The following is a 57671-nucleotide window of genomic DNA, read 5'->3' on the forward strand; positions in this document are numbered from 1 at the left end:
GACGCCTCGATGTCGTTCGCGCCGACGGTCATGTGGGTGAACATGGAGTCCCTCTCTCAGCTACGGACAGTTTTTTTAAACAACTATCTTGCCGAAGCAAGCGCTAGAACACCACCACCGAACGGATGCTCTCGCCCGCATGCATGAGGTCGAAAGCCTCGTTGATGCGCTCGAGCGGCAGCGTATGCGTGATCATCGGGTCGATCTCGATCTTGCCGTCCATGTACCATTCGACGATCTGCGGCGTATCGGTGCGGCCGCGCGCGCCGCCGAAGGCCGAACCGCGCCAGACGCGGCCGGTGACCAGCTGGAAGGGACGGGTGGAGATTTCCTTGCCGGCCTCGGCCACGCCGATGACGATGCTTTCGCCCCAGCCGCGATGGCAGGCCTCGAGCGCCTGACGCATGACCACCGTGTTGCCCGTGCAGTCGAAGGTGTAGTCGGCCCCGCCGCCGGTCAGCTCGACCAGATGGGCGACGACGTCGGAGACGTTTTTCGGGTTCACGAAATGGGTCATGCCGAAGCGACGGCCCCATTCTTCCTTGGTGTCGTTGATGTCCACGCCGATGATCATGTCGGCACCGACCATCTTCAGGCCCTGGATGACGTTCAGCCCGATGCCGCCCAGGCCGAAGACCACGGCGTTGGCGCCCGGCTCGACCTTGGCTGTGTTGACCACCGCGCCCACGCCCGTCGTCACGCCGCAACCGATGTAGCAGGCCTTGTCGAAGGGGGCGTCCTTGCGGATCTTCGCCACCGCGATCTCGGGCAGGACCGTGTAGTTCGAGAAGGTCGAACAGCCCATATAGTGGGCGATGGCCTGACCCTTGTAGCTGAAGCGCGAGGTGCCGTCGGGCATGACGCCCTTGCCCTGGGTGCCGCGGATGGCGGTGCAGAGGTTGGTCTTGCGGCTCAGGCACGACTTACACTGGCGGCATTCCGGCGTGTACAGCGGGATGACGTGATCACCGACGGCCAGGGAGGTCACACCGGGCCCGACCTCGACCACCACGCCCGCGCCCTCGTGGCCCAGGATCGAGGGGAAGATGCCCTCCGAGTCCAGCCCGTCCAGCGTATAGGCGTCGGTGTGGCAGATGCCCGTGGCCTTGATCTCGATCAGGACCTCGCCGGCGCGCGGACCCTCCAGATCGACCTCGACGATCTCGAGCGGACGTTTGGCCTCGAAGGCGACGGCGGCGCGGGTTTTCATGTGGAATCTCCAAGTGAGTCACGGGGTTTTAGGCCGTTCCGCTGGTGGTATGGAACCGTCAGGCTCTCAAAAATGCATGGAGGGCGTCGGAGCACTCGTTCATGAACAACGAAGAAATTGCCTTGGCGCGGAACGACGAAGAGCACCCCATTCCTCCGGCGTTGCGCGACACGTTCAGGCTTGTTGTCGAAGCCTTTGCTGCTGGCGATTTCACGCTTCGGGAACGCCCTGTCAAAGGCGTCGCGAATGTCGACCCAGGCACAGCAAAGTTCATCGAGCAAACCTTGGCGACCTGTGGTGACGCTCTGATGCCGCTCAACGAAGCGGTCTGGGAACGCTCATGCTATCGTTGGATGGACGGCTATTGGTCGATGCTTGTGGACCTTTCGACCCGTCGTCAGATTGTCAGCGACATGACGCTTCACGCGGATATGCAGGAGGCAACGCGCATCATGCATATCCGATCCGTCCACATACCATGACCCATCGCAACCTCGTCGTCCTGACCGGCGCCGGCGTCTCGGCCGAGAGCGGCGTGCCGACCTTCCGGGGCGCGGACGGCCTGTGGGAGGGACACCGGTTCGAGGATGTGGCGACGCCCGAGGCCTTCGCGCGCGATCCGGAGCTGGTCCAGCGGTTCTACAATCTGCGTCGCGCCGCTCTCACGAACGTCCAGCCGAACGCCGCCCACCGCGCCCTGGCCGACCTCGCCGCACGGTGGGAGGGCGACTTCCTTCTGGTGACCCAGAATGTCGACGACCTGCACGACCGGGCCCTGGCGGAGGTGATGCCGGGACTGGGGTTCGAGCTGATCCATATGCATGGCGAACTGCTCAAGGGACGCTGCACCCGGTCCGGCCTGGTCAGTGACTGGACCGGCGACATGGCCGTGGACGAGCCCTCGCCCGATCACCCGGAAGGGCGGATGCGGCCGCACATCGTCTGGTTCGGCGAGATGCCCCTGCACATGGACCGGATCGAACGGGCGCTGTCGGGTTGCGACCTGTTCGTCTCCATCGGCACCTCGGGCGCGGTCTATCCGGCGGCGGGGTTCGTGGATCTGGCGCGCAGGGCCGGGGCGCGGACGGTGGAGATCAACCTCGAGCCCAGCCTCGGGGCCGGGCTGTTCGGCGAGGGCGTCTATGGCCCGGCGACGGAGACGGTTCCGGAGTTCTTCGGGGGGCTCTGACCTTAACCTTCGTCATCCCCCCGTCTCTGCTGCGCTTCGCCGGAAGATGACGAACACAAGGAGAGCCTGGGCGCCGCTAACTCTTCTTCGCCTGCTCTTTCGCCAACCGCTCCAGCACCCGGCCCCGGCCCTTCGACAGCGCCGTGATCACGCCCCGGAAGGTGGCGACTTCCTGGGCGGTGAAGCCGCTGCGGCCCAGCATGACGCGCAGGTTCTGGCTCATGGAGCGGAACTTCTCCGGCGGATGGAAGAAGCCGGCGGCGTCGAGCTCGCGCTCCAGATGCTCGTACATGCCGAGCTGAAGTTCGCCGGACGCCGGTGCCTCGCCCTCGCGGAAGTTGGGCGGCGGGGCGTCGAGCACCAGGGTGCGCCACTCATAGGCGGTGATCGCCACGGCCTGGGCCAGGTTCAGGCTCTGGTGGCGGGGGTCGATGGGGATGGTGACGATGCCCTGGCACAGGGCGATGTCGGTGGTCTCCAGCCCGGCCCGCTCGCTGCCGAACAGCAGGCCGACGCCCAGACCGGAGGCGGCGTCATCGTACAGGACGCGGGAGGCCTCGCGCGGCGTCCGCACCGGCTGGCGGGTCTCGCGCGGGCGGGCGGTGGTGGCGAAGACGGTGGTCAGGTCGGCGACGGCGGCGGCTACGCTGTCGAACACCTGGACACCTTCCAGCACCCAGTCAGCCCCGGACGCCAGGGGCCAGGCCCGGTCCAGGGGCCAGCCGTCGCGCGGGCTGACCAGACGCAGTCTTTCGAGCCCGAAATTCGCCATCACCCGCGCCACCGCGCCGATGTTCTCGGCCATCTGGGACCGGTCGAGGATGATGACGGGAGGCGTGAGTTCACTCACAGCGGAGTCGGCCCCTTGCCTGTGACCGCTCTAACCGCATCCAGCCAATCCGACATCATCGCGGGATCGGATGAGAATCCGTCCTGAAGCAATGGCAAACCACTCAGCAAGTTCGCCAGATCGTCGGAACTTCTCTCGCCGCGCTCCCAATAGGCTTCAAGAAAATTGACCATGCAGAGGTAGGCCTCACGGACCGAAAGCTCTGGCGTAGCAAGGGTGTCAGCCATCAGTCCTCGCCGATCATGGCCAGCCAGGGGTCGGCCGTGCCGGCCTCGACCTCGGCCACCTTGACGGCTGGCCAGCCGATCGACTGGGTTCCGGCGTCGCGCCAGGCCAGGGTGATCAGGTCGCGGAGCTCGGCCGCGCCCGCCGCGATCCGGGCCGTGGCGAACTCGGCGCCCGGCGTCAGCGCGGCACCCTCCGCATCCGCAGCGAAGGTGCCGGTCTTCTCCAGTCGATAGAAGGGAATGACCTGGGCCAGGGTCGCGTTCAGATAGGTCGCCGTCCGGGCGCGCAGGTCGAAGCCGTCCAGGTTCGGGGCCGGCATGACCGCCTCGACCGCATCCAGACGCAGGGTGCGACGGATGAAGGCACCCTCGAACGCGCCGTGGGTGCTGCGCGCGTTGGTGAAGCCTTCCGGGTTCGGATAGTCGCCCCAGCCGTTGTAGTGGATCGACATATGGTGAGGCTGGGAGCCGTCGCCGACGTAGTGGGACAGATAGCCGATGTCGCGCAGGATCAGGGCCTCGCGGCGCAGACGGTCCTCGCGGTACCAGGCGCGCTTGCCGGGATCGAGCTCGCGGGCCTCGGCCGCGTTCAGCACCCGCCATGTAGCGAAGTCGCGGGCCAGCTGCTGGTAGCCGTCCATGATGGCGTAGGGCAGGTAGCCGGCGTCATTGACCTCGATGCCCGCCGCCAGAAGCAGGGCGTCGTATTCGCTCTTCAGCTGCGGCAGTTCGGACAGGGTCGGGCCCGAGGCGTTCATGACATGGCCGTTGTCGTCCAGGTCGACGAAGTGGGCCGTGTCGCGCTCGCGGTCGTGCGGCTGGCCGGCGCCCTTGGTGCGGTCTGGCTCGCGCGAGAGTTCGCCGATCTCGGCCACGGCGCCCGGCTCGCGCAGGAAGGCCGGCAGCTCGTCGGACAGGCCGCGCATGGCGGCGACGCCGATGATGCGGTGGCCGGTCGCGCCCCAGGCATCGACACGGGTGGCGGTGGCCAGGCCGCCGGCTCCGACGATCAGGGCGGCGACGGCGACGAGCGCCAGACGTTTGGGGGAAGGGCGCTTCATGGCGGAGCTCCGGCTGAGGTCCGCACCGCCTAGATCGGGGCGGGCGCCGCGTCCAGCGACAACTGCCCCACATCCGGCTTGACCGTTTCGGGGTCGGACCCCTACGCCTGTGGTCCTGTTCTGTCGGAGCCCGCCATGAAGCGCCTGTCCCTCGCCGCCGTCTCCCTGATCGCCCTGCTCGCCGCGCCTGCAGTCGCGCAGCAGGCGCCGGTCATCGAGCAGAACTCCGTCGCCGCACACATCGGCTTCCTGGCCGGCGAAGAGCTGCAGGGGCGGGGCAGCGCCACGCGCGACGAAGCCATCGCCGCCGCCTATGTCACCGCCCAGTTCCGCCTCGCCGGCCTGACGCCCGTTCCCGGGATGACCGGCTACGTCCAGCGCGCCCCGGTGGTGAAGACCACGCCGTCAGGCGCCGCGACCGTGACCCTCGGCGCGACCACCCTGACCCAGGGCGCCGATTTCGCCATCCTGACGGGCGGGCTCAACGCGGCGTCTGGCGCCGTGACGGTGGCGACCGATCCGGCCGCCCTGCCGTCGGGCAGCGAGACCCTGATGATCGCGCCCGCCGAGGGCCCCGGCGTACGCGCCGTGTTCGGCGCCGCCATGCGCAGCGGCGCGAAACTGATCCTGTTGCGCCGGACGGAAGCCCTGGCTGCAGCCACCGGCGACAACGGCTCGCGCGACCCGGTCATCCGCCTGGCCGACGCCACGCCGCGCGTCGGACCGGTCGTCCTGGTCGTCGCGCCCGAGGCTTACGACCGTCTGGCGGCCGCCGGGGGTACCGCGGCCTTCGATCCCGGTCAGTCCGAGGTGGAACAGGGCTTCACCTCCAACGCCATTGGCTGGCTGCAGGGGACAGATCCCTCGGCCGGCGTCCTGATGATCTCGGCCCACCTCGACCATATCGGAGTCCGTTCGGACGGGGTGGTCATGCCCGGCGCCAATGACGACGCCTCGGGCACGGTGGCGGTGATCGAACTGGCCAATGCCCTCGCGGCCTCCGGGCCGCACGAACGCAGCATCCTGTTCGTCGCCTATGGATCGGAGGAAGCCGGCCTGCTGGGTTCGCGCTATTTCGTCGCCAACCCGCCGATCCCCCTGACCGACATCGCCGCCAACCTCGAGATCGAGATGATCGGCGACCAGGATCCGCAGCTTCCGGCCGGGGTGATGATGATGACCGGCTTCGAGCGTTCGAACTTCGGCGCGGCCCTGAAGGAGCGCGGCGCCCTGATCGGTCCGGACCCCTATCCGGAACAGAATTTCTTCCAGCGTTCCGACAACTACGCCCTCGCGCTCCAGGGCATCGTCGCCCACACCATCTCCGGCTGGGCCACCATCCCGACCTATCACACGCCCGAGGACACGATCGAGAACCTCGACATCCCCTTCATGACCAACGCCATCCAGTCCCTGGTCCAGCCTTTGAAGGCCATGGCCGACGGCGACTTCACGCCGGAGTGGGCCGAGGGCGGACGTCCGCAGTAGCGACCGGCTTCTCTCAGATCAGGCTGACCGCCTGGTTCACCGCCAGGGCGACCAGCACGGTGTTGAACAGAAAGGCCGTGACGCTGTGGATCGTCGACAGCCGCCGGATGCCGCGGTCGGCGATCTGCACGTCGGCGGTCTGGGAAGCCACGCCGATGATCAGGGCGAAATGCAGGAAGTCCCAGTAGTCGGGCTGATCCTCGCCGGGGAACAGCAGGCCGCCGCGATCGCCCCCGGCTTCGGGCGCATAGAAGCGATGGGCGTAGTGCAGGCCGAACAGGACGTGGACGAACAGCCACGAGGCCGCGACGGTGCCGAGGGTCAGCAGGGCCTCGACGCCCTTGCCGATCGCGGTGGATCCCGAGGCGGCTTCCGAGATCACGACCGCCACGCTGGCGGCCGCAGCCAGAAGGCTCAACGGCAGGACGGCGACGCCGGCCTCGTCGAGTTCCGCCGCCCGGGCCCGGATGGCGTCGACCGACCGGGTCCGGGCCAGCTTCAGGAAGGTCAGGATCAGGAACAGGGCGACGCCCGCATCCCAGCCCGCCGCCAGCCGGACGGTCCAGCGCCATTCGGCCGGGGCGGCGAGGGCGATGACGACCGCAGCGGCCAGACCCGTCAGCAGCACGCCGTGCAGTCTTACCAGGCGGAGCGGCGGTTTTGCCTTGGGCGGGGCGGGCGGTTGGGCCATCAGGTTCCGGGCTGGATATAGGGGATGGCGGCGAACAGGCGGCGTTCGGCGCCGCGCGGATCGTCCTCCATTCGGGCCGGCTCGTCCATGATCATCGTCTGGCGCCGCGTGAGGTCATAGGGCGTCCAGGTCGGCAGGCCGGCGTGGTTCGGATCGCCGTCGCGGGCCAGGGCGACGAAGGCCCGCGAGAGGCGGTCAGCCATGGGCTGGGCTTCAGGGCCCTGGGCGCGGCTGCCGGTCGCCATGACGGTGTCGAGGGCCAGGGGGATGTCGTCGGTGTGCATGGCCCCGCGACGGCCGCCGTCGATCGGGGAGGTCCAGTCGAGCTGATAGACCCAGGCCGGGCTTCCGGCTGCGGCGCGGGCCTCGGCCTCGATCACCGCGCCGCGCCAGCTGCGGGCGGCCGTGGTGGCGGCGAAGAAGACGTCGGACGGGGAGTAGTCCGGATACATCCGCCGATAGGCGGCGATGACGGGTTCGGGCGCGACATCGATGCGGAATTCGCGGTTGGTCATCTTCCCGGGCAGGTCGTCCCAGGTCAGGGCGAAATTGGCCGGATCGTTGCCGAGGAAGGCGCGGGTCTCGTCGTGGGTGTTGCCGATGATCATCGGGATATGCGCCGACTGCGACGGGGCGTCGGGATAGAAGGGGTGGCGCATCAGGCTGCGGTTATCGAGCACCGGGCCCCAGTAGAGACCGCCGAAGCCGAGCACCGGGTCGGTCGCCTCTGAGGCCTTCAGCAGGGTCTCGACCGGCAGGGTCGCGGCCTCGGCCGCCCGCTCCTTCGGCAGGCCCAGGGCATCGAGCCAGGCCTCGGCCCGGCGGGTCGCGTTCCAGGGGCCGGAGGCGGTGACCTGCTGGCCGCTCATCGTGGCGGCGCGATGGAACAGGCCGGCGGCGGCCGGCGTCGCCATCATCGTCGCGATCTTGGCCCCGCCGCCGGACTGGCCGAAGACCATGATGCGGGAGGGATCGCCGCCGAAGGCTTCGATGTTGTCGCGCACCCATTCCAGGGCGAGGTGCAGGTCGAGTTGTCCGGCGTTGCCGCTGTCGAGGAAGGGTGCGCCGGCGATGCGGGCCAGGTAGGCATAGCCGAACAGGTTCAGCCGGTGGTTCACGGTCACCACGACCACGTCGTTGCGCCTCGCCAGCCTGGTCCCGTCATAGAGCGGGCTGGAGCCGGAGCCGTTCGAATAGGCGCCGCCGTGGATATAGACCATGACCGGCCGCCGCCCCCGATCGAGGCCGGGCGACCAGACATTGAGGAACAGGCAGTCCTCGGACTGGTTGGCTTCAGCCCCGCCCTGCGGGCTGGCCGGACCATAGGCGAAGGCGTCGGCGGGGGCGGTCCATGAGCTCGGACGGACGGGCTGCTGGAAGCGGCGCGGTCCGGTGTCGGCGCCGTAGCGCAGCCCCCGGAACACGGCGACGCCGCCGTCGGTCTGTCCGCGCACCGGGCCGTTGGTGGTGGCGACGACGGGATGGTCGCCGTGCGCCCATGCGAAGGACGGGACGGTCGTCAGGGCGAGGCCGCCGGCCAGCAGGTTGCGACGGTTCAGCAGAAGTCCGGAATCCAAGGCGCGTTCCCCATTTTTCGCCAGACTAGGCCCGAGGCTGCGTCGCTGTCACCGGTGTCATCCGCATCGGCCCTTGCAGCCCCGCTGGCGGTCGGCTCTAGTGCGATCACGCATTGTTACAGGCCGCCTCCCCAGCCGGTCTGCGCAGGAGATCCGCATGACCCATTCCGACCGCGCCGGCCTGTCCGTGGCCGCCGAACTGGCGCGCTTCATCGAAGACGATGTTCTGCCGGGGCTCGGTATGGGGGCAGACGATTTCTGGAGCGGGGTCGCCGGGGTGTTCACCCGGTTCACGCCGGAGAACCGAAAGCTTCTGGCGCGGCGAGACGATCTGCAGGCGCGGATCGACGCCTGGTATCGCGACCGCAAGGGTCAGCCGCACGATCCGGCGGGGACCGAGAGCTTCCTGCGCGACATCGGCTATCTGGTGGATGCGCCCGCGCCCTTCTCGGTGACGACAGAGAAGGTCGATGACGAGCTGGCGCGGCTGGCCGGGCCGCAGCTGGTGGTGCCGATCCTGAATGCGCGCTTCCTGCTGAACGCGGCCAATGCGCGCTGGGGCAGTCTGTACGACGCCCTCTATGGCACCGACGCGCTCGGCGAGCTGCCGCCCGGCGGCCCCTATGACGCTGCGCGTGGCGCCCGGGTGGTGTCGCGGGCCAGGGCCTTCCTCGACGAGGCGGTCCCGCTGGCGACCGGATCGTATTCACAGGTGACCGGCTGGTCGGTCGAGGCCGGGAAGCTGGTTCCCGGGCTGCAGGATCCGGGGCAGTTCGTCGGCTATCTCGGTGAGCCCTCGGCGCCGACCTCGATCCTGCTGGTCAACAACGGACTGCATATCGAACTGGTCATCGACCGGTCGAGCGCGATCGGGGCAAGCGATCCGGCGGGCCTGTCGGACGTGGTGCTGGAGAGCGCCCTGTCGACCATCTGCGACCTCGAGGATTCGGTCGCGGCGGTGGATGCCGAGGACAAGGTCGCGGCCTACCGCAACTGGCTGGGCCTCATGAAGGGCGACCTGTCGGCCAGTTTCCAGAAGGGCGGCCAGACCCTGCACCGGACGCTGGAGCCGGACCGGACCTTCACCGCGCCGGGAGGCGGAGTGGTGACCCTGAAGGGGCGGTCCCTGCTGTTCGTCAGGAACGTCGGCCATCTGATGACCAATCCGGCGATCCACCTGCCGGACGGGACCGAGGCGCCGGAAGGGATCCTCGACGCCATCGTGACGTCCCTGATCGCGATGTACGACCTTAAGGGTCTGGGCGGGTTCACGAACTCGGGCGCGGGCTCGGTCTATATCGTCAAGCCGAAGATGCACGGTCCGGACGAGGCGGCCTTCACCAACAAACTCTTCGATGCGGTCGAGGACCTGCTGGGTCTCGCGCGCCACACGATCAAGGTCGGGGTGATGGACGAGGAGCGCCGCACCTCGGCCAATCTGGCGGCCTGCATCCATGCCGTGAAGGACCGGATCGTCTTCATCAACACCGGCTTCCTCGACCGCACCGGCGACGAGATCCATACGGCGATGCAGGCCGGGCCGGTGGTGCGCAAGGCCGACATCAAGTCCTCAAAATGGATCGCCGCCTATGAGGCGCGCAATGTCGCCATCGGCCTGTCATGTGGCCTCTCGGGCCGGGCCCAGATCGGCAAGGGGATGTGGGCCGCGCCCGACCGGATGGCCGACATGCTGGAGCAGAAAATCGGTCATCCCCGGACCGGGGCGAACACGGCCTGGACGCCCTCGCCGACGGCGGCGACCCTGCACGCGCTCCACTATCACGCGGTCGATGTCTTCGCGGTCCAGAAGGATGTGGCGCAGCGCCCGACGCCGGGTCTGGAGGATCTGCTGACCCCGCCGCTTGCGAACGGCGCCAACTGGTCGGAACAGGAGGTCCGCGACGAGCTGGACAACAACGCCCAGGGCATCCTCGGCTATGTCGTGCGCTGGATCGACCAGGGCGTGGGATGTTCCAAGGTGCCCGACATCCACGACGTCGGCCTGATGGAGGACCGCGCGACCCTGCGGATCAGTTCGCAACACATCGCCAATTGGCTGCTGCACGGGGTCTGTACGGCGGCCCAGGTCGACGCCGCCTTCCTGCGGATGGCGGCCAAGGTCGACGGCCAGAATGCGGGCGACCCCCTGTACCGGCCGATGGCGACCGATCCGGACGGGTCGCTGGCCTATCAGGCGGCGCGGGCCCTGGTGTTCGAGGGGGTGGATCAGCCGAACGGCTATACGGAGCCGCTGCTGCATGCGTTCCGGCTGAAGGTGAAGGCGGGCTGATCCGGCCTTGTCCCCGCCGTGATCCGGGCGGAAGCTGAGCTTCCAGAGAGGAACACATGACCCGTGACCGATCCATCATCTGCGCTGTCGCAGGCGCGTTCCTCATGACCGCGTGCGCCGCGCCGGCATCCTCTTCGGAGCCGCAGAGCCAGGCTTCCGCCGTCGATCAGGTCGCGGGCCTCTGGTCCCTGCGCGGGCCGGGCGGGGCGCAGTGCAGCCTGTCTCTGGCCAATCTGGTGATCGACGGCGTCCGGCCGGTGCTTGCCGAAAACTGCGCCATTGCTGACGCGACCAAGGCCAGGAGCTGGCGCGCCACGGCGAACGGGTTCGAGATCCTGACCGCCGACGGCGCCGTACTGATGGCCTTCCGCCGTACCGGCGAGGACGCCTTCGAGGCGACCTCGGGCGGCTTCACCCTGAGCCGCGCGCCGCTTTCCTGACACGATCGTAACTTGCGGCCCTGATAGCGGCGTGACAAGGTCGCTTGACTGTCAGAGGGGCTGCTCATGCTTACGATCAAGAATCTCGTCCACGTTTACGCCAACGGGACGCGGGCGCTGGATGATGTGTCCCTGAACGTGCCCAACGGCATGTTCGGCCTGCTGGGGCCCAACGGCGCGGGCAAGTCGACCCTGATGCGGTCGATTGCGACGCTGCAGACCCCGACGTCCGGATCGATCGACTTCGACGGCATCGACGTGATCAAGGATCCGGAGAAGCTGCGTCGGACCCTCGGCTATCTGCCCCAGGACTTCGGCGTCTATCCGCGCGTGTCGGCCTGGGACATGCTGGATCACATGGCCGTGCTGAAGGGCATCGCCTCGGGCAGGGACCGCAAGCAGACTGTCGAGACCCTGCTGCAGCAGACCAATCTGTGGTCCGTGCGGAACAAGGCCATCGCCGGCTTCTCGGGCGGCATGCGCCAGCGGTTCGGCATCGCCCAGGCCCTGATCGGCAATCCGAAACTGATCATCGTCGACGAGCCCACCGCCGGTCTGGACCCCGAGGAGCGCAACCGCTTCCTGAATCTGCTGGCCGAGATCGCGGACAATGTCGTCATCATCCTGTCGACCCACATCGTCGAGGACGTGGCCGATCTGTGCCCGCGCATGGCCGTGCTGGCCGGCGGCAAGATCCAGCTGGAGGGCGCGCCTGCCCACCTCATGGACCAGCTGAACGGTCGGGTCTGGAAGAAGACCATCGACAAGGAGGCGCTGGAGGATCACCGCGCCAAACACGAAGTCATTTCCACGCGTCTGTTCGCCGGCAAGACTGTGATCCACGTCCTGTCCGACCGTCGTCCGGGCGAGGGCTTCGAGCCCGTGCCGGGCGGCCTCGAGGATGTTTATTTCTCTACGCTCAGCGCCTCGCGCAAGGTCGCGGCGTAAGATCATGTTCGGGAAAATCGCCGCCTTCGAATTCCGCTACCAGCTGCGCCAGCCGGCCTTCTGGGTCATCGCCATCATCTTCGGCCTGATGGGCTTCGGCCTTGTCGCCGCCTCGGACAACATCTCCATCGGCGCGGGCGGAAACGTCCACAAGAACGCGCCCTATGCCCTGGCGACCATCAACGCGACCATGTCGATGTTCTTCATGCTGGCGACGACGGCCATCGTCGCCAACGTGGTCGTGCGTGACGTCCAGACCGGCTTCGGGCCCATGGTCCTGTCCACGCGCATTACCAAGTTCGACTACCTCTATGGCCGGTTCGCGGGCGCCTTCCTGGCCACGGCCCTGTGCTTCCTCGTCATTACGCTCGGCATCATCGCTGGCACGGTCGCGCCCTGGGTCGACAAGGAGACGATCGGCGACTTCCGGCCGTGGGACTACCTGTACAACTACCTGGTCCTTGGTCTGCCGGGCGTCCTGCTGACCTCCGCCCTTTTCTTCGCCCTGGCGACGGTGACCCGCTCCATGATGGCGACCTATGTCGGGGTGGTCGCCGTCTTCATCGCCTATCTGGCCGCGTCCGGCACCCTGGGAAGCCGGCCCGAGTTCGAGACCGCCATGGCCTGGGGCGAGCCTTTCGGCGCCGGCGCCTTCGGCCTGGCGACCAAATACTGGACTGCGGCGGAGCGGAATACGCTGAACGTGCCGCTGGAGGGGATCTTCCTGTGGAACCGGATCCTGTGGCTGGCGATCAGCGTCGCCATCCTGGGGGCCGCCTATGCCCTCTATCGTCCGGCGGTGCGCGGGGCGAAGGCGGGCAAGACCGACAAACTGCGCAAGATGGCCGAGGCCGCTGCCCCCGTTGCGACCGCGAACCGGCCGCTGGCCTCGCCGACCGAAGGCTTCGCCGCCGGCTGGGCCCGCCTGGCGTCGCGCACCGCCTTCGAGATGTCGCTGGTGTTCAAGAGCCCGGCCTATTTCGTTCTGATCCTGCTCGGCTTCGCCTTCGCCATCACCACCCTGCTGTTCATGGGCGAAATCTACGGTGCGCCCGTCCTGCTCGTCACCCGGATGGTGATCGACGGCCTGCAGGGCGCGTTCGGCCTGATCGCCATCATCGTGTCGATCTACTACTCGGGCGAGCTGGTCTGGCGTGACCGCGAGCGCAAGGTCCATGAGATCATCGACGCCTCGTCGACCCCCGACTGGACCTTCCTGCTGCCCAAGACCCTGGCCCTGATCCTGGTGCTGGCCTCGATCCTGATCGCGGGCGTGGTGGCCGGGGTCGGGACCCAGATCTTCAAGGGCTACACCGACTTCGAGTTCGGCAAATACCTGGTCTGGTACGTCATTCCCGGGACGGTGAATTTCGCCCTGATCGCGGTCCTGGCCATCTTCGTGCAGTCGTTGTCGCCGAACAAGTTCGTCGGCTGGGCCATCATGGTCGTCTACATGATCTCGACGATCGTGGCGTCCAACCTGGGCTTCGACCACGTCCTGTACCGCTATGGGTCGGGCGTCGGGGTTCCGCTGTCGGACATCAACGGCAGGGGTGATTTCGCCGGCTTCGCGGCCTGGCTGGACGCCTACTGGACGATGGCCGCCATCGTCCTCCTGACCCTCGGCTACGCCCTGTGGCGTCGGGGAACCGAGACCCGGTTCATGCCCCGGCTGAAGCGTCTGCCGCACCGGCTGAAGGGGCCTGCGGGTGTCGTCCTCGGCCTGGCGGTGGTCGCCTTCGTCGGCCTGGGCGTGTTCGTCTACGTCAACACCAATGTGTGGAACGAGTACGTCAGCCAGGGCGATCAGGAAAAGCGGCAGGCCGAGTACGAGAAGACCCTGCTGCGGTTCGAGACCACGCCCCAGCCGACGCTGGTGGATGTGAAGCTGAATCTCGACCTGCATCCCCGCGCCCCGCGACTGGAGACGACCGGGACCTATGTGATCGAGAACCGCACCGGTGCGCCGCTGTCGGAAATGCACATGCGCTGGAACGACGATCTGGAGATGAAGACCCTGACCGTCCAGGGCGCGCGGATGGTCCGGGAATGGCCCGAGTTCGACTATCGCATCTATCGCTTCGACACGCCGATGGTGCCGGGCGAGCGCCGGACGGTCAGCTTCGACACGGTGCTGGAGCAACGCGGCTTCAGGAACAGCGGCAATACGACCCGGATCGTCGACAACGGGACCTTCGTGAACAACATGGAGTTCGCGCCGATGATCGGCATGGATCGCTCCGGCGTGCTGCAGGACCGGACCAAGCGCAGGAAGTTCGGCCTGCCGGCCGAGCTGCGTCCGGCGAAGCTGGAAGACATGACGGCGACGCGGCGCAACTATATCGGCGCCGACTGGGTCACGGCCGACGTCACCGTCACCACCGACGCCGACCAGACGCCGCTGGCTCCGGGCCAGGTCCGCAGCGACACGACCGCCGACGGTCGCCGCACGATTCGGTTCGTGACGGAGTCACCGGTGCTCTACTTCCTGTCGGTGCAATCGGCCCGCTACGAGATTGCGCGCCAGATGCACAACGGTGTGGAGATGGTCGTCTTCCATGACGCCCAGCACGGCCGCAACGTGCCCCGCATGATGACGGCGCTGGAAAACTCGCTCGACTATTTCCAGGCTAACTTCTCGCCCTATCAATTCCGTCAGGCACGGATCAGCGAGTTCCCCTACGGGTCGTTCGCCCAGTCGATGCCGAACACCTTCGCCTGGTCCGAGAACCTCGGCTTCATCGCCGACCTCAAGGACGAGACGAAGATCGACTACGTCACCTACATCGGGGCGCATGAGTTCGCGCACCAATGGTGGGCGCACCAGGTCGTGGGGGCGGACATGCAGGGCGCGACCCTGATGTCCGAGACCCTGGCCCAGTATTCGGCCCTGATGGTGATGCGGGAGATGTACGGGCCCGACAAGATCCGCCGCTTCCTGAAGTTCGAACTGGACCGCTATCTGCGTTCGCGCGGCACCGAGCTGATCGAGGAGCTGCCGCTGAACCGGATGGAGAACCAGCAGTATATCCACTACCGCAAGGGTGCGGTGGTCATGTACCTGCTGGCCGACCAGATCGGCGAGGCGAACGTGAACCGCGCGCTGTCGCAGTTCCTGGCCGCCCACGCCTTCAAGAGTGCGCCCTACCCGCGCTCGGTCGACCTGATCGACCTGATCCGGGCCAATGCGCCGGCTGACAAACAGGCCCTGATCACCGACCTGTTCGAGAAGATCACCCTGTATGACGTCAAGACCACGGCGGCGACGGCGACCCAACGCCGTGACGGACGCTGGGATGTCACGCTCACGGTCGAGGCGCGCAAACTCTACGCCGACGGCAAGGGTGAGGAGACGGAGAGCCCGCTGAACGAGACGTTCGACATCGGCCTGTTCTCGGCCGAGCCGGGCAAGGGCGCGTTCGATCAGAGCAATGTGCTGCTGTTCGAGCGGCGGCCGCTGCGATCGGGCGTGCAGACCTTCCGGTTCACGACGGCGACGAAGCCGACGTTCGCCGGGGCCGATCCCTACAACAAGTGGATCGACCGCAACTCCGACGACAATGTGCGGAAGGTGGATTAGCGGCTTTGCATCCCTCTCCCCTTGCGGGAGAGGGAGCCCGCGCACGGCGGCGGTAGCCGTCGTTCTGGCGCGGTCGGGTGAGGGGTGACGCGGGCTCTTGCCGTTGAGGCGGCGTGACCCCTCACCCTTTCGCGCAAGTCCACTCGCTGCGCTCGCGGGCGCTCAAGCCCTCTCCCGCAAGGGGAGAGGGACGCGAACCAGTCAGTGAATGCTCTCGCCGTGTTCGGAGTAGTCGAGTCCCTCGACCTCGCCGTCCTTGGTCGCACGAAGCCCGGTGGTGAATTTGCAGACCATCAGCACCAAGAACGTTCCGACCGCGCTCCAGGCGATGACGGCGGCGAGGCCGATGATCTGTTTCACCACGTCCGCGCCCTCGGCCACGCCGTTGATGGCGGTGGTGGCGAAGACGCCGGTCAGGAGGGCGCCGACGATGCCGCCGACCCCGTGGATGCCGAAGGCGTCGAGGCTGTCGTCGTACTTCAGGGCATGCTTCAGCCAGACCGCGCCGGCGTAGCAGGCCGGGCCGCCGATCAGGCCGATCAGGAAGGCGCCCTTCGGATCGACGAAGCCGGCCGCAGGCGTGATGGCCACCAGGCCGCCGACGATGCCTGACAGTAGTCCCAGCAGGGTCGGGCGCTTCTTCTCGATCCACTCGATGACCATCCAGCCGAGGGCGGCGGCTGCGGGTGCGATGATCGTGTTGAGGGCGGCGACCGCGGCGATGCCGTCGGCGGCCCAGGCCGAGCCCGCGTTGAAGCCCAGCCAGCCCACGAACAGCAGGCCCGTGCCGATGGCGGTGTAGGCGAGGTTGGCCGGGGCCATATTGTCCCGCCCGAAACCATGGCGCGGCCCCAGTACGAGGGCGCAGACCAGGCCGGCGACGCCCGCGTTGACGTGGACCACGGCGCCGCCCGCGAAGTCCAGCACGCCCCAGGAACCCAGGTAACCGCCGCCCCAGACCTGATGGCAGATCGGCGCATAGACGATCAGGTGCCACAGACCAAAGAAGAGCAGGGATGCCGAGAACTTCATCCGCTCGGCGAAGGCCCCGGCGATCAGGGCGGGCGTGATGATGGCGAAGGTCAGCTGGTAGGCGATCCAGAGATATTCGGGCAGGCCGGGCGCGAGACTGTGCGCCGTGTTGATGCGAACGCCGTCGAGGAAGACCGCCTGAAGCCCGCCGATGAAGTCGTTGGTCGCCGGGCCGGAGGTTCCGAACGACAGGCTGTAGCCGGCGACGAACCACAGGACAGTCACCACCACCAGGGAGGCCGTCGAGGCGGCGATCGTGGCGATGATGTTCTTCTTGCGCACCATGCCGCCGTAAAACAGCGCCAGGCCGGGCAGGGTCATCATCAGCACGAAGGCCGTCGAGACCAGGATCCAGGCGGTCGCCGCGCCGTCAATGACGAGCGGCGCCTGGTGGGCGAGAAGGGCGGGCGCGGCGAGCGTCATGCCGGGACCGCCTGGCCGGCGTCGATCTTGCGTTCGGCCTCTGCGACCGGGATCGGGACGATGCGCACGAACCGCTTCAGGTTGTCGGACCAGGCGCCGAGCAGTCGCCGGGCGAGCGGTGATCCAGTCGCCGCCAGATGGGCCTCGATCAGGGCCTTCAGGCGCTGACCGGCCGCCTCGGTGATCGGACAGAAGGCCGCGAGATCGCCGTTGAGGGCGAGACCTGTCCGGCCGGCGTCGTCCAGGACGAACAATTCGCCGCCTGACATGCCGGCGGCCAGGTTCCAGCCGACAGGTCCGAGGATCGCGACGCGACCACCGGTCATATATTCGCAGGCGTGGGCCCCGGCCCCCTCGACCACGGCTTCGGCGCCGGAGTTGCGAACCGCGAACCGCTCGCCCGCCGAACCGGCCACGAACAGCCGACCCGAGGTGGCGCCGTACAGGGTGGTGTTGCCGATGGCGGGCTGGTGCTCGCGCCACTCGATCGGCTTGACCACTATGTCGGCGCCGGACAGGCCCTTGCCGACATAGTCATTGCCCTCGCCGGTGAGCTCCAGCTTCAGGCCCTTTGCCGCAAACGCGCCGAAGGACTGGCCCGCCGAACCCTGCAGCTTGAGGGTCAGGACGCCGGTCGGGCCGGTCGGCCCCCAGCGACGGACGATGGCTGACGACACGCCTGCACCGATGGTGCGCATGACGTTGGAGATCGGATAGGTCAGCTCCGACGTCTGGCCGCGATCCAGGAAGGCCCAGGCGTCGTTGAGGACGCGGGCGTCGAGTGTCGACGGAACCTCGGCCCGACCCTTATCGGCCCACAGCTTCTTCTCGGCCGCCTCGACGCGAACCAGCAGGGGGTTGAGGTCGAGGTCGTCCAGGTGCGACCCGCCGCGACGGACCTGGCGCAGCAGGTCGGTGCGGCCGACGATCTCGTCCAGGCTCCGTGCGCCCAGCATGGCCAGGTGTTCGCGGACCTCCTCGGCGATGAAGGAGAACAGGTTCACGACCTTGTCGGCCGTGCCGGTGAACTTCTCGCGCAGGCGCGGGTCCTGGGAGCAGACGCCGACGGGGCAGGTGTTGGAATGACACTGGCGCACCATCAGACAGCCCATGGCGATCAGGGACGCCGTGCCGATGTTGAACTCTTCGGCGCCCAGGATGGCGGCGATGACGATGTCGCGGCCGGTGCGCATGCCGCCGTCGGCGCGGACCACGACATGGCTGCGCAGGTTGTTGAGGCTGAGGACCTGATGGGTCTCGGCCAGGCCGATCTCCCAAGGCAGACCCGCGTGCTTGATCGACGACTGGGGCGAGGCGCCCGTGCCGCCGTTGTGGCCGGCGATCAGGATGCAGTCGGCCTTGGCCTTGGCCACGCCGGAGGCGATGGCGCCGATGCCCGAGGCGCTGACCAGTTTCACCGTGACGCGGCAGTCGGGGTTGATCGACTTCAGGTCGTAGATGAGCTGGGCCAGATCCTCGATCGAATAGATGTCGTGGTGCGGCGGCGGCGAGATCAGGGTCGTGCCGGGCGTCGAGTGGCGCATCCGGGCGATGAACTCCGTGACCTTGAAGCCGGGCAGCTGGCCGCCCTCGCCGGGCTTGGCGCCCTGGGCGATCTTGATCTCGATCTCGCGGCACTGGTTCAGATATTCGGCAGTGACGCCGAACCGGCCGGAGGCGATCTGTTTGACCGCCGAGTTCATGTTGTCGCCGTCCGGACGGGTGGCGTAGCGGTCCGGATCCTCGCCGCCCTCGCCCGAGACGGAACGGGCGCCGATCCGGTTCATGGCGACGTTGAGGACGCCGTGCGCCTCGGGCGACAGGGCGCCCAGGGACATGCCGGGGGTCAGGAACCGCTTGCGGATATCCGAGACGGATTCGACCTCGGAGACCGGGACCGGCTTGAGGCCTTCGCGCCAGTCGAGCAGGTCGCGCGGCGCGTTGTCCGGCTGGGCCGCGACCGCCTCGGAATACTGTTTGAAGCGCTTGTAGTCGCCGCGATTGCAGGCGTCCTGAAGCAGGTGGATGGTCTTGGCGTCATGGGCGTGGCTTTCCTGGCCCGCGCGGATGCGGAAGAAGCCGCCAACGGCCGGGGAGGGCGTGGCCTCGGTCCAGGCCTGGGCATGGCGTTGCAGCGCCGCCCGCTCCAGACCCGCCAGGCCGATGCCGGAGATGCGCGACGGGGCGCCCGGGAAGAACTCGGCCGTGACGGCGCGCGACAGGCCGAGGACCTCGAACTCGCAGCCGCCGCGATAGGCGGAGATGACGCTGATGCCCTTGCGGGCGAGAGTCTTCATCAGCCCGGCCTCGAGCGCGGCCTTGTAGTTCAGACAGGCGTCGCGAAGGCTCAGGCCCGGCCAGGCGCCGCGATCCAGACGCTCCTGGAACATCTCCTGGGCCAGCCACGGATTGATGGCCGTGGCGCCGACGCCGACGAGGACGGCGAAGCCATGCGGGTCCAGCACCTCTGACGAGCGGACGACGATCGAGACGAAGCTGCGCAGGCCCTTGTCGGTCAGGCGGCCGTGGGCCCCGGCGGTGGCCAGGATCATCGGCACGGACAGGCGGGTTTCCGATGCGCGCTCGTCGGTCAGGACGACGAGGCTGGACCCGCCGCGCACGGCGGCCTCGACCTCGTCCTTGATGCGGTCCAGCGCGGCGCGCAGACCCGCGCCCGGGCGGGCGCCGGCCTCCGGCAGGGGATAGGAACAGTCGATCACCACCGTCGAACCGGCCCCGACGACGTCGAGCATCCGCTCGTACATGCCCGTCGTCAGGACCGGGCTGTCGAGGACGAAGACGTTGGTCTGGGCCTCTTCCTCCGCAAGGATGTTGCCCAGGTTCTTGAACCGGGTCTTCAGGCTCATCGCCCCGGCCTCGCGCAGGGGATCGATCGGCGGATTGGTGACCTGGGAGAAGTTCTGGCGGAAATAGTGGGCCAGCGGACGGGGCAGGGCGGACAGGACCGCCGGCGGGGTGTCATCGCCCATGGAGCCGACCGCCTCCTTGCCGTCCTTGATCATCGGATCGAGGAGCAGGTCCAGGTCTTCGCGGGAGTAGCCGGCGGCGATCTGGCGCCGGGTCAGGGCCTCGCCGGTGGCGGCGCGGGGTTCAGGTCCGGGGCCGATGATCGGCTCCAGATCGACCATGTTCTCCAACCACTCTGTATACGGATGATCTGCCGCAAGGCTGTCGATGGTCTCGATCTCGTCGAGCAGGACGCCGTTCTGCAGATCGGCGACGATCATGCGGCCTGGGCCGATGGGCAGGCGGCGCCTGATGCGGCTTTCCGGAAGACCGGCGAGACCCGCCTCGGACCCTGCCAGCAAGAGGCCGTCGTGGGTCTCCATGGCGCGCAGCGGGCGCAGGCCGTTGCGGTCCTTGCCGCAGACGATCCAGCGGCCGTCCGTGGCGCAGATGGCGGCCGGACCGTCCCACGGCTCCATCACCGCGTTGCAGTAGGCGTAGAGGGCGCGGTGTTCGGCCTTCATCAGGCCCTCGTCACGCGCCCAGGCCTCGGGGATCAGAAGCGCCTTGGCCATGGGCGCGGGCCGGCCGGCGCGGACCAGGACTTCGAAGACGTTGTCGAGCGCAGCGGAGTCGGAACCGCCCGGCTGGACGACCGGCTTCACAGCCTCGTCGTGATCGCCGAAGGCCTGGGCCGTCATGCGGATCTCATGCGACCGCATCCAGTTCAGGTTGCCCTTGAGCGTGTTGATCTCGCCGTTGTGGGCCAGCATCCGGAACGGCTGGGCCAGCCGCCACTCGGGGAAGGTGTTGGTCGAATAGCGTTGGTGGAAGATGGCGTAGGCGGACTGGAAGGTCGGATCCAGCAGGTCGGGATAGAGCTGGTCCAGCAGTTCGGCGCGGACCATGCCCTTGTAGATCAGCGACCGGGCCGACAGGGAGCAGATGTAGAAGCCGGGCACGCTCTCCGCCGCGACCGCGCTCTCGATGCGGCGGCGGACCAGGTAGAGTTCGCGTTCCAGAGCCTCGCCGTCCTCGACGAGGTCCGACGGGACCGCGAGCATGATCTGTTCGATCTCGGGTCGGGTAGCGTCGGCCTTGGAGCCGACGACGGCGAGATCGATCGGCGTCTGGCGCCAGCCGTAGATGGTGAAGCCGGCGCGCAGGACTTCCGTCTCGACGATGGCGCGGGCGCGGTCCTGGGCGCCCAGGTCGGTGCGCGGCAGGAAGATCTGGCCGATGGCGATGGGGCCCGGACGCAGGGTCTGGCCGATGATGCGGACCTGTTCTGCGAAGAAGGCCTGGGGCGCCTCGACCATCAGGCCCGCGCCGTCACCCGACAGGCCGTCGGGATCGACTGCGCCGCGGTGGGCGACGTTCTTAAGCGACTTGATGGCGAGTTCGACCACCTCACGGCGGGGCTTGCCGTCGATCGCGGCGACGAGGCCGACGCCGCAGGCGTCCTTCTCCGACGACGGCTCATAGGCATGGGCGTCGATCAGACGCTGGCGGTCTTGCTGGTATTGGGTCAGCCAGGTCATGCGGCGGCTTCTTCAGTCTGGGTACGCAGGTAACGGTCGATCTCGGCGGCGGCGTCCTGACCGTCGCGGACGGCCCAGACGACGAGGGAGGCGCCGCGCACGGCATCACCGGCGGCATAGACGCCGGGCAGGGAGGTGGCGAAGCCCGAGCGGGCGGTCGCCACCGTGTTCCACTCTGTCAGGCTGAGGTCGTCGTGGTGGGCGGCGAACGCTTCGGGTTCAAAGCCGAGGGCCTCAATGACCATGTCGGCGGGCAGGTCGAAGTCGCCGCCGGGGACGGGCACGATGTCACGGCGCTTGCCGAACTCGGGCTCGGACAGGGTCATGCGTGCTGCGCGGACAGCCGAGGTCGAGCCGCCCTTCGACATCAGGGCCTTGGGCGCGCCGAGCCATTCGAAGACGACGCCTTCTTCCTCGGCGTTGGAGACCTCCCGGGCCGAGCCCGGCATGTTCTCGCGATCGCGGCGGTAGAGGCAGGTGACGCTGGCCGCGCCCTGGCGGATCGCGGTACGGACGCAGTCCATGGCCGTGTCGCCGCCGCCGATGACGACGACGTTTCGACCGCTGGCGTGATGCCAGGTGTCGTTGTCGGCCTCGCCGAGGTCGCGGCGGTTCTGATGGATCAGGAACTCCAGGGCCGGAATGGTCGAGCCCGGGCCGACACCGGGCGCCTGGAGCGCCCGGGCCTGATAGACGCCCATGGCCAGAAGCACAGCATCATGTCGCTCGCGCAGTTCGGCCAGGGTGACGTCCGTCCCGACATCGCAGTTGGTGACGAACTCCACGCCGCCGTCGATCAGCCGGTCGATGCGGCGCTGCACGACGCGCTTCTCCAGCTTGAAGCCGGGGATGCCGTAGGTCAGGAGGCCGCCCGGACGGTCGTGGCGATCGTAGACGGTGACCTGATAGCCCTGTTCGCGCAGCCGGTCGGCGGCGGCCATCCCGGCCGGACCGGCGCCGACGATGCCGACGGACTGGCCGCGCTCATGCAGGGGGCGGATCGGTTCGACCCAGCCGTTGTCGAAGGCGGTGTCGCCGATGAAGGCCTCGACCGAGCCGATGGTCACGGCTTCCCAGCCGGATTGGTTCAGGGTGCAGGACCCCTCGCAAAGGCGGTCCTGCGGACAGATGCGACCGCAGATCTCGGGCATGGTCGAGGTCGCCGAGGCGATCTTCCAGGCCTCGCGCATCTCGTCCTCCGCCGACAGGCCCAGCCAGTCGGGGATGTTGTTCTGGAGCGGGCAGGCGTTCTGGCAGAAGGGCACGCCGCAGTCGGTGCAGCGCCCGGCCTGGACCTCGACGTTTTCCGTGGTCGGTTTGACGATGATCTCGCCGAAATCCTGCACGCGCACCGAAGCGTCCGCCTTGGGCAGGCGGCGTGGTTGAACGACGAACCCCTGGGGTCCGGATGGGCCTTTCTGTTGCATGGCAACATATAAAGCGTCGCCGGTCGCCTAGAGCAAATGATTTCCCCGTTCCGGGGTCAAATCATGTGTCATGCGCATGAAATGACCTCGAAATGAGAACCGTTCGCGGTTTTGTTCGCCTCAGCCCTGGTCCCAGCCGCCAGCCAGCGCCTTGAACAGGGCGATCTGGTAGGTGGTCACCAGCGCATCGGACAGGGCCAGGGTGGCATCGGCGCCGGCGAGGGTGCGCTCCGCGTCCAGCACGGTCAGGAAGCTGTCGGCCCCGGCGTCGAATCTCAGGCGGGCCAGACGGGCGGCGTTGGCGGCCTGGTCCCGCGCCTCGGTCAGGGCCGCGCGTCGGTCCAGTTCGTTGGCGTAGTTGGTCAGGGCCGTCTCGGTCTCCTGCAGCGCCAGCAACACGGTCTGGTCGAAATTCGCCAGGGCCGCGTCGGTGCGGGCGTCGGCGGCTTCGATCCGGGCGCGCGCGGCCAGGACGTTGGGGAAGCTCCAGCTGATCAGGGGGCCGAACGAGAACCGGTAGGACGCATCATCGCCGAGGTCGCCGGCCTCCAGCGCCGTCGAGCCTATCGATCCACCCAGTGAGACAGTCGGGAAGAGCGAGGCGGTGGCGACGTTCACCCGCGCGGCCGCCCCGGCCAGGGCGCGCTCCGCCTGGCGGATGTCGGGGCGACGGGCCAGCAGGGCCGCGCCGTCGCCGACCGGGATCGGCTGTGAAAGCTGCGGGGGACGCTGGCACGATCGGGCGGCCTGGGACGCCTCTGCCGGGGTGACGCCGGTCAGTGTGGCCAGACGATACAGGGCGCCGTCACGCTGGGCCCGAAGGCTCGGCAACTGGGCGCGTGTCGAGGCCAGAGCGGCCTGGGCGCGAGCCGTGTCGAGTCCGGTTCCTGCGCCGCCTTCCAGCAGGCGCTGGGTCAGGTCGGCCGTGTTCTGCTGCAGACCGATGGTCCGTTCCGCGACCGCGATCTGGGCGTTGGCGGAACAGGCGTCGGCATAGGCGCGGGCGGTCTCGGCGGCCACGGTGACGCGGACGATGTCGAGCGCCGCGGCCTGGGCCTCCGCGTCTGCGGTCGCGGCGCGGATGGTTGAGGCCACCCGACCGAACAGATCGACCTCATAGGCGGCGTCGAGGCCGACCGAATAGGCGTCGGTCTCCGGCGCGTTTTGTCCGGCGGCCAGGCCGGGCGTCGTCGCGGCCGAGGCGCGGCTGCGGGTCGCCGAGCCTGACGCGGAGGTCGTCGGGAACAGTCCCGAGCGGGCTTCCGACAGGCTGGCCCGGACGGCGCGCAGATTGGCGACGGCCGCTTCGAGCTCGTTGTTCTGCGCGAACGCCTGTTCGATCAGACCGTCCAGCGTCGGGTCATCATAGAGCCGCCACCAGTCGCTGCGCGCCTCCGCCGTCGAGGTCGCGCCGTTGGCGGACCCGAGCGGCGAACTTACGAAGGCGCCCGACGCGAGGGGGGGGAGAGGGGCGTCGGGCGCCTTCGGCCCGACCGCGCAGGCCGCCAACAGGGCGGAGGCGGCGCACGCGGTCAGGAGGGGGGTGAGGAGGCGGGAAGTCATGCGGCGTCTCCCGTGCGCGGCGCGTTGAGCGCCGGCGTGGAGTGGATGGCGTCGTCCGAAGGCGCGCTGGTGGTCGTCGGGGTGACGCTCCGGGCCGAGGGACGCTGCGGGATGCGCGAGGCGAGGCCCCGGCAGATCACATAGAAGACCGGCGTGAACAGCAGGCCGAACACGGTCACCCCGATCATGCCGAAGAAGACCGCCGCCCCGAGGGAGCGACGCATCTCTGCGCCGGCGCCCTCGGCCAGCACCAGGGGCAGGACGCCCAGGATGAAGGCGAAGGAGGTCATCAGGATCGGGCGCAGGCGGGTCCGGGCGGCCGCGACGGCGGCGTCCCAGCGGTCGAGGCCTTGCTCGTCCTCGTTCTGCTTGGCGAACTCGACGATCAGGATGGCGTTCTTGGCCGCCAGGGCGATCAGCACCACCAGTCCGACCTGGACCAGGATGTTGTTGTCGAGGCCGAGGGCGTTGACCCCCAGCATGGCCGCCAGCAGGCACATCGGCACGATCAGGATGACCGCCAGCGGAAGCGTGAAGGCTTCGTACTGGGCGGCGAGCACCAGGAAGACCAGAAGCACCGCGACCACGAAGATGATCGTCGCGCCGCCTGAGGCCTGCTTCTCCTGGAAGGCCAGACCCGTCCACTCGTAGGAGAAGCCCGGCGGCAGGGTGGCGGCCGCCATGTTCTCCATGATGCCGATCGCCGTCCCCGACGAGACGCCCGGCGCGCCCTGGCCCTGCAACTCGGCCGCCGGGAACAGGTTGTAGCGCACGATCCGGGACGGGCCGGAGCTCTCGCGGAAGGTGGCGACCGACCCGAGGGGCACCATGGCGCCCGAGGCCGAACGGACCTTCAGGTTGGCGATGTCGGCCATGTCGTCGCGATAGGCCGGCTCGGCCTGGGCCGTCACCCGGAAGGTGCGGCCCAGCATGTTGAAGTCATTGACGTAGGACGAACCCAGATAGATCCCCATCGTGTTAAACACGTCGGAGGGCTGGACCCCCATCATCAGGGCGCGATCACGGTCGACGTCGGCTTCGACGCGCGGCGAGGCGGTGTTGTAGGTCGAGAAGACCTGCTGCACCTCGGTCGGAGCCTGGGCCGCGGCGCCCATCATGGCGTAGGTCGCGCCTTCCAGCGCGCCGTAGCCTGCCCCCGTCCTGTCCTGGATCATCATCGAGAAGCCGTTGCCGTTGCCCAGCCCCTGAATGGACGGAGGCGCGATGACGAAGATATTGGCGTTCTGGATGCCCTGGGCCGCGCCGGTGATGGCGCCCGCCAGAGCCGTCGCCGTCGTCTCCCGCGTCGTCCGGTCGCTGAACTCGTTCAGGCGCACGAAGATGGTCGCGGCGTTGGAGCCGAACGAGAAGCTGGTTCCGTCCAGGCCGGAGAAGGCCACGGTGCCGTCGACGCCCTCGGTGCCTTCGATGATCTCGCGGGCGCTGGTCATCACCGCATTGGTGCGCTCCAGGGACGACCCGGCCGGCAGCTGGATCACGCCGATCAGGAAGCCCTGATCCTGGTCCGGGATGAAGCCGGACGGGGTGTCGATCAGGCGCCAGGCCGTGAGGCCCAGCAGGCCGGCGTAGACGACCAGAATCACCGCGACCGTGCGCACCAGACGGGCGGTCAGACGGCCATATTTCTGCGACAGCCAGTCGAAGCCGTCGTTGAACTTCCGACCCGCCCAGCCGCCGTAGTAACGAGCCTTGCCCAGAAGGGTCGTCGGACGCGCCGCATGCTCGTCATGCTCGTCGTGCGGTTTCAGCAGCAGGGCCGCCATGGCCGGCGAAAGGGTCAGGGATACGAACAGCGACACGACGGTCGCGGCGGCAATCGTCACGGCGAACTGGCGATAGAAGATGCCGGGGATCCCGGGCACGAACATGGTCGGAACGAACACCGCGACCAGCACCAGGCCGATGGCGATCAGGGCGCCCGACACCTCCTGCATGGATTTGTAGGCGGCATCCTTGGGCGACAGGCCTTCGCGGATGTAGCGCTCCACATTCTCGACCACGACGATGGCGTCATCGACCACGATCCCGACCGCGAGCACGAGGGCCAGCAGGGACAGGGAGTTGATGGAATAGCCGAGCGCCAGTTGCACAGCGAAGGTGGCGACGAGGGCGATGGGGATGGCGACGATCGGGATGATGGCCGCGCGCCAGGACTGCAGGAAGATGAGGACGACGAGCACGACCAGGATGATCGCCTCGATCAGGGTGTGCTGCACCGACTCGACCGAGGCGGCGACGAACTCTGTCGGGTTGTAGGGAATGCCGATCTCGAGTCCCTGGGGCGCGTCGGCCTTGATGGCCTCGATTTCTGCGATCACCCGTTCGGCGGTGCCCAGGGCATTGGCTCCCGGTTGTTGAACGATCGCGATACCGACGCCGCGCACGCCGTCGAAATAGCCCTGGATGCCGTAGTCCTGAGCGCCGAGTTCGACACGGGCCACGTCGCGAACCCGGGTGACCCGGCCCTCGGCGTCGGTCTTGATGACGATCTCGGCGAACTCGTCGGGATTGGACAGGCGACCCTGGACCTGGATCGGCTGCTGGAAGGCGGAGGCGTTGGTGGCGAACGGCGGCTGGCCGATCGAGCCGGCGGCGGCCTGGATGTTCTGGCCGCGAAGGGCGCTGACGATATCGGTCGCGTTCAGGCCGCGTGCGGCGGCCTTGGCCGGGTCAATCCAGACGCGCATCGAATAGTTGCCGCCGCCGAAGATGGTGACATTGCCCACGCCTTCGATGCGCAGAAGACGATCGCGCAGGGTCGAGTTGGCGTAGTTGCCGACGTAGTCGTTGTTCAGGACGTTCCCGGGCGAGGTCAGGCCCAGGATCATCAGGAAGCCGGATTCCTGCTTGTTCACGACCACGCCGACCTGGCGCACGGCCTCGGGCAGGCGGGGTTCGGCCAGGGCCACGCGGTTCTGGACCAGCACCTGGGCCGAATCGAGATCCGTGCCGGGCTGGAAGGTCACGGTGATCGCCACCGCGCCGTCAGAGGTCGAGGACGACGAGAGGTAGAGCATGCCCTCGACGCCGTTCACCTCCTGCTCGATCGGGGCGGCGACGGTCTCGGCCAGGGTCTCGGCCGATGCACCGGCGTAGGCGGTGTTGATGGTGATCGTGGGCGGCGCGATCTCCGGGTACTGCGCCAGCGGCAGCAGCGGATAGGCGAAGACGCCGACGAGGGTGATGAACACCGACAGGACGGCCGCGAAGATCGGCCTGTCGATGAAGAAGCGTGAAATGTTCATGCGCCTGGCCTCAGTCGCCGACGGTGACGGATTGCGTCAGGGCGCCGGCGGAGGTGCCGGTCGCGGCTGGCGGCGCGTAGGTGGTCGGGACGGATTCCGGGCGTGGCTGGCGCGTGATGCGGCCGTTGGTCGGGGCTACCTTCATGCCTGGCATGGCGCGTTGCAGCCCGTCGATGATGATCCGGTCGGTCGGACGGATGCCCGAGCGCACGACGCGAAGCCCGTCGACGAGCGGTCCCAACTGGACCGGCGTCGGAGTGACCGATCCGTCGGCGTTGACGACCGAGACGACGCGGCGGGCCTGATCCGTGCCGATGGCGGAATCCGGAACCAGAAGGGCGTCATAGGCGCCGGCACCGGCGACCCGGGCCTGGGCGAACATGCCCGGCTTCAGGAAGCCGTCGCCGTTCGGGATGACCGCGCGCAGACGGATGGTGCCCGAGGCGGCGTCGACGGCGTTGTCGGTGAAGTCGAGCGTGCCCGTACGGGTGAAGTCGCTCTCGTCCTGCAGGCGGATGCGGACCGGCGCCGAACGGCCGGCGCGGGCGTCGCGCTGATATTTGAGCAGCAGGGCCTCGGAGCCCTCGAACACGAAATAGATCGGCGAGGACGAGACGATGGTCGTCAGGACGTCGGCGGCGGACGAACCGCCGGCGATCACATTGCCCGGATCGACACGCCGGTCCGACACACGGCCCGAGGCCGGCGCGGTGACGCGGGTGAACTCGAGTTCCAGCTGACGGGCGCGGACGGCCGCCTGGGCGGAGGCGACCGAAGCTTCGGCCATCTGGACGGCGCCCCTGTTGGTGTCGACCTCGGCTTGACTGACGGCCTGACTGGCGAGCAGGCCTTCGGAGCGGGTCAGGTTGGTGCGAGCCAGCGTCAGTTGCGCCTGGGCCTGGTTGAGGGCCGCACGGGCCGAGGCCAGCTGGGCCTGGGCCGGACGCTGATCCAGGGTGAACAGCAGCTGGCCGCGCTGGACATAGTCGCCGTCCCGGAAGTGAACGGACTGGATGAAGCCGCCGACGCGGGCGCGGACCTCGACGGACGAGGTGGCCTCGAAACGACCGGTGAAGTCGTCCCAGTCCACAATGCGTTCGGCGAGGGGCACGGCCACGGTGACCGGCGCGGCGGGCGGCGGGCCCTGCGCTTCCGAACGTTGCGAGCAGCCGTAAAGCGCGCCCGTCACGAGGACGGACACGGCGAAGATCTTCAGCCTGCGCATGCGCGCAATCTCCCTTGAGGGGCGAATTCCCGGTCTGGCGAAACGCGGGTAAGCGGGGGAGGATGCCCGGTCATCGCCTGATGACTTTCATGTGGCGATCGGGCACGCTTGTCAACAGGCGATGACATGGCCATACCGGTCCAACGATTATCTCGGAGATCACGTTGAGTTTCGCCGTTTGCCATCGACCCCGGAACGCAGCGGCCACCCGCAGTGCGATTCTCGACGCGGCCAGCAAACGGTTCGCGGCCGAGAGCTACGACTAGGTGGGGATGCGCGACATCGCCAGGGACGTCGGCGTCGATCCAGCCCTGATCTCCCGCTATTTCGGCTCAAAGGAAGATCTGTTCCGCGCCGTGCTGGACGGCTGCGACGGCAAGGATCTGATGGAAGGCGACCGTTCGACCTTCGGCGAGCGGATGGCCGACGACCTGGTCTATGGCCCCTCCAAGGATGAAGACCTGGCCTGGCTGCTGATCATGCTGAAGTCGGCCGGCTCGCCCAAGGCGGCCGAAATCGTCCAGCAACAGTCGACCGAATGCTTCTACCAGCCCTTCACCGAGTGGCTGGGCGGCCCGGATGCACCGATCCGCGCCCGCATTCTCGCCGGTATCCTGATGGGCGTGGCGGTTGGCCGCGATCTGTCCGGCGGCATGAAACTGTCGGCTGAGGAGTGTGAACGCATGAAGGCGCGCCTCGCCCCCATGCTGCAGGAACTCGTCGACGGCTGAACCTCATCCCCCGACATCGCCGGACGTTGGTCTGGCGATGCTTGCGCGTCTTCCATCAGCCTCTAAGGTTCATCTCTGCTTTTGGGTTTGGTTCGAGAGTCTCGCATGCGGGTAATGGTTCTTGTCGCGGCGCTGGCCGTCGCCTTCACCGGCGCGGCCCAGGCCCAGGTCAGCCAGGGGCCGGTTCAGCAGACCGTCGGGACCTTTGAGGACAAGTTCCGCCAGTTCGAGGGCGAGGACTGGCCGACCCCGACCGACTATCGCAACGCCTCGGGGGCACCGGGTCACCGCTACTGGCAGCAGCAGGTCGACTACGACATCGACGTCACCCTGAACGAGCGGGACCGTTCGCTGACGGGCGTCGAGACCATCACCTATACCAATAACTCACCGGACGGACTTCAGTACCTCTGGCTTCTGCTGGACCAGCAGAACTACCGCCGGGCCTCCCTGGCCGAGCGTAGCCGCACCGTCGGCGCCGACACGACCCTGTCCGTCAACGAGGTGGTTCGGGTCCAGCGGTTCCAGCAGTGGGAAGGGGGCTTCAACGACCTGAAGGTCACCGGGCAGGACGGTCAGGATCTGCCGTTCTCGATCACCGATTCCATGCTGCGGATCGAACTGCCGCAGACCCTCGGGACAGGGCAGAGCTTCACCTTCACCCTCGCCTTCACCCTTCCGCTGCCCGAGACCAATGTTGTGGGTGGCCGCAGCGGGTATGAGTGTTTCACCAAGGCGTGGGAGGACGGCAACTGCATCTTCCTTGCCGCCCAGTGGTTCCCCCGCCTCGCGGTCTACTCGGACTACGAGGGCTGGCATAACGCCCAGTTCCTAGGCTCCGGGGAGTTCACGCTGGAGTTCGGCGACTACAACGTCTCCATCACCGCCCCCGCCGACCACCAGGTCTCGGCCACCGGTGCCCTGCAGAATCCTGAAATCCTGACGGCCGCCCAGCGCGACCGGCTGGCTGAGGCGCGGACCGCCGATGAGCCCGTCTATATCGTGACGCCGGCCGAGGCCGCGGCCGCCGAAGCCAGCCCGGCCCGCTCCGGCACCCGCACCTGGACCTTTGCGGCCGAGAACGTGCGCGACTTCGCCTTCGCCTCCAGTCGCAAATTCATCTGGGACGCCATGGGCGTGGAGCAGGACAGCGCCGAGCATCCGGTGGTGATGGCCATGTCCTTCTATCCCAAGGAGGCGCGCCCGTTGTGGGACGCCTGGTCGACCAAGGCCGTGGCCCACACCCTGGACGTCTACAACCAGTTCTCGATCACCTATCCCTATCCCACGGCCCAGTCGGTCAACGGCCCGGTCGGGGGGATGGAATATCCCATGATCACCTTCAACGGGCCGCGCCCGCTGCGGGGGGATGACGGCAGTCTGACCTATTCGGAGCGGACCAAGGCCGGTCTGATCGGGGTCATCATCCATGAGGTGGGGCACACCTATTTCCCGATGATCATCAACTCCGATGAACGGCAGTGGACCTGGATGGACGAGGGGCTGAACAGCTTCCTGCAGTACCAGGCCGAAAAGCTGTGGGACGCCGACTTCCCGGCCCGGGGAGAACCGCGTCAGATCGTCGAATACATGATCTCGGAAAACCAGGTGCCGGTCATGACCCAGTCGGACAGCATCCTTCAGTTCGGCAACAACGCCTATGCCAAGCCCGCGACCGCCCTGAACATCCTGCGCGAGACCATCATGGGCCGCGAACTGTTCGACCGGGCCTTCCGCGAATACGCTCAACGCTGGGCCTTCAGGCGGCCCACCCCCTACGACTTCTTCCGTACCATGGAGGAGTCCTCCGGCATGGACCTGGACTGGTTCTGGCGCGGCTGGTTCTACTCGACCGATCACGTCGATATCGCGCTGGACAACGTCATCGCCGTATCGCTGGAATCAACCGACCCCGAGGACCGTGCCCGTGCCGCCCGCGCCCGGTTCGAGGCCGAGCCGGAATCGCGCACCGTGGTCAACAACCGCGGCATCGAAACCGTGACCGAGCGCGATCCCTCGGTCCGCGACTATTACGACGAGACCGACGCCTTCACCGTCACGGCCAGCCAGCGCCGCGACGCCGCCAGCGCGCGCACAGCCGCCGAGGCCGACGCCAACCGCCGTCAGGCCCTGACGTTTGACGACAACGTCTATCGTTTCACCTTCTCCAACGAGGGCGGCCTGGTGATGCCCGTCATCCTGAAGCTGAACTGGTCGGACGGCTCCGATGAGATCGTCCGTATTCCGGCCGAGATCTGGCGCCGCAACAGCCAGCGCGTGACCTGGCAGTATGTGTCGTCAAAGACACTGGTTTCGGCCGAGGTGGATCCCCTGTGGGAGACGGCCGACGCCAACCGGGCCAACAACGGTTTCCCCCAGTCGATCCAGCCCAGCCAGGTCCCGCTGCAGGCGCAGGGACCGCAGGGGTCCAACCGGATGCGTGACGACGACCGCCGGGTGACGCCCGATAGCCTGCGCCCACAGCCGGTGGCGCGATGAGGGGCCGCATTTTTCTGGCCGGCCTCGTCGCCGGCCTGGTTCTGGCCACGCCGGTCCTGGCCCATCGCGGCCATTCCGGGCTTACCGTGATCGAGGTCGATCCCCGGAGCGGGGCCGTCACCGTGTCCCACCGCTTTGCCGCCCATGACGTCGAGCCCGCGCTGGTGACGGTCGCTCCCGACGCCCAGCCGACGCTGGACGATCCGGACGCTGTGGCTGCGCTGGAAGAGCATCTGGACCGCCGGTTCCGGCTGGAGGTGGACGGCGCGCTCGTCGAGCTGGACCATGCCGTGACCGATCTGGCCGCGGACAATATCCGGGTCGACTACGCCGGCAGCGGACCGTCCGGCGCGGCAGTGCGCACAGTCCGGGTCGATCTCGACTTCTTCCCTGGCGTCCACGACGATCAGGAACAGCAGGTCAATATCCGCGTGGCGGGCGTGACCCGGACCGTAGTGTTTCGACCCGGCAGCGCGGCCCAGATGGTGACTTTCGGCCGCTGAGCGGTCCGGGAGGGTGGAAATACCCCTCCGGGCACCTGAAGCCGCCAAAATTGGAAGTTTTTTCCAGAACGCCTTGTGCAGCGCCGCGATTTCTGGTCCTATGTACAGGTAATCAGGAGCCGGCCGTGAGCCACCCGAACCGCCATGCCTCGACCCGCCACCCGGCCCGCGCCGTCGCTGCGCCGCGGCCTGTGATCACGCCTGCCGCCCTGACCACCCTTATTGTCAGCGTACTCCTTGGCCTGCTCTCCGGAGCGGCGTGGATGCAACTGACCTGAACCCAAGCAAAATCAGGATCGACCGCAGCCACCCGCTCCCGACAGGAAGCGGGTTTTTTGTTGCGCCGGTCCGGGACCCCTCTCGGAACGCCTTAAGACAATGACGCAAGATTTCACCCCGGATGACACGGCCCCGTCGCCTCAGCGACGTAGCGCCGTCGTGACCGCAGGAGCCAACCGCGCCGCGGCCCGCAGCTATCTGCGGGCCGCCGGCATGGACGACGCCGACTTCGACAAGCCGATGATCGCGGTGGTCAACACCTGGTCGTCGGTGACGCCCTGCAACATGCATCTGGACCGGCTGGCGAAGGACGTCCGCGCGGGCATCATCGCTGCGGGCGGCTTCCCGATCGACTTCAACACCATCGTCGTCACCGACGGCATCTCGATGGGCACGCCGGGCATGAAGGCCTCGCTGATCTCCCGCGAGGTCGTCGCCGACTCGATCGAACTGGCGGTCCAGGGGCATCAGCTGGACGGCGTCGTCTGCATCGTGGGCTGCGACAAGACCATCCCGGCCGCCGCCATGGCCCTGGCCCGGATGGATATCCCGGGTCTGGTCTACTACGGCGGGACCATCATGCCGGGCGTCATCGGCGGCAAGGAGATCTCCATCCAGGATGTGTTCGAGGCCATCGGCGCACGCGGCGCCGGGACCATCGACGACGACCAGCTGAAGAGGGTCGAGAGCGCGGCCTGCCCGGGCGCCGGCGCCTGCGGCGGCCAGTTCACGGCAAACACCATGGCGATGGCCCTGTCGGTCATGGGGTTGTCTCCCATGGGAGCGAACGACGTCCCCGCCGTCGACCCGATGAAGGGCGCACAGGGCCATCGTTGCGGCGAACTGATCGTCGAACGCGTCTTCGCCGGCGACACGGCCCGCAAATACATCACCCGCGCGTCGCTGAAGAATGCGGCCGCAGCCGTCTCGGCCTCGGGCGGATCGACCAACGCCGTCCTGCACCTGACCGCCATCGCCATTGAGGCGGGGATCGAGTTCGGGGTCGAGGACTGCAACACCGCCTGCGAGGAGACGCCGGTCATCTGCGACCTGAAGCCGGGCGGCCGGTTCCTGGCCTCGCATCTGTACGCCTCAGGCGGCACCCGCCTGGTGACCCAGCGGCTGGCCGAGGCCGGCAAGATCGTCAACGCCCCGACCGTCTCGGGTCGCAGCCTGTTCGCCGAGGCCGCCGAGGCCGAGGAAACCCCGGGCCAGCAAGTCGTCTCGACGGTTGCGGAGCCCTTCAGCCCGCGCGGCTCCTACGCCGTCATCTATGGCGACATCGCCCCAGACGGCGCCGTCATCAAGCTGACCGGCCACAAGGTCGACCGGTTCGAGGGCCCCGCCTGCGTGTTCGATTCCGAGGAAGACGCCTTCCACGCCGTCCAGGACGGTTCGGTCGGCGAGGGCGACGTCATCGTCATCCGCTATGAAGGTCCGCAAGGCGGCCCCGGCATGCGCGAGATGCTGCAGGTAACCGCCGCCCTGAAGGGTCGGGGCATCCACGACGTCGCCCTGATCACCGACGGCCGGTTCTCGGGCGCCAGCTACGGCTTCGTCGCCGGCCATGTGTCGCCGGAAGCGGCGGCGGGCGGCCCGATCGCCCTGATCCGCGACGGCGACCGCATCACCATCGACGTCACCGCGCGCCGCATCGACGTCGCCGCCGACCTGGCCGAGCGCCGGACCGCCCACACCGCGCCGCCGCTGAACGCCGCCACGGGCGTCTTCGCCAAGTATCGCGCCTCGGTGGCCTCGGCCGCCCAGGGCGCGGTCACCATTCCCAACCCGCCGCCGGCCCAAGTCCGCGCGGAAACCCGTCAGACGCAGGAAGCCTGAGCCATGCAAATCTACACCAACGACGACATCCGTCCCGGCGTCATCGCCGGCCAGCGCATCGCCGTCATCGGCTATGGCTCGCAGGGTCGCGCCCATGCGCAGAACCTGAAGGATTCGGGCCACGACGTGGTTGTCGGTGTCCGCCACGGCGGCAAGGGCTGGAAGAACGCCCAGGCCGACGGCGTTCCGACCGCGGAGCCCGGCGAAGCGGTGAAGGGGGCGGATATCATCGCCATCCTGACCCCCGACATGGCCCAGGCCCAGATCTACAAGGACATCATCGAGCCCAACGCCAAGAAGGGCGCGGCCATCCTGTTCGCCCACGGCTTCTCGATCCTGTACGGCCGCGTCACGCCGCGTAAGGACATGGACGTCATCCTGGTGGCGCCCAAGGGGCCGGGCGACCTGGTCCGCCGCGAGTATGCGCGCGGACGCGGCGTCCCCGCCCTGTTCGCCGTCGAGCAGGACGCGACCGGCAAGGCCCGCGACCGGGCCATGGGCTACGCCAAGGGCATCGGCGGGGCGACCGGCGGTCTGCTGGAAACCAGCTTCAAGGAAGAGACCGAGACCGACCTGTTCGGCGAACAGGCCGTCCTGTGCGGCGGCGCCAAGGAGCTGGTCATGGGCGGTTTCACCACCCTGGTCGAAGCCGGCTACCAGCCCGAGATCGCCTATTTCGAATGCATGCACGAGCTGAAGCTGATCGTGGACCTGTTCTACGAGGGCGGCATCACGAAGATGAACGAGTTCATCTCCGAAACGGCCAAATGGGGCTCGGTCGTCTCCGGCCCGCGCGTGATCAACGCCGAGACCCGCGCGCGCATGAAGGAGATCCTGACCGAGATCCAGGACGGCACCTTCGCCCGTGAATGGATCGCGGAGAACGAGGCCGGCAAGGGCGCCTACGACGCCCTGGTCAAGGCCGACAGCGAGCATCTGATCGAGTCGGTCGGCAAGGGTCTGCGCGAGCGGATGGCCTGGCTGCACGCCCCCAAGACCGCCGAAGCCGCATAGTCGAACCGCAGAAAAGTCAGCGTCAGAACCGCAATGTCAGCCGTCGCCACCGCCATCAGCGCCAAAGCCGCAGCCGCTCCCCGGAGCGGTGCGCAGCTGCTCGTCTCCACCCTGGACAGGCTGGGCGTCGAGGTGGTGTTCGGCTATCCGGGCGGCGCGATCATGCCGGTCTATGACGCCCTGACCGGCGCGGGCGTGAAGCACATCCTGGTCCGCCACGAGCAGGGCGCGGCCTTCGCGGCCGACGCCTATGCCCGGGCGACCGGGAAGGTCGGCGTCTGTATGGCGACCTCGGGTCCGGGCGCGACCAACCTGATCACCGGCATCGCCAATGCGATGATGGACTCGGTGCCGATGGTCTGCATCACCGGCAACGTCGCCACCCATCTGATGGGGACCGACGCCTTCCAGGAGATCGACATCCTGGGCGTCACCCTGCCGCTGGTGAAGCACTCTTGGGTCGTTCGCGACCCGGCCGACATCCCGGCCGTCATGGAAGAGGCCTTCCACGTCGCGCGCTCGGGCCGGCCCGGTCCGGTCCTGGTCGACCTGCCCAAGGACGTCCAGGTCGGCACGACGTCCGACGACTTCGGTTTCCACTATCCCAATGACGCCACGCCGCTGGATCACGCCGCCATCGCCGAGGCGGAGACCCTGATCCGTGCGGCCGGACGCCCGCTGATCTACATCGGCGGCGGGGTGAAGATCGCCGGCGCCGTCGAGGCCCTGCGCGACTTCGCCGAACGGACGGGCATCCCCTCGGTTTCGACCCTGAACGCCCTGGGTTCGGTCCGCACGGACGCGCCGGGCTTCCTGGGCATGCTGGGCATGCACGGCACCCGCGCCGCCAACGAGGCGGTGCAGGAAAGCGATCTGCTGATCGTCTTCGGCGCCCGGTTCGATGACCGCGCGACCGGCAAGCTGAACGAGTTCGCACCGCATGCGAAGGTCGTGCATTTCGACATCGATCCGGCCGAGATCAACAAGCTGCGGAACGCTCACGTCCCCGTCGTCGGCGACCTGAAAGCCGGCATCGAGGCCCTGACCGGCCGGATGCAGCACGTGACGCTGGCCATCGATCCGTGGATCATCCGCTCGACCTCGAACGCCAAACGGAACGCCTTCCGCTATGACGCGCCGGGCGAGGGGGTCTATGCGCCCGCCCTGCTGAACGAGCTGTCGAAGACTGCCGGCGACACCTTCATCGCCGCCTGCGACGTCGGTCAGCATCAGATGTGGGTCGCGCAGCACTGCGAGTTCGCCCGTCCCGAAAGCCACCTGACCTCGGGCGGTCTGGGTGCGATGGGCTACGGCCTGCCCGCCGGTCTGGGCGCCAAGCTGGCCAAACCCGAGGCCCATGTCGTCACCATCTCGGGCGACGGCAGCTTCATGATGAACATCCAGGAGCTGGCGACCCTGCGCCGCTACGGCGTCGCCCTGAAGATCGTGCTGCTGGACAACTCCTCGCTGGGGCTGGTGCGCCAGTGGCAGGAGCTGTTCTTCGCCGAGAACTATTCCGAGGTCGATCTGTCGGACAATCCCGACTTCGTCGCCGTGGCCCAGGCCTTCGGCATCGAGGCCTTCATGATCGACCGCCGGGATCAGGTCACGGACGGCATCGCCCGTCTGCTGGCCGCTCCCGGCCCGTGCCTGATGCACGTCCTGATCGACCCCAAAGAGAACGTCTGGCCTCTGGTCCCGCCGGGCAAGAACAACGCCGAAATGATGCACGACACGCGCTTTGAAGGAGACATGTGATGAGCGACACCATCCATATCCAGATCGACCGGGCCGACGGCTCGCTCCAGCGCCTCATCGGCCTCGTCGAGCGTCGGGGCTTCCATATCGACGGCATGAGCCTGTCGGACGAGGGTGCCATGCGCCGCGTCCAGCTGCAGGTTCGCGGCCGCGACGAGGGACGCTGCACCGAGAACCTGGGCCGCCAGATCGACAAGCTGGTCGGCGCCACCCGGGTCGGGTTCGCCGGGTCGACCTATGGCTATCAGAGCGTCGCCGCAGCATGACCGGCTCCATCATCGATCGAGTAAGCACCGACCCGAACCGGGTCATCGTCTTCGACACCACCATGCGTGACGGCGAACAGGCGCCGGGCTTCTCCATGTCGCCCGACGACAAGGTCCGCATGGGCCGCACGCTGAAGGCCCTGGGCGTCGACGTCATGGAGGCAGGCTTCGCGGCTGCCTCGCCGGGCGACGAGGACTGCATCCGGGCGGTCGTCGGCGAGCTGGCCGAGGACGACTCCGGGCCCGTGTTCTGCTCCCTGTCGCGGTCGAACGAGAGCGACATCGACGCCTCGTACCGCGCCCTGCGGGGGACGAAGCGCCGCCGTTGCCACGTCTTCATCGGCACCAGCCCGATCCACCGCTCCGCCAAGCTGAAGATGACCCCGGATCAGGTTCTGGCCCAGGCCGTGCGGTCGGTCGAATACGCCCGCACCCATTTCCACGATGTCGAGTTCTCGGCCGAGGACGCCATTCGCACCGAGCCGCAGTTTCTGGCCGAGGTGCTGGAGGCTGCGGCCGGCGCCGGCGCGTCGACCCTGAATGTGCCGGACACGGTCGGTTATGCGACGCCGGACGAGATCGCCAGCCTGTACCGGTTCCTGATCGCCAGGATCCGCCCGAACTTCCCGAACGTGATCTTCTCCACCCACTGCCACAACGACCTGGGCCTGGCCGTGGCCAACAGCCTGTCGGCGGTCGAGGCGGGCGTGCGCCAGGTCGAATCGACCATCAACGGCATCGGCGAACGCGCCGGCAATGCGGCGCTGGAAGAGGTCGTCATGGCCCTGAGGGTCCGGGCCGAACGCTACGGCGTCACGACCGGCATCGACACGACGAAGCTGCTGGAGACCAGCCGCATGCTGAGCGAGGTCACCCACTCGCCGATCGTGCGCAACAAGGCCATCGTCGGCATCAATGCCTTCGCCCACGAGGCCGGCATTCACCAGCACGGCATGTACGCCGACGCCCGCACCTATGAGATCATGCGTCCAGAGGACGTCGGCTTCTCGGGCAGCTTCTTCGTCCTGGGCAAGCATTCGGGCCGGACGGCGGTGCAGAAGCGGGCCGAGGTCCTCGGCTATCCGCTGGTCGGCGATCACCTGACCGACGCCTTCGCCGCCTTCAAGACACGCGCCGACGAGATCGGCGAGATCGACGACGCCGAGCTGATCGCCATCTGCACCGCGACAGCGCGGAAAGAGGCGGCGCATGTCGCAGCCTGATTTTGGTTTCCGCTCATCCCCGCGAAAGCAGGGACCCAGTGCTTTTATGAGGCACGGTGTTCGGGATGACTTTCAAGGCAGGAACGGCGCCGCTGATCGCCCACAGGACTGGGTCCCCGCTTTCGCGGGGATGAGCGGGAGTATGGGATGAGCCCCCGCACCCTGTTCGACAAGGTCTGGGACGCCCACGTCGTCACGCCGGAGACGGCCGAGACGCCGGGCGTCCTCTATATCGACCTGCACCTGGTCCACGAGGTCACCAGTCCCCAGGCCTTCACCGAGATCGAGGCGAGGGGGCTCAAGGTCCGTCGCCCGGACCGGACCTTCGCGACCCTGGACCATTCGACGCCGACCCTGCCGGCCGGGCTGAATGGACTGAAGCCCTATGTCACCGCCGAGGCCGAGGCCCAGGTTCATCGGCTGGAGGCCAACTGCGAGCGGCACGGCATCGATCTGGCCGGTTGGGGCTCGCCGGATCGCGGCGTGGTCCATGTCATGGGGCCGGAGCTGGGCCTGACCCAGCCGGGCATGACCGTGGTCTGCGGCGACAGCCACACGGCGACCCACGGGGCCTTCGGGGCCCTGGCCTTCGGCATCGGCACCTCGGAAGTCGGTCACGTCCTGGCGACCCAGTGCCTGCTGCAGCGCAAGTCGAAAGCCATGCGGGTGACCGTTGACGGCGCCCTGACGCAGGGCGTGTCGGGCAAGGACGTGGCCCTGGCCGTGATCGCCGAACTGGGCTTCGGCGGCGGCACCGGCTTCGTCATCGAATACGCCGGCGAGGCAGTGCGGTCGCTCGACATGGAAGGTCGGATGACCCTCTGCAACATGTCGATCGAGGCCGGCGCGCGCGCCGGGATGATCGCGCCGGATCAGACGACCATCGACTGGCTGCGCGGCCGCAAACATGTGCCGCAAGGCCCGGCCTATGAGGCGAAGGCGGCCGAATGGCTGGGCCTCGCGACCGATCCGGGCGCGGTCTTCGACGCCGAGGTCGTGATCGACGGCGCCGCCATCCGCCCGATGGCGACCTGGGGGACGACGCCGGATGCGGGGTCTCCGATCGGCGCGCGCGTGCCGGAGCCGAAGTCGGACAGCGACCGCAAGGCCCTGGCCTATATGGGCTTCGAAGCGGGGGAGACGACGACGACCCAGACAGTCGACGTGGTCTTCATCGGCTCCTGCACCAACGGCCGTCTGCCCGACCTGCGGGCTGCGGCGGACGTGTTGCGCGGGCGCAAGGTCAAGGCCGGGGTCCGCATGCTGGTCGTGCCGGGGTCCGAGGCCGTGCGCCGCGACGCGGAAGCCGAAGGTCTGCACCACGTCTTCACCGAGGCCGGAGCGGAGTGGCGCATCCCGGGCTGCTCGATGTGCATCGCCATGAACGGGGATTTCGTCGCGCCGGGGCAACTGGCCGTCTCGACCTCGAACCGAAATTTCGAGGGCCGTCAGGGCAAGGGCGCCCGCACCATCCTGGCCAGCCCGGCCACGGCGGCGGCCTCGGCCATCGCCGGGGTTCTCACCGATCCGCGCGTGTATCTGAACGAGGCTGCGCATGCCTGAGCCCCTGAAGGTCCTGACATCGCGGACGCTGGTTCTGACCCAGGCCAATATCGACACCGACCAGATCATCCCGGCGCGGTTCCTGACGACGACCGAAACGACCGGTCTGGGTCAGAAGGCCTTCTACGACTGGCGCTATGAGGCCGACGGCTCGGCGCGACCGGAAGCGGTGCTGAACCGGATCGACCCGGCCGAGCACCGTATCCTGGTGGCCGGCGACAATTTCGGTTGCGGATCCTCGCGCGAGCATGCGCCCTGGGCGCTTTATGACTACGGCTTCCGGGCCGTGATCTCGACCTCGATCGCCGACATCTTCACCTCCAACGCCCTGAAGAACGGCTTCCTGCCCGTGGTCGTCGATCAGGCGACCTGGGAGGATCTGGTCGCCAATCCGGAGCAGGTCGTGACCGTCGATCTGGAGGCCGGCGAAGTCCGACGTGGCAACCACGCGCCGGTCGCCTTTACCGTCGAGCCGTTCGCGCGCCAGTGTCTGCTGGACGGCGTCGACACCCTGGGCTGGCTCCAGAAACACCTGCCCGACATCGAACAGTACGAACGAACCCAGTCTGAACAAGCCTTGGCCCCGGAGCCCGCGTGATGCCGAACACCCAGACCTATAACATCGTCCTGCTGCCCGGCGACGGCGTGGGGCCGGAGGTCATCTCGGCGGCGAAGGATGTGTTGCGCGTCATCGCGGACTTCTATGGGCACAGGTTTGAGTTCGCCGAGCATCTGATCGGCGGTGCCGCCATCGACGCGACCGGTGATCCCCTGCCGCCGGAGACGACCGCGGCCTGTCTGGCCGCTGATGGCGTACTGCTGGGCGCGGTCGGCGGGCCGAAGTGGGACGGCGGAACGCGGCGTCCCGAGGAAGGTCTGCTGGGCATCCGCAAGGCCATGGGCCTGTTCGCCAACCTGCGTCCGCTGCAGGTCTCGCCCGTGCTGGCGCACCGTTCGCCGCTCAAGAAGGAGATCGTCGAAGGCGTTGATCTGATCGTCTTCCGCGAGCTGACCGGCGGGGTCTATTTTGGCGAGAAGACCCGAACCGACACCATGGCGTCGGACCTGTGCGTCTATACGGTCGCGGAGATCGAGCGCGTCGCGCGCGCCGCGTTCAAGACCGCCATCCAGCGGCGCGGCAAGGTGACTTCGGTCGACAAGGCGAATGTCATGGAGACCAGCCGGCTGTGGCGCGAGGTCGTGACCCGCATCCACGCCGAGGAGTTCCCGCAGATTCAGCTGGAGCATGCCCTGGTCGACTCCATGGCCATGCACCTGATCCGCAAGCCGCGGGAGTACGATGTCATCCTGACCGAGAACATGTTCGGCGACATTCTTTCGGATGAGATTTCGGTTCTGGGCGGATCGATCGGCCTTTTGCCGTCGGCGTCGCTGGGCGAATCGGGACCGGGCCTGTTCGAGCCGATCCACGGCTCGGCCCCGGACATCGCTGGACAGGATCTGGCCAATCCCGTCGGCACCATCCTGTCGGCGGCCATGATGCTGCGTCACAGCCTGAATCTCGAGGACGAGGCGGCTTCGATCGAGGCCGCCGTCGCCGCGGTCCTCGCCGCCGGCGCGACCACCGCCGACCTGGGTGGTGAACTGGGGACACGGTCAGCGGCCGAAGCGATCATCGACGCCATCCGCGCCATCCACTGGGCCGCCGCGCACCGCGTCCAGATGCACTGGGGTTAACCTTTTCGTCATCGGTGCGTCACAGGAAAGGATTGTGCGCTGCAACTATAGCTAAGGTTAGTTTTTGCCGCGATGGGTTGTGTAGCGCACGACACGCACACGAAAATTGCGCCGGATACGGCCTAGCCCCTTGCGTCTCCTGCAGTTGCGGTAAACACTTCGCAACTGCGAGATCACACAGGGGGATGCATCCATGTCGCAGTTCTTTAATCGGCTACCGGGCGTTCTTGCCCTCTGTCTTCTGACCATCGGACTCTTCTACGCGGGCGGAGCCTTCGCCCAGGAAGCCGGCGCACCGGCGCCGACCACCGAGGCCGCCGCTCCGGCGGCGCCCGTCGCGGCTGCCGCCGCCGCAGTCGAAACCGCCGCTGCCGAGGTAGTCGAAGCGGTCGAGGAGGCCGCTCCCGCCGCGCCGCTTCTGGCGCATCAGGCGCCGCTCGAAATCAACGAGGCGTCCACCTCCTGGATCCTGACCTCCACGGCCCTGGTGCTGTTGATGACCATGCCGGGCCTGGCGCTGTTCTACGGCGGCATGGTGCGCAAAAAGAACGTCATCGCCACCATCACCCAGTCGGTCGGCGTCGCCGCCGTCTCCACCTTGTGCTGGTTCGCCATCGGCTACAGCCTCGCGTTCGGCGTCGGCCAGCCTATGCTTGGTTTCGACGGCGACGCCGTGCAGTCGGTGATCGGCTCGACCCAGGCTGCCTTCCTGAACGGCGTCACCATGACCACGGCCCACAGCCTGGCGCCGGGCCTGCCCGAGTATCTGTGGATCGCCTATCAGCTGACCTTCGCCATCATCACGCCCGCCCTGGTCACCGGCGCTTTCGCCGAGCGTCTGAAATATTCGGGCCTGCTGCTGTTTACGGTGCTCTGGTCGATCTTCGTCTACGCGCCCGTGGCTCACTGGGTCTGGGGCGGCGGCTTCCTGGGTTCGGCCGGCGTGCTGGACTTCGCCGGCGGCGCAGTGGTTCACGTCAACTCCGGCGTGGCCGGACTGGTTTGTGCATTGTTCCTTGGGCCGCGTAAGGGCTACGGCGTCGATGCCATGAACGCCCACAACCCCGTCCTCACCATGATCGGCGCCTCGCTGCTGCTGGTCGGCTGGATCGGCTTCAACGCCGGTTCGGCCTGGGCAGCGGACGGCATCGCAGCCGTGGCCCTGCTGAACACGATCGTCGCCGCCTTCGCCGCCGCCCTGACCTGGAAGATCGTCGAGGTGATCGAGAAGCGTAAGCCTTCGCTGATCGGTATTCTGTCCGGCCTCGTCGCCGGCCTGGTCGCGATCACTCCGGCCGCAGGTTTCGTGGATCCCAAGGGCGCGGTCATCATCGGCCTGATCGCCGGTCCGGTCTGCTACGCCTCCTCCGTCTGGCTCAAGAAGCTGCTCCGCTACGACGACTCGCTGGACGCCTTCGGCATCCACGGCGCGGGCGGCGTGCTGGGCGCCCTTTTGACGGGCGTGTTCGCGACCACCGCCATCAACGGCCTGTCGGACGGAGCCAATATCCCGACCCAGGCCCTGGGTCTGGCCTGGACGATCGCCTGGAGCGCCGTGGTGACCTTCATCATCCTGGTGATCTGCAAGTTCACCACGGGCCTGCGCGTCACCGACGCCCAGGAAGCTGAAGGCCTCGACACCACCCTCCACGGCGAAGCCCTGGAACATTGACGAAACTGCCGGGCGCGTGCCTCCCTCGCGCCCGGCGACTACCTGACACTCCAAACAGAAAACACGGGGATACCGAGATGAGACTGCAAGCAACCTGTGCGGCCCTCGCCGCCGCCTTCGCCACCCTGGCCACCGCCGGCGCCGCGTCCGCCCAGGACGTGAATCTCGCCTTCAACGCGGCGGTGACCAATGATTACGTCTTCCGCGGCGCCAGCCAGTCGAATGAAGACTCCGCCCTGTCGGGCGGCGTCGACGCGACCATCGGCAGCTTCTATGTCGGCGGATGGGCTTCCAATGTCGAATTCGGCGATGCGACCGATGCGGAAGTGGACGTCTACGGCGGCTATCGCACGGAAGCCGGCGGCTTCGCCCTCGACTTCGGCGTGGTCGGCTATTTCTACGTCGATGCGCCGGGGGGCGCGGACTACGACTACGTGGAATACAAGGCCGCCGCCTCGCGCGCCCTGGGTCCGGTGACCGCCGGCGTCGCCTTCTTCTACTCGCCCGACTTCTTCGGCGCCGACGAGACCGCGACCTATCTGGAGGCCAATGCCGCCTTCAGCCCGATCGACAAGGTCACGGTGTCAGGCGCCGTGGGCAAGCAGTGGCTGGACGTGACCGGCGACTATGTCACCTGGAACGTGGGCGCCGCCTACGCCCTCACCGACAACCTTGCGGTGGACCTGCGCTATCACGATACGGACGTCGACAATGCCCCGCTGTATGACGGTCGCGTGGCCGTCGCCGTGAAGCTGGCCTTCTAGTCCTCCCCGGAAGACCTGCGACAGGCGCCGCCCCGGAGCGATCCGGGGCGGCGTTGTTCTGTCAGGCTTGCGGTGCGAGGATCAGACCTGCCATCGACGCCAGCTGCCCGGAGCGAGCATCCGCCTGATTGACGGCCTCGACCACAGTCCAGCCCGCAGGCGGCGTCCAGGCGACCGCTTCATGGCCCAGGTTGAAGGCGCAGAGCAGAGTCTCTCCCTGATCCTCACGCTCGAACAGCAGCAGGTCGCCCGGGCTCTCGAGCATCGTCATGGACCCCGTGCGCAGGGCTGGGTGAGTGCGGCGCAGACCGATCAGCCGGCGCGCCAGATGCAGGGTCGAGGCCGGATCGACCTCCTGGACGGCGACCGCCAGCATGGTGTGGCGGGGATCGACCGGCAGCCAGGGCTCGACCGACGAGAAGCCTGCGAAGGGGGCGTCCGCCCTCCACGGCATCGGCGTACGGGCCCCGTCGCGGCCGAGAGTCTCGGGCCAGTTGGCGATGGCCTCCGGATCGACCAGCCGCTCGAACGGCACCTCCGCCTGGGGCAGGCCCAGTTCCTCGCCCTGATAGACGAAGACATTGCCGCGCAGGCAGATCAACAGCAGCAGCGCCATCCCGACGAAGGCCCTTGGGTCGCGGCCCTCGGCCCAGCGCGACACGGCGCGCGGGGCGTCGTGGTTGGAGAAGGCCCACGAGGGCCAGCCTTCGCCGGGCCCGCCCGGCCACTGCGCCGGCCCCTGCCGGACCAGATCGGGCGTCAGCCGGTCAGCGTAGAGATAGAGGAAGCCATAGGCCGACTGCAGCCGGGTCGAACCTTCGGTATAGGCCTTCATCTCCTCGTCGGAGCGGTCGCCCACGACCTCGGCCACCATGAACCGGTCCCCGTCATAGCTGTCGGTCAGGGCCCGCATCCGGGTCAGGAAGTCGAGGATCTCCGGCTGGGACTGGTTGTGGATGTGCTGCTGGAAGTCGAACGGCCGGGTCCGCTTGCCGGGCGTGGCGACCGGCGGATTGTCGGTCAGGGCCGGGTCGTGCATCGAGAAGTTCAGCGCGTCGCAGCGGAATCCGTCCACGCCCCGGTCCAGCCAGAAGCGCGCCGCGTCCAGCAGGGCGTCCTGAACCTCCGGGTTCCGGGTGTTCAGCTGGGGCTGCGAACCCAGGAAGTTGTGCATGTAGTACTGGCCTCGGCGCGCGTCCCAGGTCCAGGCGGGGCCGCCGAAGACCGACTGCCAGTTCGACGGCGGCGATCCCTCCGGCTTCGCCTCGGCCCAGACATACCAGTCGGCCTTCGGATTGGTCCGGTCCTTCCGGCTCTCCCGGAACCAGGCGTGTTCATCGGACGTGTGGGCATAGACCTGGTCGATGATGATCTTCAGACCGAGTGCGTGCGCCCGCTCGATCAGCCGATCGAAGTCCTCGATCGTGCCGAAGATCGGATCGACGCCAACATAGTCCGCGACGTCGTAGCCGAAATCCCGCATCGGCGAGGTGAAGAAGGGCGACAGCCAGATCGCATCCACTCCCAGTGAGGCGATGTGATCCAGATGCGCGGTGATCCCCGGCAGGTCGCCGATCCCGTCACCGTTCGTATCGGCGAAGCTGCGCGGATAGACCTGATAGATCGCCGCCCCGCGCCACCACTCACGACCGGACGAGGTCTGGACCAGGGGATCGGAAGCGGCACCGGGAAGGGTCATGGCCTGACCAGATCATCCCGGCGGCCAGACGTCCACCGCCTGCCGGATTGAAGCCACTTTTCGTTACGGATGCGAATATCGGGCTGGACGGCGGGGCCGATCCGCGTGAGGCATGGGGTTCAAGCGGTTACGGGCGAGCAACGCCCGACAGGAAACGAGACCAGAATGACCGAAACGACCACCCCGCCGGCCAAAGGCACCAGTCTGGCCTTCGCCTATGTGACGACCCTGTTCTTCGCCTGGGGCTTCGTGACCTCCCTGATCGGCCCGCTGATCGCGGCGGTGCGGCGGGTGTTCGAACTGAGCTATGCCGAGGCGACCCTGACCACCTTCGCGTGGTTCATCGCCTATGGCATCGCCTCGATCCCGGCCGCGGCCATCCTGAGCCGGCTGGGATACAGCCGCGCGATCATATTCGCTCTCGTGACGATGGTTGCCGGATGCCTGATCGTACCGATCGCCACTATCGTTGACTGGTATCCGGGCGTGCTGATCGCCCTGTTCGTCATCGCCTCGGGCGTGACCCTGCTGCAGGTGGGCGCCAACCCGCTGGTCGCCGCTCTCGGGGCGCAGAAAAGCTCGCACGCTCGGCTGAACTTCTCGCAGTTCTTCAACTCCCTGGGCACCACGCTGGGGCCGCTGCTGGCCGCGCCGATCCTGCTGACCGGCGGCGTGTTCGCCGCAGACGCCGTGATCACCGACCCGGCGACGCGAGCCGAATCCCTGCGCAGCATCGACTTTGCCTTCCTCGCAGTCGGCGCCTTCTTCGCGGTCGTGGCCATCTTCATCTTTACGGCGCGCAAGACCATCAACAACGCCGCGCCGGTTCCGACCGCCGCCGACCGCGTCTCGCCGCTGGTCGCGCTGAAGTCCCGCTGGGCCGTGTTCGGCGCCCTGGCGATCTTTTTCTACGTCGGCTCCGAGGTGACCATCGGCGACCTTTTGACCAACTTCCTGCACAGCCCCGAGATTCTCAACATCCCGCTGGCGGCGGCCGGCGGCATGGTCAGCTACTATTGGGGGGGCGCCATGGTCGGACGTCTGGTCGGCGGCCTTCTTCTGCTGACGAAGATCAAGGCCAGCGTCATCCTGACGGTGAACACGGCGATCGCGGCGATCCTCTGCCTCGTCGTCACCCAGACGTCGGGAACCACGGCGGCCTATGCGGCGATCGCGATCGGCTTCTTCAACTCGATCATGTTCCCGACCATCTTCACCCTGACTCTGGAGCGTTCGAGCGCGCCGGTGCCGGCCACGTCCGGCCTGCTGGTGTTCGGGATCATCGGCGGGGCGGTGCTGCCCCTGATCGGCGGGCTGATCGGGGACCACGCGCCGACGCTCAACCCCGTCTTCTACGTGCCGCTGGTCGGCTACCTGATCCTGGTCGGGTTCGCTGTCCTGTCGGCACGCGCCAAGACCCACGGCATCGCCGGCCCGGTTTCCGGGGGGCACTGAGGACGCGGGGGCCCTGGAGCCTGATCCGTTGAGGCGGAATCGCTACGCGATTCCGCCGATGCGGTGAATCAGGCTCCAGATATGAGCGAGAGCATGATTCACGCCTTCGCCAGAACCGCGTAGCGGTTCTGTCTCAAGCGATCATGCTCTAGCCCCCGTAGCCGCGCCCGCCTCCGCCGAAGCCGCCGCGCGAGACGACGGTCGTGCGGCTCTGCACCCGGCTCGGGGCCTGACGCGCAACGTCGGTCCCGTAGTCGCGGCCGTTGGCGATCTGACGACCCGTGCGGTAGTCACGGGTCAAGTATCCGCCGCCGTAGCCGTTCTGGTAGGCGCCGTTGCGGTCGCGGTACAGCGGTCCGCCGCCGCGATAGCCTCCGCCGTTCAGGAGCTGGCCGATCACGAACCCGGTCAGCAGGGGCGTGAAGAAGGAGCCGCCTGAACCGTTGGGCCGACACTGGTCGGGGCCCCATTCGCCTTCGCATTCGGACTGGGTCGCATAGCGCGGCGCGGTCGTCTCCGCCTGCGTCCGCGCATTGGCCTCGGCGGCGTCGCATTCCGCGTCGGTGATGTCATTGGCCGCCTTGCACTCGTCCAGCGAGGTATAGGCCAGGGCCAGCTCGGGCTCAGGGACTGCGACCTGGGGCGCGCCGCAGGCGGCCAGCGAGAAGGACGCCGTGGCCATCAGACTGGTGACCTGCAGCGTGCGCGACCGCTTCAGGCGGCGCATGGTTTTCGTCTCGGCGGGGGAGGGGGTGTCGCTCATCTTGCCCTCAGGTCGTCATGCAGGCGGCGTTCAGCAAGCCGACGCAGATGGAAATGGACGCCAGATAGATGGCTGCGGCGATCTCGCCGGCCTCGATGCGGGTCGCCAGGTTCCTGAACGCGAGGCGGCTGATGACCACGAAGACGCCGATCTGGATCACGCCGGCCAGGCTCGCCCAGGCCGCGAACTCCATCAGGCTGACGGTGTGCGACAGGGCCGAGGCCAGAGGCAGGACATAGCCGATCAGGGCGCCCCCCAATGCAATGGCCGCCGCCGGGTTGCCGTCCCGGATCAGGGTCCGCTCATGATAGGGCGTGACCCACTGGTAGATCAGCTTGAACGCCACGGTGAAGACCCCCGCCGCGGCGAAGGCGATGACGAAGGCCGTGGCCCCCGTCTGGAATGCGAACCAGTCCATCGTGTCTCTATTCCTTCTCGTGCAGGCGGCTCATGCCGTGAACTCGCCGACTTCCAGGGGGATGCCGACCATGATCTCGTGGCTGATGTCGGCGGATTTTCCGGGCGCCTTCTCGGGCTCCATCTCGAGCGCCAGCATCAGTTCGCGCCCGCCCGAGAGCTCGCGCGCATACAGCATGCAGGTCTGGAAAATCCGGCCATAGGGGACGGTCGCCGTCCGGCTGTCCCAGATCGATTCCCACAGGGTCACCGGCGGCTGGCGCGCATCGCTCTCGGCGAACCAGTAGCGGGGATAGGAGGGCAGTTCCTCGGCCGCCCCGTCGAACACGGGCTCGCTCAGCCGATCGGTCCAGACGCGGCGCTCTCGCGGGCCGGGCGGATAGGCGCTGGTCCAGGGGATGAAGAGGGAGAAGTCATAGGCCTCGGCGCCCGTGGCGTCGTCGCTCATGGCCTGAAGCATGACATGGTCGTCGGTATAGAAGCGATGCACATGCTGGCCACTGTCCAGCGCGATCGTGCCCTGGGCCGTGATCTCCAGCGCATCGCGGTCGAGGTCGAAGACCGTTTCCGGCTGCAGCCGGCGCCAGGCCAGAGGGTCCAGCGACACGGTCCGGCCCAGGGTGATGTTGCGCACCACCGCCAGGCGATTGACGGGTTCCGCAGCAGGCTGTCCACCGAAGAGACGCTTGAACATGGTCTGGTCTTTACGCCGCATCGGTCGCGGCAACGAATGAAATTCGCATCCCGCTTGTCGAACGTCAAGTGTTCATGTTACGCGTTACATGCAACATGATCGATGCTGTCGACATCCCCACGTCTGCGCCCGGCACGGATCGCATCCGCGCCTGGCGAAAGGCACGTCGCGACGCCGGCATGATCAAGCTGGAATTCTGGGTCCCCAGGGACTGCCGTGACGATGTCCGCGCCGCCGTGCACGCCATCGTCACCGATTCGACCCGGGGGCCCGCGCTTGCGCCCCGCCGACCACGCCCCACCTCAATGCCATCAACCGGAGCCGATCTACACATGGACGCCGTCATCGAAACCGCCTGGACCGTTCCCGCCATCAAGGCGGCGCTGGAAGACTCGTCGCTGGTTCGCGAGGGGGAAATGACCCTGCGCGTGCTGGAGGGGGCTGACCCCGTGCTGCTGGCGACCATGCATGAATACGGCGACCTGCCGATCTACCTGTCGGTCGGCGGGGCCCAGATCGTGGTCTCGGTCCTGCTGTGGCCGGTGTCGGAACAGGCCGATACCGCCCGGTTCAACGAGTTCCTGCTCAAGGCCCAGCGGGTCGTGCCCCTGTCGAACTTCGCCATCACCACGGTCGGTGATCAGGATGTCTATGAACTGATGGGCGAGCTGTCGTCGAAGACGACGCTTCAGACTATCCTGATCGAACTGCGCACCCTGGCCGAGAACGCCATCGACGCGACCAGCCTTCGCGACACCTTCGGCGCCGCCTGACCCTTCGGAGACTACAGACATGTCCATGCTCGCCAAACTCTCCGCCCTGTTCCGCGGCACCGCCCATGACGCCGCCCAGGGCGTCGTCGACCAGAACGCCCTGAAGATCCTCGACCAGGAAATCCGCGACGCCGACACCGCCCAGGGCAAGGCCCGCGACGACCTCGCCGGCCTCGTCGCCCGCCGCCGGATGGCCGAGAACGAAATGACCTCGTTCCGCGACCAGATCGCCAAATACGAGTCGTCGACCCGCGCCGCCCTCGGCCAGGGCAAGACCGACCTCGCCCGCGAGGTCGCCGGCCGCATCGCCGAGCTGGAATCCGAGATCGGCACGCGCGGCCCGCTGATCGAGAACATGAAAGCGGCCGAGGCCCGCCTGCGCACCGCCATCGCCTCGACCGACCAGAAGATCGAGACCCTGCGTCGCGAGATCGACATCGTGAAGGTCAATGAGTCGGTGCAGCGCGCCCAGACCTCGGTCGCCCTGCAATCAGCCGGCGCCCACTCGCGCATCGGCTCGGCCGCCGACAGCCTGCAACGCATCAAGCAGCGCCAGGCGGTCCAGGAAGAACGCCTGCGCGTCGGCCAGGAGTTCGAGGACAAGCGCACGGGCGCCGACCTCGACGCCAAGCTGAAGGAGGCCGGCATCCTGCCCGGTCATTCGTCGGCCGACGACGTGCTGGCCCGTCTGACGCAGCAGGACGTGACGGTGGTGACGCCGCGCATCGGCCAGACGACGCCGGCCGCCGATAAAGAGCCGGGCTAGGGAGCAGTCTCCTCCCCGTCGGCGAAGGCCGATGGGGAGGTGGCTCATCGCGGTCAGCGATGAGACGGAGGGGGCGACACGGTGTCTCCGATGATTCGCCACCCGCCGCTGACTCCAGCCGTTACCTCGCCCCCTCCGTCACGACGCGAATGCGCGTCGTGCCACCTCCCCATTCGCCAGGCGGCGAACGGGGAGGAGACAGGAAGCAACATGCAACGCCTTATCCTCCCCACGCGTCCCGACTGGCAGGCGAAGGCCGATAGCCTCGGCTTCACCTGGCATCACACCTCGGGAGATCCCTACTGGTCCGACGACGTCGCCTATGCCTTCACCCTTCAGGAGGTGGAGGAGGGGATCGAGGCGCCGACGGCCGAACTACACCAGATGTGCCTCGACCTGGTCGACGAGGCGGTGAAGTCCGAACGGCTGATGGGACTGCTCGACATCCCGGAAAAGCTCCGGGACTACGTCGCCGACAGCTGGAAACGGGGTGATCCGTCGCTCTACGGGCGCTTTGACTTCGCCTATGACGGCCAGGGTCCGGCCAGGCTGTACGAATACAACGCCGACACCCCGACCTCGATCTACGAGAGCGCCGTGTTCCAGTGGCTGTGGCTGGAGGACCGGATCGCCGACGGGTCGCTGCCTGCCGACGCCGACCAGTTCAACAGCCTGCACGAGAAGCTGGTCGACCGATTCCGCGCCATCTTCCCCGACGGCGGTTTCGTCCATTTCTCCTCCGATCCCGACTTCGTCGAGGATCGCCAGACGGTGCGCTTCCTCGAGGATCTGGCCAGACAGGCCGGGCTCGATCCGAAATTCGTGGCCATCGGCGATATCGGCCTGAACGCCGACGGCCGGTTTGTGGACGAAGAGAACTGGCTGATCCAGGCGATGTTCAAACTCTATCCGTGGGAACAGATGCTGCGCGACGACTATGCCGAGCCCCTGCCGACGGCCGGGGTCACGGTGCTGGAGCCGGCCTGGAAATCGATCCTGTCCAACAAGGGCATCCTGCCGCTGTTGTGGGAACGCCACGCCGGCCACCCCAACCTGCTGGAGAGCTATTTCGAGGACGATCCCAAGGCCTCGGCCCTCTCTTCGGCCCACGTCCGCAAACCCCTCTGCTCGCGCGAGGGCGACAACATCTCGATCGTCGAGCCCGGCGGGACGGAGCAGGGTGTCGACGGCGGCTATGACGGCCGTGCCATCCTTCAGGCCGTTCACGCTCCGCCGGTCTTCGACGGTCGCTACGCCATCATCGGCTCCTGGGTCGCGGGCGAAGAGCCGGCCGGCATGTCGGTGCGCGAGGACGAGGGCCGGATCACGCGGAACGTCTCGCGCTTCGTACCCCACTTCATTCGCGACTGAGCCCGGGGCCGCTTGAACGCAGGGGAACGACGGGGCATGTGAATCCCATGCTCTCCCGCCTGTTTCCCAATCGGCCCGCCCGGCCGGCGTCGCGCACGCCGCCCGGCTGCGTGATCTGGGCGGTGGGCGATATCCACGGTCGTTCGGATCTGGCCGACCGCCTGATCCAGGCCGTCCGCGCCGATCTTCATGCCGCCGAGGCCACGCGCAAGGTGGTGGTCTTCCTGGGCGACTATGTCGATCGCGGACTGGATTCCCGCGGCGTGCTGAACCAGCTGATCAATCTCGCGGCCGATCCGGGGCTCGAGGTCCATCTCCTCCGCGGCAATCACGAGGAGCGGATGGAGGCCTTCCTGCACGATCCACAGGTCGGCCCGTCCTGGTGCGACTACGGCGGCCGCGACACCCTGGTCTCCTACGGCGTCAATCCGCCGTCGATGAGGGGCGACGTCCAGGCCTGGGCCGAGGCGTCTCGCGCGCTCGCCGAAGCCCTTCCGCAGTCGCATCACGAGTTGCTGGCCCGCCTCGAGAACTCGGTCTCCATAGGCGACTATTTCTTCGCCCACGCCGGCGCCCGTCCCGGCGTCGCCCTGACGGTCCAGTCGCCCGAAGACCTGCTGTGGATTCGCCAGCCGTTCCTCGATCATGCCGGCCTGTTCGAGCAGGTGGTCGTCCACGGCCACACCCCGATCGAGGCGGTGCATTCCGACGCGCGCCGGATCGGCGTCGATACCGGCGCCTATGCCACCAATGTGCTGTCCGCGGTCCGTCTCGAACGCGAGACGCGGGTCCTGCTGCAGGCGACGGGACGCGCCGGCCGGGTGGCGATCACCACCTCGGCCCTGTCGATCTAGGCCGAACGGCCGGCCCGCTTCGCGCGAAACGCCGTCCAGAGATCGGCGATGATCAGATGGCTCAGGCTCCACGGCTCGATCAGATAGCGTCGCGCCAGCCGCTTCGGATCGTGGACCAGACGGAACAACCATTCGAGGCCCATCCGGCCCATCCATCGCGGCGCGGCCTTCTGTTCGCCGGCCTCGTAGTCGAAGGCGGCGCCGACCGAGAAGACGGCGCAGTTGGGCAGGGCGTCCAGATTGTCGAGGATCCAGAGTTCCTGTCGCGGCATGCCCATTCCGACGAACAGGATGTGGGGATCGAAGGCCTTCACCTCGTTGACGACGACGGTATTGTCCCGCGAGCCCGGCGTGGCGATGAAATAGCCGTCACGGGCGCGAATGTCGGCGTTCGGATATTCGGCGGCCAGTCTCCCACGCGCCCGTTCGACCACATGTCGCGCGCCGCCCACATACATGATGCGCCAGCCCTTGCGGTCGGCCAGGCTCCAGAAATGGTCGCGCCAGTCCAGATAGGTGCAACGGTGGAAGGCCTTGCCGTGCAGGCCCAGCAATTTGGCGAAATGGATCAGGGGGGTGGAATCGACCTCGACCAGGTCGGCCCGTTCGTAGAAGCGCTGAAGTCGCGGCTCCTTTTGCAGCAGGGCGAGGCTGTTCAGATTGTGATTGGCGATGAGCACCTTTCGGCGCGCGTCGACCCAGGTCTCGAGGTGGTGCAGAACCTCTTCAGGCCGGACCAGATCGACGGTCTGGCCCAGCAGGCGCACGCGCTCACGCTCGCGCCGGGCCTTGCGAAAGGGCGACCGCACCTGTTGGCGGCGCTCAAGTCCTGCGGCTTCGGGCAGAAGAAGGGGCGAGGAGTCTGTCATGGCGCAATCCTGCGCAGACGAGGCTCAAGATCGGGTAAGAGGACAGGCTTAACAGGGTATGGACCGCAACGGGCGCGGCCGTGACCTTTTGCGCCGCACCATTCGCTGGGGTAGAGCTGGCGACCTGTCGCCGGGGAGAGTTTGATGCGCGTGACGATGATTGGCACCGGCTATGTCGGTCTGGTGTCCGGCGCCTGTTTCGCCGACTTCGGCCACACGGTCGTCTGCGTCGACAAGGACCCGTCCAAGATCGAACGGCTGAACGCGGGCGAGATCCCGATCTTCGAGCCGGGCCTGGAGCAGCTGGTCGCCGACAACGTCAAGGCCGGCCGCCTGTCGTTCACCCTCGACGGCGCCGAAGCGATCCGGTCGGCCGATGTCGTCTTCATCGCGGTCGGCACCCCGACGCGGCGCGGCGACGGCCATGCCGACCTGTCCTACGTCTACGCCGCCGCCGAGGAGATCGCCGGACTGGTCGAAGGCTTTACGGTCGTGGTCAACAAGTCGACCGTGCCGGTCGGCACCGGCGACGAGGTCGAGGCCATCATCCGCCGCGTCAATCCTGACGCGGAGTTCGCCGTCGTCTCCAATCCCGAGTTCCTGCGCGAAGGCGCCGCGATCGAGGACTTCAAGCGCCCGGACCGCGTCGTGGTCGGCACGGACGATGACCGCGCCAGGGCCGTGATGGCCGAGGTCTATCGCCCGCTCAGTCTCAACGACTTCCCCGTCATCTATACGTCGCGCCGGACCTCGGAGCTGATCAAATACGCCGGCAACGCCTTCCTCGCTTTGAAGATCACCTTCATCAACGAGATCGCCGACCTGTGCGAACAGGTCGGCGCCGACGTGCAGCAGGTCGCCAAGGGCATCGGTCTGGACGGGCGGATCGGATCGAAATTCCTCAACGCCGGCCCCGGTTACGGCGGCTCCTGCTTCCCCAAGGACACCGTCGCCCTGGTCCGCACGGCCCAGCAGTACGGCACGCCGGTCCGGCTGGTGGAGACCACGGTCGAGGTCAATGATGCGCGCAAGAAGGCCATGGCCGACCGGGTCATCGCGGCCCTGGGCGGCTCCGGCGCGGGCAAGACCGTCGGCATCCTCGGCCTGGCCTTCAAGCCGAACACCGACGACATGCGCGATGCGCCGAGCCTCGACATCGTCCCTGCCCTGATCGCCGCGGGTGTAAAGGTGCAGGCCTATGATCCCGAAAGCATGCACGAGGCGCAGAAGCTTCTGCCCGATGTGGACTACCGCGATGACGCCTACAGCGCGATCGAGGACGCCGACGCCGTCGTCATCCTGACCGAGTGGGACCAGTTCCGCGCCCTGGATCTGGACCGGGTCAAGCTTCTGGCCCGCGCGCCGGTGGTCGTCGATCTGAGGAACGTCTATCGCCCCGCCGAGATGCGGGCGCGCGGCTTCGCCTACACCAGCATCGGCCGGGGCTGAGCGCGGTGACCGTCATCGTCACCGGGGCTGCCGGCTTCGTCGGCATGCATGTCGCTGAACGCCTGCTCCAGCGCGGCGAGACGGTGATCGGCGTCGACGATTTCAACGCCTACTACGACGTTTCGCTGAAGGAGCTTCGGGCCCGGCGCCTGGCCGGCTGGCCGGAGTTCCGCATGGTCCGGGCCGATATCGCCGATGCCGAGGCCATGGCGGAACTGGTCCGGTCTTCGGGCGCGACGCGGGTCGTGCACCTCGCCGCCCAGGCCGGGGTTCGCTACTCGATCGAGAACCCGTTCGCCTACCAGCGCTCGAACCTTCAGGGCCATCTCTCGATCCTAGAGGCCTGCCGCCACAACGGCGTCGAGCATCTGGTCTATGCGTCCTCCAGTTCGGTCTACGGCGACCGGCCGCTGGCCGGGCAGGGGTTCCGCGAGGACGATCCGACGGTGTCGCCCGTTTCGCTCTATGCCGCCACCAAACGGTCCTGCGAACTGATCAGCCAGAGCTACGCTTCGCTCTACGGCTTCCCCCAGTCGGGCCTGCGGTTCTTCACCGTCTATGGGCCGATGGGCCGGCCGGACATGGCCTATTTCAGCTTCACCGAGAAGATCATGCGGGGCGACCCCATCGAAGTCTACGGTGAGGGGAAGATGGCGCGCGACTTCACCTTCGTGGACGACATCGTCGACGGGGTGGTCGGGGTGCTCGACAATCCCCCGGCCCGGGGCGGGCACGAGGTCTACAACATCGGCGACTCCAGCCCGGTCGGCCTGATGGACATGATCTCCACGCTCGAGACGGCGCTCGGGCGCGAGGCGGTCAAGATCATGCGGCCGATGCAGGCCGGCGACGTCACGGCCACCTATGCCGACGTGTCCAAGCTCAACGCCCTGACCGGCTACGCACCCAGGGTCGCCCTGGCCGAGGGCCTTGGCCGGTTCGTGGCCTGGTGGCGGGACTGGCGAGCGGTCTGAGTTTGCGGCGGGGTGGGGGCCGTCAGCTTCCGTAAGCCGCCCCTCGCTATCGCCGTGGTGAAGCGATGCTATATCTGCGCGCCTGACGGTCGGGATTCGACCGCAATGCTCGTGGGGGGCGCATATGCCGGATCAAGTCACAGTCACCACCAACCAGGGCTGGTTCAGCCGCATCGGCTCGGCCTTCGCCGGCGTTCTGGTCGGCATCGTCCTGATCTTCGCCTGCGTCTGGGGGCTGGCCTGGAACGAGGGCAATGCCGTCAAGGTCGCGCGCGGCCTGACCGAGGGCGCTGGCGCCGTAGTCGAGGCGCCCGCCTCGCCAATCGATCCCGCCAACGACCAGAAACTGGTGCACGTCACCGGCGCAGTCGCGGTGACCGCGCCCCTGGAGGACAATGAGTTCGGTGTCTCCGCGACGGGCGTGAAACTCTCGCGCACGGCCGAAATGTACCAGTGGCAGGAGGAGTCGAAATCCGAGAGCCGCACCAAGCTGGGCGGCGGCGAGGAGACCGTCACCACCTATACCTACACCAAGGTCTGGTCCTCGACCGCGATCGATTCCAGCGGGTTCAATACCCCGGCCGGCCACGAAAACCCGGAGATGCCGATCGAGAACGCCGAAATCTATGCGACCGACGCCACCCTGGGCGACTACCGGCTGGAAGAGAACGTCCTCGCCCAGATCGGGGGAGCCCAGCCGCTGAACCTGGTGGAGCAGACTGACGCCATCGACGCGGCCGCCGGCGAGGCCTCGAGTCACGCCGTGTCGCAAGGCACGATCTT

General features: G+C 67.6%; 47 protein-coding genes (2 of these 47 cut by a window edge). 29 read left to right on the top strand and 18 right to left on the bottom strand.

The features are described from left to right. Nucleotides 1-44, bottom strand: the start of a protein-coding gene (locus Q0044_RS05920; protein ID WP_298160688.1) for a VOC family protein. The gene continues 340 nt to the left of window position 1, outside the view; 44 of the gene's 384 nt are visible here — the first part of the coding sequence; its start codon is at nucleotides 42-44; its stop codon lies off the left edge, out of view. Between the two features lie 59 nt (nucleotides 45-103). Continuing rightward, the gene (locus Q0044_RS05925) at nucleotides 104-1210 is read right to left on the bottom strand and encodes an S-(hydroxymethyl)glutathione dehydrogenase/class III alcohol dehydrogenase (protein ID WP_298160690.1); all 1107 of its coding nucleotides are present in this window, start codon (nucleotides 1208-1210) and stop codon (nucleotides 104-106) included. A gap of 101 nt (nucleotides 1211-1311) precedes the next feature. Between Q0044_RS05925 and Q0044_RS05930 the strand changes: the two genes are divergently transcribed. Together Q0044_RS05930 and Q0044_RS05935 are read left to right on the top strand one after the other, a co-directional pair. After that, nucleotides 1312-1692 (top strand): DUF7668 domain-containing protein, encoded by a 381-nt coding sequence (locus tag Q0044_RS05930; RefSeq protein ID WP_298160692.1) that lies wholly within the window; start codon nucleotides 1312-1314, stop codon nucleotides 1690-1692. Further along, nucleotides 1689-2399, top strand: a complete 711-nt coding sequence (locus tag Q0044_RS05935) for an NAD-dependent deacylase (RefSeq protein WP_298160694.1) — start codon at nucleotides 1689-1691, stop codon at nucleotides 2397-2399. Before Q0044_RS05930 ends, Q0044_RS05935 begins: the two co-directional genes overlap by 4 nt. Nucleotides 2400-2475: 76 nt before the next feature. Here Q0044_RS05935 and Q0044_RS05940 read toward each other — a convergent pair whose 3' ends face one another. From Q0044_RS05940 to Q0044_RS05950, 3 genes are read right to left on the bottom strand one after another with little or no spacing between them, the layout of a single operon-like run. Next, nucleotides 2476-3249: an RNA methyltransferase gene (locus Q0044_RS05940; protein ID WP_298160696.1), complete on the bottom strand. Its 774-nt coding sequence runs from the start codon at nucleotides 3247-3249 to the stop codon at nucleotides 2476-2478. Then, complete coding sequence (locus Q0044_RS05945) at nucleotides 3246-3476, bottom strand: hypothetical protein (RefSeq protein ID WP_298160697.1); 231 nt, start codon at nucleotides 3474-3476, stop codon at nucleotides 3246-3248. The genes Q0044_RS05940 and Q0044_RS05945 overlap by 4 nt, the downstream gene beginning before the upstream one ends. After that, nucleotides 3476-4537, bottom strand: a complete 1062-nt coding sequence (locus tag Q0044_RS05950) for a phospholipase C/P1 nuclease family protein (protein WP_298160698.1) — start codon at nucleotides 4535-4537, stop codon at nucleotides 3476-3478. Before Q0044_RS05950 ends, Q0044_RS05945 begins: the two co-directional genes overlap by 1 nt. A 135-nt stretch (nucleotides 4538-4672) precedes the next feature. On the opposite strand from Q0044_RS05950, the gene Q0044_RS05955 reads away from it, so the two are divergent. After that, a complete protein-coding gene (locus tag Q0044_RS05955) occupies nucleotides 4673-6025 on the top strand; it encodes a M28 family metallopeptidase (RefSeq protein ID WP_298160700.1) in 1353 nt (450 codons plus the stop codon). 13 nt (nucleotides 6026-6038) lie between these two features. On the opposite strand, the gene Q0044_RS05960 is transcribed toward Q0044_RS05955, so the two are convergent. Both Q0044_RS05960 and Q0044_RS05965 read right to left on the bottom strand, forming a co-directional pair. Next, nucleotides 6039-6716 (bottom strand): DUF1345 domain-containing protein, encoded by a 678-nt coding sequence (locus Q0044_RS05960; protein ID WP_298160702.1) that lies wholly within the window; start codon nucleotides 6714-6716, stop codon nucleotides 6039-6041. After that, nucleotides 6716-8293 (bottom strand): carboxylesterase/lipase family protein, encoded by a 1578-nt coding sequence (locus Q0044_RS05965; protein WP_298160704.1) that lies wholly within the window; start codon nucleotides 8291-8293, stop codon nucleotides 6716-6718. Before Q0044_RS05965 ends, Q0044_RS05960 begins: the two co-directional genes overlap by 1 nt. Before the next feature lie 157 nt (nucleotides 8294-8450). Between Q0044_RS05965 and Q0044_RS05970 the strand changes: the two genes are divergently transcribed. From Q0044_RS05970 to Q0044_RS05985, 4 genes are all read left to right on the top strand, one after another. Further along, complete coding sequence (locus tag Q0044_RS05970; protein ID WP_298160706.1) at nucleotides 8451-10583, top strand: malate synthase G; 2133 nt, start codon at nucleotides 8451-8453, stop codon at nucleotides 10581-10583. A 56-nt stretch (nucleotides 10584-10639) separates the two neighbouring features. After that, entirely contained in the window at nucleotides 10640-11023 is a 384-nt protein-coding gene (locus tag Q0044_RS05975; protein WP_298160708.1) for an AprI/Inh family metalloprotease inhibitor, read from the top strand. Nucleotides 11024-11089: 66 nt separating this feature from the next. After that, nucleotides 11090-11971 carry an ABC transporter ATP-binding protein gene (locus Q0044_RS05980; protein ID WP_298160709.1) on the top strand — a complete coding sequence of 294 codons (882 nt, stop codon included), beginning with the start codon at nucleotides 11090-11092 and terminating at the stop codon, nucleotides 11969-11971. Between the two features lie 4 nt (nucleotides 11972-11975). Further along, nucleotides 11976-15551 carry a M1 family aminopeptidase gene (locus Q0044_RS05985; RefSeq protein WP_298160711.1) on the top strand — a complete coding sequence of 1192 codons (3576 nt, stop codon included), beginning with the start codon at nucleotides 11976-11978 and terminating at the stop codon, nucleotides 15549-15551. A gap of 201 nt (nucleotides 15552-15752) precedes the next feature. On the opposite strand, the gene Q0044_RS05990 is transcribed toward Q0044_RS05985, so the two are convergent. The 6 genes from Q0044_RS05990 to Q0044_RS06015 all read right to left on the bottom strand — a co-directional run bounded on the left by Q0044_RS05990 (nucleotide 15753) and on the right by Q0044_RS06015 (nucleotide 28995). Then, nucleotides 15753-17006: an ammonium transporter gene (locus Q0044_RS05990; protein WP_298160713.1), complete on the bottom strand. Its 1254-nt coding sequence runs from the start codon at nucleotides 17004-17006 to the stop codon at nucleotides 15753-15755. Continuing rightward, the gene (gene gltB / locus Q0044_RS05995) at nucleotides 17003-21514 is read right to left on the bottom strand and encodes a glutamate synthase large subunit (RefSeq protein WP_298160714.1); all 4512 of its coding nucleotides are present in this window, start codon (nucleotides 21512-21514) and stop codon (nucleotides 17003-17005) included. Before gltB ends, Q0044_RS05990 begins: the two co-directional genes overlap by 4 nt. Continuing rightward, on the bottom strand, nucleotides 21511-22941 hold the full coding sequence (locus Q0044_RS06000; RefSeq protein ID WP_298160716.1) for an NAD(P)-dependent oxidoreductase: 1431 nt from the start codon (nucleotides 22939-22941) through the stop codon (nucleotides 21511-21513). The genes gltB and Q0044_RS06000 overlap by 4 nt, the downstream gene beginning before the upstream one ends. 120 nt (nucleotides 22942-23061) lie before the next feature. Further along, on the bottom strand, nucleotides 23062-24504 hold the full coding sequence (locus tag Q0044_RS06005) for an efflux transporter outer membrane subunit (RefSeq protein WP_298160718.1): 1443 nt from the start codon (nucleotides 24502-24504) through the stop codon (nucleotides 23062-23064). Then, complete coding sequence (locus Q0044_RS06010; RefSeq protein ID WP_298160720.1) at nucleotides 24501-27770, bottom strand: efflux RND transporter permease subunit; 3270 nt, start codon at nucleotides 27768-27770, stop codon at nucleotides 24501-24503. The genes Q0044_RS06005 and Q0044_RS06010 overlap by 4 nt, the downstream gene beginning before the upstream one ends. A 10-nt stretch (nucleotides 27771-27780) precedes the next feature. Next, the gene (locus Q0044_RS06015; protein WP_298160722.1) at nucleotides 27781-28995 is read right to left on the bottom strand and encodes an efflux RND transporter periplasmic adaptor subunit; all 1215 of its coding nucleotides are present in this window, start codon (nucleotides 28993-28995) and stop codon (nucleotides 27781-27783) included. Nucleotides 28996-29267: 272 nt separating this feature from the next. Between Q0044_RS06015 and Q0044_RS06020 the strand changes: the two genes are divergently transcribed. The 14 genes from Q0044_RS06020 (at nucleotide 29268) to Q0044_RS06085 (ending at nucleotide 44804) form a co-directional block, all read left to right on the top strand. Further along, nucleotides 29268-29726: a TetR/AcrR family transcriptional regulator gene (locus Q0044_RS06020; protein WP_298160724.1), complete on the top strand. Its 459-nt coding sequence runs from the start codon at nucleotides 29268-29270 to the stop codon at nucleotides 29724-29726. A gap of 105 nt (nucleotides 29727-29831) precedes the next feature. Further along, nucleotides 29832-32225: a M1 family metallopeptidase gene (locus tag Q0044_RS06025; protein ID WP_298160726.1), complete on the top strand. Its 2394-nt coding sequence runs from the start codon at nucleotides 29832-29834 to the stop codon at nucleotides 32223-32225. Next, nucleotides 32222-32728: a DUF6702 family protein gene (locus Q0044_RS06030; RefSeq protein ID WP_298160728.1), complete on the top strand. Its 507-nt coding sequence runs from the start codon at nucleotides 32222-32224 to the stop codon at nucleotides 32726-32728. The genes Q0044_RS06025 and Q0044_RS06030 overlap by 4 nt, the downstream gene beginning before the upstream one ends. Before the next feature lie 125 nt (nucleotides 32729-32853). Further along, entirely contained in the window at nucleotides 32854-33006 is a 153-nt protein-coding gene (locus Q0044_RS06035) for a hypothetical protein (protein WP_298160730.1), read from the top strand. 100 nt (nucleotides 33007-33106) lie between these two features. Beyond that, entirely contained in the window at nucleotides 33107-34846 is a 1740-nt protein-coding gene (ilvD, locus tag Q0044_RS06040) for a dihydroxy-acid dehydratase (RefSeq protein WP_298160731.1), read from the top strand. Nucleotides 34847-34849: 3 nt separating this feature from the next. Next, a complete protein-coding gene (ilvC, locus tag Q0044_RS06045) occupies nucleotides 34850-35860 on the top strand; it encodes a ketol-acid reductoisomerase (protein ID WP_298160733.1) in 1011 nt (336 codons plus the stop codon). Between the two features lie 33 nt (nucleotides 35861-35893). Then, the gene (gene ilvG, locus Q0044_RS06050; RefSeq protein ID WP_298160736.1) at nucleotides 35894-37618 is read left to right on the top strand and encodes an acetolactate synthase 2 catalytic subunit; all 1725 of its coding nucleotides are present in this window, start codon (nucleotides 35894-35896) and stop codon (nucleotides 37616-37618) included. Next, on the top strand, nucleotides 37618-37884 hold the full coding sequence (locus Q0044_RS06055; protein ID WP_298160738.1) for an ACT domain-containing protein: 267 nt from the start codon (nucleotides 37618-37620) through the stop codon (nucleotides 37882-37884). Before ilvG ends, Q0044_RS06055 begins: the two co-directional genes overlap by 1 nt. Beyond that, a complete protein-coding gene (locus Q0044_RS06060) occupies nucleotides 37881-39107 on the top strand; it encodes a 2-isopropylmalate synthase (RefSeq protein ID WP_298160740.1) in 1227 nt (408 codons plus the stop codon). The genes Q0044_RS06055 and Q0044_RS06060 overlap by 4 nt, the downstream gene beginning before the upstream one ends. Nucleotides 39108-39254: 147 nt before the next feature. Continuing rightward, on the top strand, nucleotides 39255-40670 hold the full coding sequence (leuC, locus tag Q0044_RS06065) for a 3-isopropylmalate dehydratase large subunit (protein WP_298160741.1): 1416 nt from the start codon (nucleotides 39255-39257) through the stop codon (nucleotides 40668-40670). Next, a complete protein-coding gene (gene leuD / locus Q0044_RS06070; protein WP_298160742.1) occupies nucleotides 40663-41268 on the top strand; it encodes a 3-isopropylmalate dehydratase small subunit in 606 nt (201 codons plus the stop codon). The genes leuC and leuD overlap by 8 nt, the downstream gene beginning before the upstream one ends. After that, nucleotides 41268-42368 (top strand): 3-isopropylmalate dehydrogenase, encoded by a 1101-nt coding sequence (leuB, locus tag Q0044_RS06075; RefSeq protein ID WP_298160744.1) that lies wholly within the window; start codon nucleotides 41268-41270, stop codon nucleotides 42366-42368. The genes leuD and leuB overlap by 1 nt, the downstream gene beginning before the upstream one ends. Nucleotides 42369-42561: 193 nt before the next feature. Continuing rightward, entirely contained in the window at nucleotides 42562-44040 is a 1479-nt protein-coding gene (locus Q0044_RS06080) for an ammonium transporter (RefSeq protein WP_298160746.1), read from the top strand. A gap of 77 nt (nucleotides 44041-44117) precedes the next feature. Next, complete coding sequence (locus Q0044_RS06085; RefSeq protein ID WP_298160749.1) at nucleotides 44118-44804, top strand: TorF family putative porin; 687 nt, start codon at nucleotides 44118-44120, stop codon at nucleotides 44802-44804. Between the two features lie 61 nt (nucleotides 44805-44865). Here the strand turns inward: Q0044_RS06085 and Q0044_RS06090 are convergent, their stop codons facing one another. Further along, a complete protein-coding gene (locus Q0044_RS06090) occupies nucleotides 44866-46503 on the bottom strand; it encodes an alpha-amylase family glycosyl hydrolase (protein WP_298160751.1) in 1638 nt (545 codons plus the stop codon). A 165-nt stretch (nucleotides 46504-46668) separates the two neighbouring features. Between Q0044_RS06090 and gluP the strand changes: the two genes are divergently transcribed. Continuing rightward, nucleotides 46669-47958: a glucose/galactose MFS transporter gene (gene gluP, locus Q0044_RS06095; protein ID WP_298160752.1), complete on the top strand. Its 1290-nt coding sequence runs from the start codon at nucleotides 46669-46671 to the stop codon at nucleotides 47956-47958. Between the two features lie 148 nt (nucleotides 47959-48106). Here the strand turns inward: gluP and Q0044_RS06100 are convergent, their stop codons facing one another. From Q0044_RS06100 to Q0044_RS06110, 3 genes are read right to left on the bottom strand one after another with little or no spacing between them, the layout of a single operon-like run. Beyond that, complete coding sequence (locus Q0044_RS06100) at nucleotides 48107-48721, bottom strand: DUF1190 domain-containing protein (protein ID WP_298160754.1); 615 nt, start codon at nucleotides 48719-48721, stop codon at nucleotides 48107-48109. Between the two features lie 7 nt (nucleotides 48722-48728). Then, nucleotides 48729-49139, bottom strand: coding sequence for a DUF350 domain-containing protein (locus Q0044_RS06105; RefSeq protein WP_298160755.1), 411 nt, complete (start codon nucleotides 49137-49139; stop codon nucleotides 48729-48731). A gap of 30 nt (nucleotides 49140-49169) precedes the next feature. Next, nucleotides 49170-49832: a YjfK family protein gene (locus Q0044_RS06110; protein WP_298160757.1), complete on the bottom strand. Its 663-nt coding sequence runs from the start codon at nucleotides 49830-49832 to the stop codon at nucleotides 49170-49172. 95 nt (nucleotides 49833-49927) lie between these two features. Between Q0044_RS06110 and Q0044_RS06115 the strand changes: the two genes are divergently transcribed. The 4 genes from Q0044_RS06115 (at nucleotide 49928) to Q0044_RS06130 (ending at nucleotide 53596) form a co-directional block, all read left to right on the top strand. Then, complete coding sequence (locus Q0044_RS06115; protein ID WP_298160759.1) at nucleotides 49928-50605, top strand: YjfI family protein; 678 nt, start codon at nucleotides 49928-49930, stop codon at nucleotides 50603-50605. Between the two features lie 19 nt (nucleotides 50606-50624). Further along, on the top strand, nucleotides 50625-51371 hold the full coding sequence (locus Q0044_RS06120; protein ID WP_298160761.1) for a PspA/IM30 family protein: 747 nt from the start codon (nucleotides 50625-50627) through the stop codon (nucleotides 51369-51371). 210 nt (nucleotides 51372-51581) lie between these two features. Continuing rightward, complete coding sequence (locus Q0044_RS06125) at nucleotides 51582-52742, top strand: glutathionylspermidine synthase family protein (protein ID WP_298160763.1); 1161 nt, start codon at nucleotides 51582-51584, stop codon at nucleotides 52740-52742. Nucleotides 52743-52789: 47 nt separating this feature from the next. Then, nucleotides 52790-53596 carry a metallophosphoesterase family protein gene (locus tag Q0044_RS06130; RefSeq protein WP_298160765.1) on the top strand — a complete coding sequence of 269 codons (807 nt, stop codon included), beginning with the start codon at nucleotides 52790-52792 and terminating at the stop codon, nucleotides 53594-53596. Here Q0044_RS06130 and Q0044_RS06135 read toward each other — a convergent pair. Continuing rightward, nucleotides 53593-54465, bottom strand: coding sequence for a WecB/TagA/CpsF family glycosyltransferase (locus Q0044_RS06135; protein WP_298160766.1), 873 nt, complete (start codon nucleotides 54463-54465; stop codon nucleotides 53593-53595). The genes Q0044_RS06130 and Q0044_RS06135 overlap by 4 nt on opposite strands. A gap of 144 nt (nucleotides 54466-54609) precedes the next feature. On the opposite strand from Q0044_RS06135, the gene Q0044_RS06140 reads away from it, so the two are divergent. The 3 genes from Q0044_RS06140 to Q0044_RS06150 all read left to right on the top strand — a co-directional run. Beyond that, entirely contained in the window at nucleotides 54610-55914 is a 1305-nt protein-coding gene (locus Q0044_RS06140) for a UDP-glucose dehydrogenase family protein (protein ID WP_298160768.1), read from the top strand. Continuing rightward, complete coding sequence (locus Q0044_RS06145) at nucleotides 55911-56888, top strand: NAD-dependent epimerase/dehydratase family protein (RefSeq protein WP_298160865.1); 978 nt, start codon at nucleotides 55911-55913, stop codon at nucleotides 56886-56888. Before Q0044_RS06140 ends, Q0044_RS06145 begins: the two co-directional genes overlap by 4 nt. A gap of 124 nt (nucleotides 56889-57012) precedes the next feature. Next, nucleotides 57013-57671: the 5' portion of a TMEM43 family protein gene (locus Q0044_RS06150; RefSeq protein ID WP_298160770.1), read on the top strand. The gene runs 532 nt beyond the window's last position; only the first 659 of its 1191 coding nucleotides appear in the window; the start codon lies at nucleotides 57013-57015; the stop codon falls past the right edge of the window.

The organism is Brevundimonas sp. (assembly GCF_027484365.1).
Classification (GTDB): domain Bacteria; phylum Pseudomonadota; class Alphaproteobacteria; order Caulobacterales; family Caulobacteraceae; genus Brevundimonas.

Bases quoted from the DNA above. Each gene is read 5' to 3' on its own strand.
- Q0044_RS05925 (WP_298160690.1), bottom strand. From the start codon at position 1,210: ATGAAAACCCGCGCCGCCGTCGCCTTCGAGGCCAAACGTCCGCTCGAG.
- Q0044_RS05930 (WP_298160692.1), top strand. From the start codon at position 1,312: ATGAACAACGAAGAAATTGCCTTGGCGCGGAACGACGAAGAGCACCCC.
- Q0044_RS05935 (WP_298160694.1), top strand. From the start codon at position 1,689: ATGACCCATCGCAACCTCGTCGTCCTGACCGGCGCCGGCGTCTCGGCC.
- Q0044_RS05945 (WP_298160697.1), bottom strand. From the start codon at position 3,476: ATGGCTGACACCCTTGCTACGCCAGAGCTTTCGGTCCGTGAGGCCTAC.
- Q0044_RS05950 (WP_298160698.1), bottom strand. From the start codon at position 4,537: ATGAAGCGCCCTTCCCCCAAACGTCTGGCGCTCGTCGCCGTCGCCGCC.
- Q0044_RS05955 (WP_298160700.1), top strand. From the start codon at position 4,673: ATGAAGCGCCTGTCCCTCGCCGCCGTCTCCCTGATCGCCCTGCTCGCC.
- Q0044_RS05960 (WP_298160702.1), bottom strand. From the start codon at position 6,716: ATGGCCCAACCGCCCGCCCCGCCCAAGGCAAAACCGCCGCTCCGCCTG.
- Q0044_RS05970 (WP_298160706.1), top strand. From the start codon at position 8,451: ATGACCCATTCCGACCGCGCCGGCCTGTCCGTGGCCGCCGAACTGGCG.
- Q0044_RS05975 (WP_298160708.1), top strand. From the start codon at position 10,640: ATGACCCGTGACCGATCCATCATCTGCGCTGTCGCAGGCGCGTTCCTC.
- Q0044_RS05980 (WP_298160709.1), top strand. From the start codon at position 11,090: ATGCTTACGATCAAGAATCTCGTCCACGTTTACGCCAACGGGACGCGG.
- Q0044_RS05985 (WP_298160711.1), top strand. From the start codon at position 11,976: ATGTTCGGGAAAATCGCCGCCTTCGAATTCCGCTACCAGCTGCGCCAG.
- Q0044_RS05990 (WP_298160713.1), bottom strand. From the start codon at position 17,006: ATGACGCTCGCCGCGCCCGCCCTTCTCGCCCACCAGGCGCCGCTCGTC.
- gltB (WP_298160714.1), bottom strand. From the start codon at position 21,514: ATGACCTGGCTGACCCAATACCAGCAAGACCGCCAGCGTCTGATCGAC.
- Q0044_RS06000 (WP_298160716.1), bottom strand. From the start codon at position 22,941: ATGCAACAGAAAGGCCCATCCGGACCCCAGGGGTTCGTCGTTCAACCA.
- Q0044_RS06005 (WP_298160718.1), bottom strand. From the start codon at position 24,504: ATGACTTCCCGCCTCCTCACCCCCCTCCTGACCGCGTGCGCCGCCTCC.
- Q0044_RS06010 (WP_298160720.1), bottom strand. From the start codon at position 27,770: ATGAACATTTCACGCTTCTTCATCGACAGGCCGATCTTCGCGGCCGTC.
- Q0044_RS06015 (WP_298160722.1), bottom strand. From the start codon at position 28,995: ATGCGCAGGCTGAAGATCTTCGCCGTGTCCGTCCTCGTGACGGGCGCG.
- Q0044_RS06020 (WP_298160724.1), top strand. From the start codon at position 29,268: ATGCGCGACATCGCCAGGGACGTCGGCGTCGATCCAGCCCTGATCTCC.
- Q0044_RS06025 (WP_298160726.1), top strand. From the start codon at position 29,832: ATGCGGGTAATGGTTCTTGTCGCGGCGCTGGCCGTCGCCTTCACCGGC.
- Q0044_RS06030 (WP_298160728.1), top strand. From the start codon at position 32,222: ATGAGGGGCCGCATTTTTCTGGCCGGCCTCGTCGCCGGCCTGGTTCTG.
- ilvD (WP_298160731.1), top strand. From the start codon at position 33,107: ATGACGCAAGATTTCACCCCGGATGACACGGCCCCGTCGCCTCAGCGA.
- ilvC (WP_298160733.1), top strand. From the start codon at position 34,850: ATGCAAATCTACACCAACGACGACATCCGTCCCGGCGTCATCGCCGGC.
- ilvG (WP_298160736.1), top strand. From the start codon at position 35,894: ATGTCAGCCGTCGCCACCGCCATCAGCGCCAAAGCCGCAGCCGCTCCC.
- Q0044_RS06055 (WP_298160738.1), top strand. From the start codon at position 37,618: ATGAGCGACACCATCCATATCCAGATCGACCGGGCCGACGGCTCGCTC.
- Q0044_RS06060 (WP_298160740.1), top strand. From the start codon at position 37,881: ATGACCGGCTCCATCATCGATCGAGTAAGCACCGACCCGAACCGGGTC.
- leuC (WP_298160741.1), top strand. From the start codon at position 39,255: ATGAGCCCCCGCACCCTGTTCGACAAGGTCTGGGACGCCCACGTCGTC.
- leuD (WP_298160742.1), top strand. From the start codon at position 40,663: ATGCCTGAGCCCCTGAAGGTCCTGACATCGCGGACGCTGGTTCTGACC.
- leuB (WP_298160744.1), top strand. From the start codon at position 41,268: ATGCCGAACACCCAGACCTATAACATCGTCCTGCTGCCCGGCGACGGC.
- Q0044_RS06080 (WP_298160746.1), top strand. From the start codon at position 42,562: ATGTCGCAGTTCTTTAATCGGCTACCGGGCGTTCTTGCCCTCTGTCTT.
- Q0044_RS06085 (WP_298160749.1), top strand. From the start codon at position 44,118: ATGAGACTGCAAGCAACCTGTGCGGCCCTCGCCGCCGCCTTCGCCACC.
- Q0044_RS06090 (WP_298160751.1), bottom strand. From the start codon at position 46,503: ATGACCCTTCCCGGTGCCGCTTCCGATCCCCTGGTCCAGACCTCGTCC.
- gluP (WP_298160752.1), top strand. From the start codon at position 46,669: ATGACCGAAACGACCACCCCGCCGGCCAAAGGCACCAGTCTGGCCTTC.
- Q0044_RS06100 (WP_298160754.1), bottom strand. From the start codon at position 48,721: ATGAGCGACACCCCCTCCCCCGCCGAGACGAAAACCATGCGCCGCCTG.
- Q0044_RS06105 (WP_298160755.1), bottom strand. From the start codon at position 49,139: ATGGACTGGTTCGCATTCCAGACGGGGGCCACGGCCTTCGTCATCGCC.
- Q0044_RS06110 (WP_298160757.1), bottom strand. From the start codon at position 49,832: ATGTTCAAGCGTCTCTTCGGTGGACAGCCTGCTGCGGAACCCGTCAAT.
- Q0044_RS06115 (WP_298160759.1), top strand. From the start codon at position 49,928: ATGATCGATGCTGTCGACATCCCCACGTCTGCGCCCGGCACGGATCGC.
- Q0044_RS06120 (WP_298160761.1), top strand. From the start codon at position 50,625: ATGTCCATGCTCGCCAAACTCTCCGCCCTGTTCCGCGGCACCGCCCAT.
- Q0044_RS06125 (WP_298160763.1), top strand. From the start codon at position 51,582: ATGCAACGCCTTATCCTCCCCACGCGTCCCGACTGGCAGGCGAAGGCC.
- Q0044_RS06130 (WP_298160765.1), top strand. From the start codon at position 52,790: ATGCTCTCCCGCCTGTTTCCCAATCGGCCCGCCCGGCCGGCGTCGCGC.
- Q0044_RS06135 (WP_298160766.1), bottom strand. From the start codon at position 54,465: ATGACAGACTCCTCGCCCCTTCTTCTGCCCGAAGCCGCAGGACTTGAG.
- Q0044_RS06140 (WP_298160768.1), top strand. From the start codon at position 54,610: ATGCGCGTGACGATGATTGGCACCGGCTATGTCGGTCTGGTGTCCGGC.